Below are 57,151 nucleotides of genomic sequence, written 5' to 3' on the forward strand. Positions count from 1 at the left end.
GAAAATTCAAACTTTTAAAAAAGTAGAAATAATGAAAAAATTAATTTTAGGATTCTTATTAATCTTTGGAATCTCAAGCACACTCTTTGCTGAAGTAGATTTCATTGCTCTTGCAATTAATGGAGAGTTTAACGAACAAAGTGCAGGTGTAAAGGTCTTAAATGATGAGGAGATGAGCCAAGTTGTAGGCGGGGCGACATTGGATAGAGGAGATGGATATGCAACTGGCTTATATAATTATGGTTCAGTCAATAATGGTGGCACAAGGGTATCTTATACTATTTATTATAAATTGTATGAAGATGTCAGAAATGAACTTTTACCGCTCAATGTAGATAATGGGAGCGGACAATATATTCCTGTCATCTCTGCGACTTTAAACCATTTGTCCAATCAAGTGAGTATTTCTATTATTGGTATGAATCAATATAATCCTGTCTATACAAGACCGGCGGATAGATATTATACAAATAAAATATTAGAAAAAGATGGTCAAAAGCTATACAATCAAGCAAATAGTATTATTAGAAGTTATAGTGCAAACTTTTGGAATCTAAATAGAGATAAATATAGATATTAATTTTTTAATATAAGGATTAATTATATGAACTCTATCACTCAAAATACCAAAATTTCTTATAATAATCTTTTTGTAAATAGAGGCTCAAAATCCGATTCCATAGAGCAAAGCAATTTTGAATTGCCAAGTGATGAAAAAATTTTGCAAGAAGTGAGAGACTTTATTTATCGCCCAGAAAAAAAATATAGACTATTCATCATTTGATGGGTGTAAAATTATTACTATGTTCCATACCGATTCTACTAGGGATTTTATGCAAGAGTTGGAAATAAGAGAAAAACAAATTGCAATGCCAACTCAAGAGGAATACAAAAAAGCAGAGGAGTTTTTAGATAGACAAATGGATAAGCTAATGGCAGAAGTTGCAAAAGAAAATTATGATTTAATTCCTCTTTTGACGAAGTTTTGTAAAATGGGAGAATCGCTAACGCAAGAGGAGGAGAATTTAATAGGCGAGAGGGATTTAGTAGCATTTCTTTATACTATGAATGCTTATAGCGAGAAAGACACTAGAAAAGGGCTAAGAGAATTGCTTGAGGGAGAATATAGCTTTGATTACGAAAATGCGCAAACTATGGCTGTAAATTATGATTCAGTCAAACAAGATAAAAATGGCGTGGTGTTTTTTAGTTGTATTGTTAATAGGCTCTCGCCCACGCAAAGAGAGGAGATTATAGAAGCCATAGCTAAAGTTAGAGTATATGAGGAGGCAAACGGATTCCAAGTCGCAAATGTGTTTTTCAAACGCAATCCAGAAACAGGAGAGATTGATTTTTCCTTTGTAGATACAAAAACAAATATTCAAACAGAACCCTTAATCCTAAGATATTCTAACCTTGTCTTTGAATCTGTGCTAGAAATGCTAGAAGGCAAAGAGAAAGCAGAAACGCTTTCCACAGATTCCATAATGCAAACCTTACTTAAAGAATCTAAGGAAAATAAGAATAATCAAGGAGAATAAGGATACAATTACAATCTATAAAAATATTTCATCTTAATTCAAGGATTCTCTTGCGCATTCTTATCCTTGTGCTTTGTTGCATTCATTTAGCTTTTGGCTTTTGCGTTCAATCCCTCCAAGAGCTCCACAATCAAAATGTAATCCGACAGCAGTTTGAGGAATCTTGCGGAGCTTCCGCTCTTGCCACACTTTTAAATCTTTTTGGAATCAAACAATATCAAGAACAAGAGATTTTAAATGTATTAAACCAAAAAACAGATATGTTAAGCTTCCAAGAACTGCAAAAAGCAGCCACTATTTTGGGATATGATACAAAGGGATTCCAACTCTCAAGAGAGATTTTACAACGCACCGCTTATCCTCTGCTTGTCCGAATAGAAAATGACCCTAGATTTCCTCATTTTGTAGTGATTGTAAATTTTAAAGGAGATTTTCTTAAAGTCTTTGACCCAAATTTCGGAGAATATATTAGCACTAAGAAAGAATTTTATTCTATTTGGGATAGGAATCACACAGGAGGCTATGCGCTTGTAGTTACAAACAAAGAAAATTCCAAATCTCTCTTGCAAGATTTAAAGTTTCCTAGCGAAGTGTTTTTTGGTAAATGATGAAGTAAAAAGCCTTTATATTTGAATCGTCTTGATTGCGCTTAGATATGTTATAATTTGAGAATTTTTAAGGAGAGTGCAATGGACGAGGATTTTATAAAACCTGAAGAAGAAGATTTTTTAAACAAACCAGACGCCGATGCGGTCTTGCAAAAAGTGTGCTTGAATATTGATTTGAATAACGGCACAATCAAGGAGCAAAAATATGGTAAATCCTCTGTTCTTTTGGAGACAAGCAGCAAAATGGTGGTGGATAAGCAAGGATTAATCCATTCGGGAAATTTGTTTTCTAGTGCTGCTTATTGTGCGTTATTGGCGGTGAATAATCCAAATGGAATCGTGATTGGCGCAGAGGTGAAGTTTCTAGCACCTATTGAATTAGGCAATGAAGTCTTGTTTCGCGGAGAAACCTTGCAAGAGGATACGAAAAAGCGCGAAGTCAAGGTAGAAGGGTTTGTGCTAGATATTAAGATTTTTGACGCGATGTTTTATATTGCAGTGTTTGATAAGCATGTTTTGAGTTTGCATATTACCAAAGAAATGGAAAAGAAAATGGGCTAAACCCAAACAAAGAATCGCAAACTTAAGGAAATGCAATGAGAGTGGATTTACATAATCATACAAGCCTGTGCAATCACGCAGTTGGCACAATGGAAGAATATGTCTTGCAAGCCATTAAAGAAAAAATTGATGTTTTTGGGTTTTCTTGCCACAATCCTATGGCTTTTGATTCGCAATATCGTATGGATTTTGAGGATTTGCCCTTTTATTTTGGTGAAATTGCGCGGCTAAAAGAGAAATATAAAGGACAAATTGAGATTCTAACCGCCCTAGAAATTGATTTTTTGCCCCCTTTTCCCGATGAAAAAATATTTTCTCTGCCGCTAGATTATAGAATCGGAGCAGTGCATTTTCTAGGCGATTGGGGGTTTGACAATCCCGAGTTTATTCGGGAATATTCCAAACGCGATATTAATGATTGTTGGAATGAATATTTTAAAGCCACAGAAATGCTAGCAAAAAGCGGAAAGTTTGATATTTTGGCGCATATGGATTTACTCAAAGTTTTTAATTATCGTCCGACAAAAGACTTGCGCACACAAATAGAATCCGCGCTCAAAGCTGTAAAAAAGGCAAATATGTGCATAGAGCTAAATGCTGCGGGATTCCGCAAGGAAGTCAAGGAACAATATCCGAGTGAGGAAATTTTGCAAATGGCGTATTCTTTGGAGATTCCAATTAGTTTTGGAAGTGATGCCCACGCAGTAGAGCAAATCGGCTTTAAATATTCAGAGTTGGTATTGCTTGCCAAGCAAGTAGGTTATACAAAGTGCGCCCTCTATCGCGACAGAGAGCGGGAGTTGGTAGAATTTTAGTTTGAAAATTTAAGCAAACTCAATAAAAATTAAGTAAAATTGCGCTAAATTCTCATCTCTTTTTACTTTAATAATAGCTTTTAAGTTTGGAGACTTATGGAGGGTATATGTCGCTGGTGGGCATCGTGGGCTTCAAACCCATTTGAGTGGATAGGTGTCTATTTGCTGGGGAGTTCGATTCTCTCACCCTCTCGCCACTTTTTAAGATATTTTAAGGAATTACTATCAAGACGAATTTTTTTAAAACCCCATTGGCACAATTTTTAAAGAACAAAACTTCCTATCAAATACGTATTGCTTCTCTCTTGCTAATATTTGGAATCTTGACAATTTTAGGTATTTTAGAGCCTTTTAGATTTTTAAAGCCGCTTGCTCAAATTCAATTTTGGCTCTTTGGGTATTTGGGCTATATTTGGCTTTTTGTTGCGGCATTTTTTGTTTATCAAGCAAAAGATTCTTTTGACTTTAAAAACAACCGATTTTTAGAAAAAACGCTTGGTGTTATCATCGGAGTTTTTGCACTCCTTGTATTGCAAGGCTTGTTTTTTGCGCACGCTGGGATTTTGGGCGTTGCGTTTAATAGTGTGCTTTCGCCGCTTATTACACATTTGGGCGTTTTTGTATTGGTTTTACTTTGCTTTGCCTTTAGCATTGTTTTGTATAGCGGCAAGTCCCCTAAAGAATTGGGAAAAATATTTGTGCAAGACTTGAAAGAGGATTTAAAGCAGAGTCAAGTGCCAACAGAAAAAATTATCAAAAACAAAAAGAATCTTAAAAATCTCGCTTCAAAAATCAAAGCATTTTTTACGCCACCAAGTCAAATAGACAAAAAGGATTCTAAACATTCCATTTTTTCTGTTTCTCCACAAGAGCAGGACACTCAAAATACGCAAAATAATCCAACACAAGAAACCTCCAAGCATTCTTCTTTGTTTTTTACAAAAGCCCCTTCCACTCCTCGCGCATTAACCTTAGAGGAATTGATTGAACAGAGCAAAAACAATCCACCTCCTCCTAAAAATACAGCTTTTAACTTTCAAGACGATACTGAAGAAGAATCTCAAGAAATGCAAGAGACATCAGAAAGCGAATTGCACGAGAATTTTAGTAAAGAGCAATCTTTTGAGACTGAAATTGATGAGTTAAGGCAGAATGTAGAGTTGCCAACAAGAGAAGACAATCCTTTAGAAAATTATTCTAAAGAACAAAATGAGATTCCACAAATTCGCATTGTGAGTTCAAAAGAAGCCGAACAGCAAGGTTTTAACGCAATGCAGTTTCAGTTGGAATCTATGGCGAGTTTAGAAAACTTCAAACGTTTTGAAAAAAGCCATTTCTATCCAGAGGAAGAACCTAAAGAAGAAGTGATAAGGCTTATTAAAAAAGAGGAATGCGCAAATACGCAAAATCAGGTTTTACAAACACTCACACCGACTTTCGCCCAAAGAGAAACAACGCTAGATGTTATGGAAGAATCGCAAGATTTTTCTGCACCGCAAGGCAATCTTGTTGCACAAGATTCTACACCTACGGAAGCAACCAAACCAAAGCCCATTAAGGTGTATCCTAAAAATCTTTATGCTGCAACACCTTTTAGCGCGTATTATGATAAAGAGCCAGTTGGCACACAGGATTATCTCGTGCAAAAGAGTCTCCACAATGGAGATTCTTTTCAAGATTTGCCGCATAGTAAAGAATCGCAATCCGATACTACGCCTAGCACGATTTTTTATTATGACAAAATCAAAAGCACACACCCTATCAAGCCCGAAGAAATCCAACAGATTTCTCAAGAGTTGCAAGCAAGTGAAAATCCACAAAACGTGAATGAAAATGCAATGCCTCCACAAACAGAACCCGCCGCGCTCAATCATATCATTAAACAAGTGATTCAGGAATTTATGGAATCTCAAAGTCCCTCCAATGCACCTGTTTCTAATCAAAGTTCGGAGTCTGCGCAAGAAACAGCAAAAGAAAATGCAGAATCCCTCAAGCCGCAGCTTCAAGAAAACCAAGAAAATAATGTTGTTTTGGATTCCGCAAGACAAGATTTTCAGCCAACAGAATCTCTAGAGGATTTGGAGAAATCTCAAGGAATCTATGAGGTAATTGAGAAAATGCAAGACGCTAAGGAAGTGTTGAATTATACGCCAACCTTTACAGCAAATCCTCTCCCAACTTATGGCTATCGTTTTGATAAGGAAGCAGAGAAAACCTTAGAGGTAGAATCGCAAGCGCAAATCATTCCTCCTTTGCAGGCAGTGCCTTCTCCCAAAGTGGAATCCACTTCCGAAGTGATTAGCTTGTTTAATGCCCCTAAAACCAACAAAGAAGCGCAAAATAATAAAGAGGAGCAAAAGGAATCTTTTGAAGCACAATCCTCTCAAGCAGAATCTTGCACGCCCTTTGTGCAGGCTGCTCCCTTAGAATCTCCACAGCGAACAAAGGATTCTGAATTATCAAGGAAGCTAGTTTCAGAAAACAAGGAGACTTTAAGCACATTAGAAGTCGCCGACACGCCACAGATTACAGAATCGCAAGATTTTGTTTTGCCTAAATTAGAATTTTTGCAAGCCCCAAAAGAGGAGCGCATTGAGATTGATGAGGGAGAGATTGACCGAAAAATCAATGATTTGTTAAGTAAATTGCGAATGTTTAAGATTGAAGGGGATATTGTTAGGACTTATTCTGGACCCATTGTTACGACTTTTGAGTTTCGTCCAAGTCCAAATGTCAAAGTTTCGCGCATTTTGACTTTGCAAGATGATTTGGCAATGGCATTGCGCGCGAAAACGATTCGGATTCAAGCACCCGTGCCAGGAAAAGATGTCGTGGGAATTGAGATTCCAAACAATCAGATTGAAACAATCTATTTGCGAGAGATTTTAGAAAATGATTTGTTTGCAAACTCCACTTCGCCTTTGACGCTTGCTTTGGGCAAAGACATTGTGGGAAATCCCTTTGTAACAGACCTTAAAAAACTTCCCCATTTGCTGATTGCAGGGACGACAGGAAGTGGTAAAAGCGTAGGGATTAATGCGATGATTTTATCCTTGCTTTATAGAAACTCTCCTGCACAACTGAAGCTTATTATGATTGACCCAAAAATGTTAGAGTTTAGTATTTATAATGATATTCCACACTTGCTAACTCCTGTTATCACGCAACCCAAAAAGGCAATTATTGCTTTGGATAACACCGTAAAAGAAATGGAACGAAGATATACGCTAATGAGTGAAGCAAGGATTAAGAACATTGAGGGTTACAATCAAAAAGCTGAAATTGAAGGTTTTGAGCCTTTTCCTTACATCGTAGTGATTATTGATGAATTAGCGGATTTGATGATGAGCGGAGGTAAGGAGGCAGAGGTTTCTATTTCGCGTCTGGCTCAAATGGCAAGAGCAAGCGGAATCCATTTGATTGTCGCGACACAGCGTCCAAGCGTAGATGTGGTAACAGGATTAATTAAAGCCAATTTGCCCTCACGCATTAGTTACAAAGTGGGACAAAAAATTGATTCTAAAGTGATTTTGGATAGTTTTGGTGCAGAATCTTTGCTTGGACGAGGAGATATGCTTTTCACGCCACCGGGCGGTGGAATCGTGCGTTTGCACGCTCCTTGGAGTACAGAAACAGAGATTGAAAAAATCGTAGAATTTATCAAATCCCAATGCCCTCCGCAATACGATGAAAACTTTATGCCTAGCGAAGATGAAATTTTGGGCTTGCGCGTAGAGGGCGAAACAGATGAGCTTTATGAGGAAGCCAAACGCATTATTTTAAGCGATGGCAAAACCTCTATTAGTTATATTCAGCGGAGACTTGGGATTGGATATAATAAGGCAGCAAATATTATTGAACAAATGCAGGCGCGAGGGTTTTTGAGCGAACCTAATTCAAAAGGGGTGCGTGAAATCTTGGGTAATTAATTTCGTGTAGATTTTATAATTTAAAGTTGTAGTTTAAGACAAGTTTTGATAGAATAAAAAACTACACAAATTAAATTCGGAGCATACAAAGAAATGAATTCAACTCTAAAAGTCCAAAGCATTGATAGTGCAAATGCAGTTGCACAAGCCACGATTCCTGTGGATAGATTAAATCAAAAATTAGACAAAATAACAAAAGCTGCTAGTAAAAATCTCAAAATTGATGGATTTCGTAAGGGGCATGTGCCAGCAAGTGCAGTGAAGCAACGTTATGGCAAACAACTAGAAGAAGATGCGCAAAGAGAATGCGTGCAAGACCTTTTGCAGGATATTTTAAAGGAATTAAAAGTAGAGGCAAATGCGCTGATTGGTGACCCGCGTATTACGAAATTTGACAAAAAAGAGGAGGGGATTGAGCTTGAGATAGAAGTGAGCCTAACCCCAAGCATTTCCCTTGATAAAGTGGAGGATTGCATTCCAGAAGTTAAGATTCCAGAAGTTACAGGAGAGGATATTACGAAGAGGCTTGAGGAAATTGCAAGTGCTAGAGCACCTCTTGTGGGAATTGAAGATGGCAGACGCAAGCTAAAAGATGGAGAATATGCAAAAATCAACTTTGAAGGCTTTATAGAGGGTGAGGCTTTTGAAGGTGGCAAAGCAGAGAATTACTTATTGCAAATCGGCAGCAAATCTTTTATTGAGGGCTTTGAGGAGCAATTAATCGGTATGAAAAAAGGCGAAGAAAAAGAAATCAATGTAACTTTTCCAGAAAATTATCAGGCTAAGCACTTAGCAGGGAAACCCGCAGTTTTTAAAGTAAAATTGCTAGAGATTCAAACAAAAGGAAAGATTGAAGTTGATGACAATTTTGCTAAGACGCTTTTGCCAGATGAAAAAGATGCAAATGTTGAGACCTTGAAAGAAAAAATCAAAATTCAACTCCAAAATGAGAAAAAGCAAGAGCTTTATAATAATAAATTAAAAGAAATTCTGATTGAGAATCTAAATAAAAATATTGTATTTGATTTGCCAAAATCTATTGTGCATCAAGAAATGGATTTGCTTTTTAGAAATAGCTTGATGTCTTTATCTCAAGAGGAACAGCAAAAGCTTGCAAAAGAGCCTGAAACACTTAAAGCCAAACGCGAAGAGCAAAGAGAAAATGCAGAAAAAAGTGTGCGCGTAACTTTTATTATTGATGCTATTGCAAAACGAGATAAAATAGAGATTCCAGACAATGAAGTGATTAATACTATTTATTATGAAGCAATGGCAATGCGCCAAGACCCAAAAGCGATTTTTGAATATTACAAAAATAATAATTTAATCCCAGCGGTAAAAATGGCAATGCTAGAGGATAGGGTGCTTACTGCTTTGTTAGACAAGAGGGCATAATGAGTTATTATGTGCCAACGGTCATAGAAAAATCGGGACGCGGGGAACGCGCGTATGATATTTATTCTAGGCTTTTAAAAGATAGAATTATTTTGTTGAGCGGGCAAATTGATGATGGTGTAGCTTCTTCTATTGTTGCGCAACTCTTATTTTTGGAGGCTGAAGATCCAGAAAAAGATATTTATCTGTATATTAATTCGCCCGGTGGAGTGGTAACAAGTGGCTTAAGCATTTATGATACAATGAATTATGTTAAACCCGATATTAGCACGATTTGTATTGGTCAAGCAGCAAGTATGGGAGCGTTTTTGCTAAGTTGCGGAACAAAGGGCAAACGTTATTCTCTCCCTAATTCTCGCATTATGATTCATCAGCCTTTGGGAGGAGCGCAAGGACAAGCCACAGAAATTGAAATTCAAGCGAAAGAGATTTTGCGTTTAAAGGCTAGTTTAAACGAAATCTTGGCAGCTAACACTAATCAACCATTAGAAAAAATTGCCAAAGATACGGATAGGGACTTTTATTTAAGCGCTCGTGAAGCGCAAGAATATGGATTGATTGACAATGTTTTAACTAAAAGCCTAAAGTAAAGGGGGTAAGTCCATGAAAGACGATTTTGATTCGTTTGAAGGTTTGCAAAGTTTTGAAACAGAGGGTATAGAGGAGGCTTCAGCCAATAACGCATCATCTTTTTCATCGTTTGGATTAGATTCTGATTCCACACCCGGAGAATCTGTGAATACGGGTTCAGCGGAATCTAATACATTAGAGGATTATGGGGCGCAGATTATCCGCACATTAAGCGCAAATGGTATTGCCCCAACACCTTATAATTATAGAATCTATTTTGAAAAATTACTTGAAGATAAAACACAACAATTCAAAGATAATGCGACACAATTTATTAGCCTTGATTTGACGCCTACGGAAAGACAAGCTTTGCTAGAAGACAAGGTTTTAAGGGCTAAAAACCATATGGTTAATACCTTGCAACAGGTTGGCACAGCTTATAAGAATCTCCAACTTTTACAAAATATCCTCAAAAAACACGAAAGTGAAGTAAGCGCAACCAATAATGCGATTGCTTTGCAAAATATTATCACCGTTTTTGAAAAAGAATTGAAATCCTTAGGTGAGACAACAAAAGTGCAGCTTCAGAACATCAAAGTCTCTTATGATAGAAGTATGCAAGCAATTGAAAGTATCGCAAACAATATTATTTGTGATGAGAAATATGGGCTTTATAATCGTAATTTCTTGGATATTAGACTGCTTGCCGAATTGGAATCTATCCACGCAGAAAACCATAAATCCTCATTAATTTTGATTCAAATTACCAAAAGTCTTGCACGACGCATTACTTCAGATAAGAGTTCCATACTTATTAATCGTGCGATTTCTAAAATTTTGCAAAAAATCGCAAATAAGAGTGATGTGCTTGCTTATTGTGGTTCAGAAGTTTTTGGAATCTTGCTTAGTCATAGTGATAGAGAAGCGGCGAAGCGATTCGCGAATCGTTTGATTGAAAAAGTCTCCACCACGAATATTTTTTTAGGGGAAGAGGAAATTTCTCTTAGTGTTTGCACGGGAATTGCTGAAATTAATGGAAGTTCTAAGAGTAAAGATGTTTTCAAAAATGCCTTAGAAGCTTTGAAAAAAGCTTCTAGTAGCAATGTTTCCTTTGTCGTAGCGGGAGAAGGGAAGGAGAAAAAGCATTAATGCTTGAGGTTATCACTTATCCTAATTCAATTTTACGACAGATTTCAAAACCTGTAGAATCTTTTGATCCAGAACTCCACACGCTTTTAGATGAGATGTATGAAATTATGCTTGCTAAAAATGGCGTTGGAATCTCCGCAATTCAGGTTGCCAAGCCCATTCGTGCTTTATTGATTTGTATCCCAGATGAAGAAGGAAACCAACATAAAGAGGATTTGCTAGAAGTCATCAACCCCGAAATTATAGAAAAAGATGGAGAAATTGTATTTAGCGAAGGTTGTTTGAGTGTGCCAGAGTTTTATGAGGACATTAAGCGTGCCAATACGATTAAAGTCGTTTATCAAGATAGATTTGGCAAACCGCAAGAAATTGTTGCACAAGATTATCTAGCCGTTGCTTTTCAGCACGAGATTGACCACTTAAATGGTGTTTTGTTTATTGATAAACTCTCTATTGTCAAGCGTAAAAAGTTTGAAAAAGGTTTGAAGCAAAAGCATAAATTTTAGAATCTTATGAGTGCGATTTGGCTTGATAGTTATCCAAAAGCTTGATACAAATTGTCAAAAAGATTCCTTCCAAAAGGGCTGCAAGAATAAAAGCATAATATTCGTGTGTATCAATTGCATTGAATTGCAAACCAAGTTGTGCCGTTGCGACAAGAAAAGTTAAAGGCATAGAATGGCTAAAGGCAAATAAGATAGTTCGTTTCATATCCCCAAAGTATTTTCTATATGCAATAAAAGCTCCCAATAAGCGCAAAATGACCATAATAAGAATAATGCTCAATGTAAGTGAAAAGAGTTGTTGATTTTGCACGATAAGATTCAAATCCAATGTAGAGCCGACAAAAATAAAAAACAAAGGAATAAAGAATCCAAAACCAAAATCATTTAATTTGTCTATCAAGCCCTTATGGTGATGAAAATAAGTTGCCAAAATCATACCTGCCAAAAATGCTCCAAGCACGCGTTCTAATCCTAGAATTTGCGAGATTCCAATCAGAATCAAAAACAACATTGCGCTAAAGCGAATGTCTTGATTTTTGCTTGCATCTTTTGGAATCAGAAAAAATTTCAAAGTAGGAAACCACCAAAACAGAATATCGGCAATCTTAAACATACCCACAATGACGCTTAAAAAAACAAACAAAACAAGCAATGTCCGATACAATTCCCAGTTTAATCCATAAGAATACGCGCCATTGAGCACCACAAGTACCACAATACTAATCAGCTCCCCCAAGATTCCAACATTTAAAGCAAGTTGTAACCAAGGCGTATTTTTAGGATATTCTTTGAGCAATGCCATAATCATACCCAAACTCATTACAGGCAAGGCGGCAATGTAAAACTTAGATAACCCAGTATTAAGCACATACAAGCAAGCTACGCCATAGAGAATTAAGAAATATAAAAAAGCAGATTTTAGGAAGTCTATTCCGAGTTTTGTAAAGGTTTTTAAATCCACTTCTAAACCGCATAGGAACATCAAAAATAAAAAGCCAATGTGTGCAATAAAGCTTAGGGATTCGGAATGTGAAAAAAGCCCAAAATGAAAAGCAAGCGCACCAAGTAGAATCTCTGTAACCACAAGAGGCAAGCGTAAAAGCGAGCTAAGAAAGGGTGCAATAACAATCAAAACAGCAATAATACCAAAAGTAATAATGTTTTCCATAATAGGGCTTAAACTCCAAAATTAAAAGTATAACTTACTTTAGGGTAAATTGCCATAAATCTGTGGTAAAATGCGCCCCAAAACAATTTTATTTAGGAATCTTAAACAATGATTCAAGATTTTTTTGCCCCGCTTTTGGAATCTTTGCCTAGTGATAGAGAGCGTAAATGTGAGATTTTGTCGCAAGAGTGCATTTTGCAAAGTGGATTCCATCATTTTGATTGGACTGCAAGCGGGCTAGCGGCAAAGTGCGTAGAATCGCGAATGAACAAGATTTTGCCTTTTTATGCCAATACGCATTCCGAGAGCAATTCCCACGCAGAGTTAATCAGCTCCTTGTATGAAGAGGCGAGAGAAAAGCTAAAGCAAATCTTCAAACTAGATTCTAGTTTTGCTTTAATCTCTTGTGGCTTTGGCTCAACTGCTGCAATCAAAAAGCTTCAAGAACTCTTAGGGATTTATATTCCGCCCAAAACAAAGCAGATTTTGGGGGTGGATTCCTTGCGTGATAAATCCTCTTTTCCGCTCGTGATTGTCGGACCTTATGAACATCATAGCAATGAGTTAAGTTTCAGAGAGGGATTGTGCGAAGTTGTGCGTATAGGATTGAATGCGCAAGGACTGATGGATTTGGAGGCTTTAAAAGAGGTTTTAAGCGCAAATGCTGGGCGTAAAATCATCGGCTCTTTTGCGCTGGGTTCTAATGTAAGTGGAATCTTGGCACCCTTTGCGGAAATTTCTCATCTGATTCGTTCCTTTGGTGGAATCGTATGTTTTGATTGTGCGACTACCTCGCCTTATTTGGATATTCCACCAAGCTTTTATGATGTGGCTTTTCTTTCTCCTCATAAACTTTTGGGAGGAGTTGGTGGAAGTGGAATCTTAATCATTTCTCGCGCCTTGATTGATAAGACTTTGCCACCAACTTTTTGTGGTGGGGGTATTGTCGGTTATGTTTCTCGCACAAGCGCACAATATTATGCGCAAGAGCAAAGGCGAGAGGAGGCAGGAACGCCCGGTATTTTAGAGTTTTTACGAAGCTATTTTGGCTATGCTTTGCGAGAAGAGATTGGGCAAGAATGGATACAAAGCGCAAAGATTCCCTATATCCGCATATTGCGGGAATTTTTAGAAAATGAACCTAAGATAATAACTTATGGTAATTTAGAACATAATGCTTTGGGTATTTTTTCGTTTAATATTTGTGGAATCTCACCCTTTGAAGTCTCACTTCAATTATCCAAAGAATATGGGATTCTTACCCGCGCAGGTTGTGCTTGTGCTGGACCTTATGGGCACGATTTGTTGGGATTGGAGGATAATGCCTTTTTTGTTCAAAAACCCGGCTGGGTGCGCCTTAATGTGCATTATACCCATACGCAAGAGGAAATCAATCGGCTTTTAGAGGCGTTAAAGCAAATCATTGGTTTGAAAGCAAAATGAAAAGATTTCTTTCGTTTCTTTTGTGGGTTTTTATTGGAGTGCTAGGGCAGTTTTTGGGGTGGTTTTTCCTTGATAATCCTGATTTTGCGCTTCAAATTGTGAATCAATTTCTTGCCTTACTCATTGCGATGAGAGTTTTATCAAAGATTTGCTTAAAGGCTTAGAGTCTCGTAAGGAAACTCCCACATTATCCTTGCTAGAAACGAATATAACAAGAGCCAAAGCAAACCATAGTCTAAAGTCTTGCCTTTAAGATTCTATTGTAGGAGGATTGGATAAAATACAAGCTTAAATTTTTAATCAAAGGACAAAAATGGAAAGACGAACTCTTTTTAAGTTGGCAGGAATAGGTGCTTTGGGCTGCTTACCGCTTCTTGCGGAAAACAAATCCCAAAACACCAAGCAAAGTCAAACACATCAGAAAAAAAGAGAATTTTCTGTAACTTTCAAGCATAATATTTTGGAATCTGGAAAATGTAAGCTTTGGATTCCGCTTCCGCAATCCACGCCTTATCAGTTTTTGACTAGCAATCTTGCGTTGAGCGGGAATTACACCAACGCATATATTAGTAATACACAGATTCCAACACTTTTTGCAGAATTTGACAAAGTCAAAAGTCCAAATTTGGAAATCAAGTTTGATATTACGACTTATGAGCGCACAACAGATTTTAAAGAAGTGCAGGCAAAATTTAACAAAAACGCTAAGATTCCACAAGAGGTTAAGCCTTATTTGGCGGCAACTGAACATATCCAAACCGATGGAATCGTCAAATCAACAGCAAAAGAAATCTTGAAAAATGCCAAAGTGCAAAATGCAAATGATTGCCAAAAAGCAAAAGCCATTTTTGAATGGGTTGCGACAAATATGCAACGCGATGAAAGTATTTTGGGTTGTGGCATAGGCGACGCAAAAGCGATTTTGGAATCTAAAAAGTTGTATGGCAAATGCACAGATATTAGCTCGGTTTTTGTCGCACTTTGTAGAAGCGTTGGGATTCCTGCAAGGGAGATTTTCGGGATTCGGCTTGGGCAATCAAGATTTTCTAATGCAATGGGAAGTGCGAAAGATAAAGTTGCAAATATCACCGGTGGGCAACACTGCCGCGCGGAATTTTATGTGCGAGGTTATGGCTGGATTCCTTGCGACCCGGGTGATGTTGCAAAAGTCAAATTGAGCGAAAAGCTAGAAAACGATAGTCCTAAGATTCAAAATTTGCGCGAATATCTCTTTGGAAGTTGGGAAATGTGCTGGTTGGGCTACAACACCGCAAGAGACTTTATCCTAACGCCTACACCTGCGGAAACACCGCTAAATAACTTTGGTTATCCTTATGGCGAGGTGGAGGAAAATGTGCTAGATTATTATGATGCAAAAGGCTTTTCTTATTCTTATATTTCTGTTGAAAAATAATGAAAGCTAAATTGGGCTTAATTCTTTCACTTTGTGTGGGGGTGGTGGCAAGTATTTGTTGCTTGCCCGCACTCTTTTTTCTACTTTTTGGATTCTCGTTTGGAATTGCGGGCGTGGAGTTTCTCGCTCCTTATCGCTTGATTTTCAGCGTATTGTCTTGCTTGTGTTTTACCTTATATTTGTATTTTGGAATCTTAAAATGCGATTGTGCAAAAACTTGCAAAAGGAAAAAAGGCATAAGTGGCTTTCTTTGGCTATTGGTTTTGCTTTGCATTTTGTTTTATCCAGAGATTTTAGGTTGGGTTTATGAATAAAGCTTTGTTTTTATTGTTATTGTGTGGCGGATTGATGTTTGGAGGAGAATATAAAATTTATGTGGAGGGTATGCACTGCCCTCTTTGCACGGCAATGGTGAGAAAAGCACTCTTAAAAGTGGAAGGAGTTACGAGTGCAAAAGCTTCGCTAAAAGATAAAATTGCAAAAGTAGAATGCAGGGACGATATTCCAAAAGAAAAACTCCTAGAAGCTGTTGCAACGACGGGTTATGGCGGAGTGTTTGTTGATTGAAATCCAGCCATTGCGTTCTTGGAAGCGCAGTGAAGCAATCCAAAGGAAAAAATCTCGTCCTTTAGATTCCATTGTAAAATTTTCGCGCGCCTGCATTTAGGGTTTTATTTACAGCTCTATAAGGCTTATGCATTGTTTAATCTTAGAATCCTTATTTACAAGAAGTTTTACAAGAGCAGCGGCGTAAGTCGCGTAAGAAACCTTGCTTTCACCCTTTGCATTGATTTTAAATTCCTCGCCTATTAACTCATAATTTTGCGCTTCACCCTCATAAAAGACTGCTGCTGGACTGATATAAAGCCATTTGAGATTACTTTTGCGCAAAAACTCTAGCACCGCTGCGGTCGCCTCTGCTACTCCCATATATTCTTTAGGAAAGTCTGGCGTATCCATAAATCTTGTCGTGTGTGCGCTTCCATATACAAGCTTCCCGCGTCGCCTACCACAATGAGCTTTGCTTCATTGCCTTGCAAAATGGAGTTTAAATGCTCAATATGTTTTAAATGTAAAGACAAATCTTGCCACTCCCCAAACGCATCAACAATCACATCAAAGCCCTGCAAATCAGCACTTGTAAGTTTAAAAATATCTTTGATAACGCAATGAACCCTCTCATCAAACTGTGCTTTGCTCCTCACAAACGCACTCACCTCAAACCCTGCATTCACTGCCTCTTGCACGATTGCACTTCCTGCCCTGCCTTTTGCGGCTAAAACTGCTATTTTCATTATGTCTCCTTTAAGTCTTAAATTGTGAAATATAAAATTTCAACTTCGTAATTTTATAAAACCTAGTATTCAAAATTAAGTAAGCACTTTTTTACTATATAGTATTATTTTTTATACTATTATGTAAAATAGGAATATTTATACCTTAATTTTTTGAAAATTTTAGAATCTCATCATTAAAAGACAATAAATCTATGGATAAAAAATCAAACTTACAAGAATAATTGCGACGATAGAATGGAAATTTTGGTATGAAATTTGCTTATTATTAAAAAGTAATGGAGTGGAAAATTTGTAAGGAACAAAGAGTAAGGATAATAATGCTGACTTTTGATTCTTTTACAAGTTGCAATTCTCAAGATTATCGCAATTTCATCTCGAATCCTAAAACACTAAAATCCCCCCATATCCCCGTAAATCAAAATACAATGGATTGGATTTTACAAACTTTGCTTTTTCATTCGCCCTCTATCCACAATGCAAATCTTAAGATTCCAAGTGCTTACTCGCATTCTAAAAATCAAGAATCTAGTTTAAACAAAGAAAGGATTTTGCAAGAAATTTCTAAATTTAGCCAATTTTATCGCCGTATTCAATGTATAAATCATTCAAAATTCCTAATAAAGCAAGGCGAATTTCTAAGACAAATAGAGAAAAAAATCAAGCATTATGCGTATTTGTCTATCGCACAGCAAGAAGCAAAAGAGGCACAAGATTTTGTTTATTTGCAAATGAATAAGCAAATGTTGCAACTCCACAAAGAGAATCCAAAACTCTTAAAAGAGACGATGGACAAAGTTTATCAATTCTACGCAGAAAAAGAAAGTTTCAACAAGCCTTTGTTTTTGGATTCTAAAGAATCAAGAATTGTAGAGATTCTATCAGAATACGGCATTCAAGCAGAATCTAAGGATTTGGAAAATCTCTTTATAAATTATTTATCCACTCTGCCAAAAATTCTCAAGGATTCTACTAAAAATGGTGAAATAGAGACGCAATGCCTAAAAGAAATAGAACAAAACATTAATGCCTTTAGGATTCATCAAGTAGAGCTTATGGGATTTGGTTTTTTTGCTCCTCTTGCGGAAAAACTTTGGCAAAAAGAGCAAGAAATCATAGCGGATTCTATCGCAAAGGCATTGTCGTTTTATTTACAGCCCAATTCTATGGAAAAGGGCGGATATAAAATCTCGTGGCAGCCTCCACAGCCAAAGATTTTGGATTATGATTTGCTTCCCTCACTTCTTAAAAACGCAGAAAATGCGGAAATAAAGATTGAATTTCAAGTGTTAATCGTATTCCCTACGAGATTCCAAAATCAATTTTAAATCTCAAATCTTTTAAGCCCTTTTTTCTATACGACTTGCTTCACCAATGAGCTTGAGATTTTGTCCGTGGAAATCCAATGATTTTTGCATTTGATAGCTACAATGTGCAATTATGTTGCTTTGTATGTCAGAATCTCCATTTGCAGATTTTTCATAAACCTGCAAAACAACTTGTGTCGTGCCATCTTCTAGCACTTCCTCTCTATAAGCATAAACAAAATTTTGTGTTATCAGGGTAAAGCCAAAGATATTAGGCGTCTCCTCATCAAAATATTCTTGATAAACCATTCCATTTTCTAGGGTGATTTTGCCGTCCTCTCCGCCGCTTTGAATATGCCAATAGGTTTGGATAATATTCGCGTGTTCAAAAATCAGATTTTTCTCTCTCGTGCTTAAATCCGCTTCAAATGTAGAGAAAAACGCATTAATCCAAGCCACTCCTTCTTGTACTGCTGCCTTGAAGTTGCTTGCACTTTCCCATACCGCTTGAGCGCGGTCTAAGAACAAATCACTTTTTTCATTGATAGTGTGGGGAAGCAAACTCGCAAGCATTTCTGCTTTGTTTGTAAGCTCATTTTTTAGGGTTTGCATAGTAGAATCCAAGCAAACAAATTGTTCTTGAATGCCTAAGAGCAAATGCAATTTAGGGTTGTTTGGGTCTTTTGTTGTCGCATACGATTCCTCTAACTTCTCGTTCATTAGTTCGCTGATGACAGAGATACTGCGCGGATAGGAAAGGGGATTGAGTTCTTCTGAAGTGAGCTTTGCTTTGTCTAGGGATTTTAAAAACTCGCTAGAGTGTGAGAAGGCAAAAAGCTTTAAATCTTGTGTTGGAGTTTGGGATTCAAAACCCAAAGCCAAAGAGAGATTCAAAGCAATTTTGTTTAGGGATAAAAGATTTTTCTTGAGAGGAGGTTTGCGATTCTGTGGGGCTAGCGAGTGTGAAAAGCGCGTCAAAATTGCTCACAGATTCTACCTTAGAGGTGCTTTGATTAGGGTTTTGGACGACTTTTTGTAAGGTAGCAAAAGGGGAATTTTGAGGAAAATTTTGGCTTAAAAGCATAGGAATCCTTCGCATTGTTTTTTAAAAGTAAGCAAAAAACATTCCATTGCGTCCTTGCGAACGTAGCAAAGCAATCTAAAAGAAAGAATTTTATTTTCTAGGATTCCATTCTCTAAACGAGGCTTTGTAATGATGAAATATGTGTGTTTGATTGTGAATTTGCACTAAAGCGTGCGTTGTGTGAGCTCTCATCTATATTTGCACAACCGCTTCGCGGTGCGCCACGAATCGCAAGTGATTCTCACGAGGACGAAATTATGCTACGATTCTCACAGAATCTCACAATATATAAATCATTCTTCCAATGCGTAGGCTTTGAATTTCTCTCCCCTTTCCTTATAGGAGCTAAATTGGTCTAAACTCGCCGCAGCGGGAGAGAGTAATGCGACATAATTTCGCTCTTTAAGACTTTGTGTCGCAAAAACCTCCTTGATTTGGCGCACAGCAACTTCTAAAGTATGGCAGGCATAGCAGGGAGTATTTACGGATTTTGCGAGCGTGCAAAGCTTGTTCGTATTGCTACCAATCGCAAAAATTTCAATCTGATATTGCGAAATAAGCTCAAAAAGAGGGGTTAAATCCGCTCCTTTGTCATCCCCGCCAAGAATCAATAATATTTTGAACTCCCGATAGCATTTAATGGCTTCCATTGTCGCGTCTAGATTCGTTCCTTTACTATCATCTACCCAAAGATTCCCTGCCTTGTCGTAAAATTCCTCCATTTTGTGCGCACCGATTTTAAAGGAGTTTAAAAGTGTGTAATCTTGAGTAGAAAACAGAATCTCACTCGCACTCATTGCAAGCGTGGCGTCCAACAAAAAAGGCTCTTTAAAAGCAATCGCACTTAAATTGAGGTGAAAAATATTTGCTAAATCCTGCGAATCTTGATAAAAGATAAGATTTGCAAGGGATTGCTTGCAAAATGAATGCGATTCCAAACTTTTGGGTAGAATCGCAACTTCTTTTTCTCTTAAAGATAAAATGGGTTTGAGTTTGTCTGCGATATAGTTTTCATAGCCTCCGTGCCAGCTAATATGGTCTTGCGTAATGGGTAAAAGCAAATATAAAATAGGTTTGGCAATCTGCGTATAATGCAGGGTAAAAGAGCTAGTTTCTAGTATCCAAAAGGGCGCATTCGTGTCAAGCTTTGCCAAAGGCGTGCCAATATTGCCTCCGCTTTGCGCACCAAAAGATTGTAGCAAATGTGTAAGCATTTGCGTGGTAGTGGTTTTGCCATTTGTGCCACTAATCCACACAGAGGGAGGCATTGTGGGAGCAAAAAAGTCATATTCGCTTAAAAGTCGTGCTTTGGGGTGTGTTGCGACAAAATCCAATGCGGTTACAATCATCGCATTGCTAGGTGGAATCCCGGGACTTGTGATAATGGAAGCTTCGGGATTCTGTGCCAAAACTTCGCTTAGGCTTTCGCTTGGGAGCAAGAGATTGCCCCAAGCGTCTTGACTTTTTTGTGTGAAACTATCATCTAGTGCGATACAAGGTGCAAAAGATTCTGCAATCGCGCGATTCGTCCCCCCAAATCCTAAAAGTATCAACATTAATTTACCTTATTTTCAAAGTTAAAAGAGCAATGAGATTGCTCATCAGTGCGACAATCCAGAATCGCACAATGATTTTACTTTCGCTTAAGCCCTTTTCCTCAAAGTGATGGTGTAAGGGTGCCATTAAAAAAATCTTTTTGCCACGCGTTTTGTAGCTTCCAATCTGTAAAATTACCGATAGTGCTTCCACAACGAAAATAAACCCAATAAGGAAAAGCAGAATCTCGTTTTTGGAGACAATCGCCATATAAGCAATAAAACCACCCAAACTTAAAGAGCCACTATCTCCCATAAAGACTTGCGCAGGGTGGCAGTTATACCAAAGAAACCCAATCAATGCGCCAATGAGTGCAGAGGAAAGAATCACGAGCTCACTGCTATCTAAGACTTTGGGATAAAGCAAATAAGCACTCAAACCCGAATGTCCCGCGACATAGACAAACACACTAAGTGAAGTTAGTGCATAAATAGACGGAATCGCGACAAGCCCATCTAGCCCGTCCGTGAGATTGACTGCATTGCTCGTAGCAATAAAAACAAGTGTCCAAAACAGGATTCCAAGAAGATTCCAATCAAACAAAGGATTCTTGAAGAAAGGTAAATAAAATTCCGAATTTAAGCCCACTAGATACAATCCGCACGAGAGGATAAGACTAATGACAATCTGTAACAAAAACTTAGTTTTCGCACTCATTCCGGCGTTTTTGCGTTGCATTATTTTAGAATAATCATCGCTAATGCCGAGCATTGCGAAGCAAAGTAAGGTTGCGATTCCAAGCAAGATGTAGATATGATTGAGTTTGGCACAAAGCAGAGTTGCAAGCAAGGTTGTGCAGACAAATACGATTCCGCCCATTGTGGGAGTATTGATTTTTTGTTGGTGGTTTTTGGGGGCAAATTCTGAAATCGGTTGAAATGCGTGTTTGTTTGCCCATAAAATATAATAAGGCATTGCAAAGATTGTGAGCAAAAGAGCTACAAAAAACGCAATCGCAGAGCGCACGGTAATATATTGAAAAAGATTGATGTCAAACAAAGAATAAAGATAATATAACATAAGCCCAAACTTAACTAGATGAAATTTTAAGAAAAATTAGGTAGGATTCTACCTAAAATAACTTTAAAATTTGGGAAAATCTATAATGAAAGCTGTTTTGGTTATCACAGACGGAATCGGGTATAGTAAAAAGCAAGAATATAACGCATTTTTTGCGGCGAAAAAGCCAACTTATGACAAATTGTTTCAAGAAGTTCCCTTTGGAATGATTCATACTTATGGATTGTCTGTTGGTTTGCCAGAGGGGCAAATGGGAAATTCTGAAGTGGGACATATGAGCTTAGGTAGCGGGAGGATTCTCTATCAAGATTTAGTCAAAATCAACAAGGCAATCCAAGACAATACTTTAATGCAAAATCCCGCTCTAAATTGTCTTAAAAATTGCAAGCGCGTGCATTTGGTCGGATTGTTAAGTGATGGCGGTGTGCATTCGCATATTCAGCATATTTTAGCCCTTGCGTTGGGGTTAGAATCGCAATATGAAGTGTTGTTGCATTTGATTACCGATGGGCGTGATGTGCCACCCAAAAGCGCACCAAAGTTTGTGCGTGAGGTAGAATCGCAAATGGAGGGCAAAAGGATTCGGATTGCAAGTCTTAGCGGACGCTATTATGCAATGGATAGAGACAATCGTTGGGAGCGCGTAGAAAAGGCTTATAATGTTATTGCGCTAGGCGAAAATGCGCAGACGCTTACCCCGCAAGAATATTTACAATCGCAATTTAGAGAGGGCATTTTTGATGAATTTATCTTGCCTGCAAGTTTTTGTGAGGGCTTCACAAAGGAATCTCCTAATAAAATTCAAGCAGGCGATGGTTTGATTTTTATTAATTTCCGAAGTGATAGGGCGCGAGAAATCGTCAATGCGCTAGGAAATGCGGATTTTAACGCATTTATGCGCAAAAGTTTTGTAGAGATTCCGCTTGTTACAATGACGCCCTATGATAAATCTTTCTCCTTTCCGATTCTTTTTCCCAAAGAAAATGTCCAAAATACTCTAGCTGAAGTGATTTCTAATCATCATTTACGACAATTCCATACCGCAGAAACCGAAAAATACGCCCATGTAACTTTCTTTTTTAATGGCGGGATTGAAGAGCCTTATCCCAATGAAACGCGTTTGCTTGTGCCCTCGCCAAAGGTTGCGACTTATGATTTGCAGCCAGAAATGAGTGCTAAGGAAGTAGGTAATGCCGTTTTAATGGCAATGGAAGAGGGATATGATTTTGTTGTAGTGAATTTTGCCAATGGCGATATGGTAGGACATACAGGGAATTATGAAGCGGCGATTGCCGCAGTAGAAGCGGTAGATAAGGAGCTAGGTAGAATCTGTTCAAAAGCAAAGGAAAAGGATTATGGATTAATTATTACGAGCGACCACGGAAATTGTGAAGAAATGAAAGACGAAAAGGGCGAACCTTTGACAAATCACACGATTGGCGATGTGTGGTGCTTTGTAATGGCAGAAGGAGTAGAATCCGTGCAAAATGGTGGATTAAACAATATTGCGCCGAGTATTTTAAAACTTATGGAAATTGCGATTCCAGAGGAAATGGATAAGCCACTTTTTTAAGGAATTGCTTGCGTTTAAACAAAATTATAAAAATTAATCGTATAATTACAAGCAATATTTAACTTACTTCAAGGTTTTAGAATGACACAAGAGGAATTGGATTCACTATTGGGTAGCGATATGGACGATATTGCACAAGGAGGTCAAGAGCAAGAGGAAGAGAATCAAGAGGAATCTTTAGAAAATTCTACTTTGGAAGACCCGACGATTAAAAGCGAAGCAAAAGCAGATGATTTTTCTATTGAGCAAGATGTAAGTTGGCCCCCACCTCCACCAACAGCAGAACATAAGGTAGTGCATCAATTAGATGATGTAACGCGAGATTCGGAAATCAAAGCCACAGAGATGTTTGATAAGCTAGAAAAAATCAATAACCTAGATGCAGACATTGAGGACGCGTTTGGCGAGATTCAACAATTCATTACTTCTCAAGAGGAGCTTTTACAAAAACTCCACGCCAAATTTCCGGATTTTCATACTTTTAATGAGCAGTTAGAGGCAGCAACCAAAGTCAAAACAAATGTGCAAAAGGTATCCGATTGTTTGCAAGAAATCTCAAATATTTCACTAGAAGCAATGGAAGCTATGCAGTATCAAGACATTCATCGTCAAAAAATTGAACGCGTCATCAACATTATGCGTGCGCTCGCAAGATATATGAGTTCGCTCTTTGAGGGTAAAATTGACGATAGCAAACGTGTAAGCTCCGCAGTGCATATTCAAGGAGATAAGACAGAAAATGTTGTCAATGAAAATGATATTGAAGCTTTGATTGCAAATTTTGGCAAGTAATGAATGCAAGATTCTACTTTTAAACCCCCAAATCAACCTCCAAAGATTCCAGAACTTCTCTCTCCTGCGGGGAATCTTAAAAAACTCAAAATCGCTTTAGAATATGGAGCAGACGCTGTTTATGGCGGCGTGAGCCATTTTTCCTTGCGGAATCGTTCGGGAAAGGAGTTTGACTTTGAATCTTTCCGCGAGGGAGTAGAATACACGCACGCACGAGGTAAAAAGATTTATGTAACAATTAATGGATTTCCCTTTAATTCGCAATTAAAGTTATTGGAATCGCATATTCAAAAAATGGCTTCTTTAAAGCCCGATGGCTTCATCGTTGCAACTCCCGGAGTAGTGAAATTATCTCATCAAATTGCGCCAGAGATTCCGATTCATCTTTCTACACAAGCGAATGTTTTAAATGTGTTAGATGCGGAAGTGTTTTATGAATTGGGAGTGAAGCGCATTGTCGCCGCAAGGGAATTAAGCCTAAAAGACGCAATAGAGATTAAAAAAGCCCTGCCTGATTTGGAGTTAGAAATTTTCATACACGGCTCTATGTGCTTCGCATTTTCAGGACGCTGTTTGATTTCGGCTTTGCAAAATGGTCGTGTGCCAAATCGTGGGAGTTGTGCGAATGATTGTCGGTTTGATTATGAATATTATGTGCGCAATGAAAAAACTGATGAGTTGGTGCGATTTAGCGGCAAGGAGATTTATGCGCGGAATCCTGACAATGGAATTACTTTGCGGTTAGAGGAAGAAGAGGGCGTAGGGACGCATATTTTTAATGCAAAAGATTTGAATTTAGTTGCCCATATTCCGATGATTTTAGAAAGCGGTGTGATAGATTCGCTTAAAATTGAAGGACGCACGAAGTCAAGTTATTATGCGGGCATTACAACACTAGCTTATCGGCGCGCTTTGGAGGATTACGCGCAGGGTGATTTTGTGGAATCACGCTATAAAGAGGAGCTAGAAACATTAAAGAATCGCGGCTTTAGCGAGGGTTATTTGATTCATCGTCCTTTTGAGCGACTCAATACACAAAATCATTGGAGTGCAATCAGCGAGGGAAGCTATCAAGTCAATGCGGAGGTGAGCGAAGAGGGCAAGAGTGCGCTTTGTCGGCATACGATTCGCCCCAACGAACCTAAGGAAATCGTAAGTGCGCATTGGGATTCCATTCAGAATGGCAAAAATGAGATAGGAGAGATTTTTGAAGAGAATGGCAAAAAATACTTGCGTCTTTTTAAGATTCTGCTAGTTAATGGCAAGGAATTAGAATCTATCCATAGCGGCAATGAAAATGCCTTTATTCTACCCTTTACGCTTCCACCTTTTAGCTTTTTGCGTCAAAGGATTTAGAATCTCGCCTTTGAGATTCTATTAAAAAATTCCTGTATGCTAAATTGTTGCACCGATAATTGGCTTTTAGCAACGAGCCCTAGAGTTTGACGATTTTTGCGCCAAAGCCTCCCGCTTTGGGCGGAGCGTCTGTGAAATCCACCACTTTTGGGTGGGATTTGAGAAAATCCCTCACGACTACCGAGAGTCTGCCTGTGCCAATTCCGTGATAAATCAAAACTTCATCAAAGCCGGCAATGAGACTATTGGAGATAAACTCCTCTAGTTTTTCTATTGCTTCATCGGCTCTTAATCCGTGCAAATCAAGCACAACATTTGTATTTGGGGGGGCTTGAACTTGAATTTTGGTTTGTGGAGGCTTGGGTGCATTGCCATAGGGTTTAATCTCTCTTTTGGAAACTTCCAGCTTGATTCCGTCCTCTAGCTCAATGCGCGCTTTGTCCTTGTGCAAGCTCAAAATAGTTCCGCGATGATGACGATATTTGATGGATTCGCCGACTCTAAAGGTTTGCATTGCTTGTGTGGGTTGCGATTCTTTGGAGTTTGTAGCTTTGGCTGCATTTAAAAGCTTGTTTGCAAAGCTGATTTGGCGGTGGATTGTTTGTGGAGATTGCTCTTTAATTGCCGCTTTGGCAGCGTTGATTGCTTCTGTATAAGAGGATTCTAATTCCTTTTGACGCTTTAAAAAAGCTTGCTCTAAGGCTTCTTCTTTGTCTTTTAGGTGGATAATTTTTTGCTCTAAGGTTGTGGTTTTTTGCTCGGCTTTTGCGATTTCGCTTTGTAGCTTCATCTCCAGCCTAGAGGAATTTTCAATCAGTGCATTGAGTTTTTCTTTGTCCTCACCATAGAGAATCTTTGCTTCATTCACAAGTGATTTTGGGATTCCATAACGCAAGGCAGTTTCAAAGGCATAAGATTTGCCAATCGTTCCGCTTAGGAAGCTAAAGGTGGGCATTTCGCGCTTTTCGTCAAAGAGCGCCGCAAGGAGTTGCACGCGAGAATCCCCAGCCATAAGAGCTGCGAGCCTTTTGTGGTGTGTCGTGATGATGATTTTGTTTCCTTTTTGCATAAGGTTTTCTAGCAGCACTTTAAAGAGGCTTGCTGCCTCATCACTATCCGTGCCGAGTTCTATTTCATCTACACCGATTAATCCCTCTTTTTCTCTAAGGATTTGGCTAAATTGCAGCATTCTGCCACCAAAGGTTGAAATATCGTTTTTGCTATTTTGTGGGTCTTCTAAGATAAGGTTTAAGGTTTTAAAATTGCCAATGCTAGATTTGTGTGCATTGATAGGAAGTGGGATTAAATATTTTGCCAAAAAAGCCGCGCTTAAAATGGATTTTAAAAGCATTGTTTTCCCGCCCGCATTGACGCCTGTTATCATCAAGATTTGTTCTTTAAATTCCAAGCTTACAGATTTGGGATTCTTTAAAGCAGGGTGGCGAAATTCATTCAAAATAATCGTTGAATCCGACTTGGGTGCTAAAAATTCCAAACTCTTAGCGCGCGCAAAATGCAATCTTGCTTGATAGTTATCAAAGCGGTCAAACTCTTTGTTGATGAAGTTTAAAAACAAAAGATGTTTGGTCAGCAGACTAGAGATTTCGCGACAGAGATAGAAAATCTGCTCTTCTTTTTTGTTGTTTAGTTCATTGTGTATGTCTTTGAGGTGAGCGATACTTTGAGGGAGAACATAGAAAAACCCAGAGGAGGAGCGATGGAGAATCTGTCCTTTTAAAATATGGTGGAATCCCGCCTTTAAAAGCAAGCATTCCTCCTCGTTAATCAAATGGATTTGCCTATCTACAAGGTAGGGACTTAGTTTATTTTGATTCAGGATTTGGTTTAGGGTTTGCGAAGTTTCTCTTTTAATGCGTTCAATCGCCGCATTGATAGAATCCAATTCTAAATAAATCCCTTCTTTTAAATTGCCATTTTCCAAAAAGGACTTAGAAACCTCCAAAAGAGAATCAGGAATAAGGATTTGACCGAACCATTCACCCAAGATTCCCTCACATTTGAGACTTTTTAGGTAGTTAAAATAGCGGATAATTTTCACAAATTCAAAAATCTCTTCTAGCTTTAAAAAACCAAATTTCTTTAGAAGTGCAAGTTGCGATTCTAGGTTTTGGACGGGCTTTGGGGGCGCAAAATGCAGTGTTTCTAAGGCTTGAATATAGCGCAAGTGGATTTTGTTATCTCCTTGCAAAAATAATTCTTTTGGGCGCGACAAAAAACCCTCAAAGCTTTTTAGAAAACCCTCCAAGTCTAGTTGTTTAATGAGATTCTGCATTTTTAAGCTTACAAGATTTAAGCGGAATCGTTTTGCGGTGGTAATTGCTATTTTCTTTCCCCATAAGCGTTAAAGTGCCGCTAATGAAGTTAAAAGTTGTGCTATTGGTTTCAATATTTTGCGCACCCACTTGACAAACAAGATTTTTGCCTTGTAAAAAAAGTTGTGCTAACTCATTGATTTTATTTTCTTTTTGGTCTTGAAAAAAGGTAAAGATTCCAATGCCCGCTGCAATTAATAAAAAGAAAACTCCAATGTATATGCGCGTTTTGCGGGTAATAAGATGAAACTTAGAAAGAATCTGTGCTAGAAATGCCAAAAGTGTAAGAAAGATAATAAAAAGAATCCAAAAACGCATTAGATTCCACCTCTAAGTGCGTAAGTAAGATTTCCTGCGTTGAAGCCTACAAGGATTCCATTATCTAGGCATTCTAGGGTTTGATTGTCTTTGAGGAGCAAAAGCGTATCTCCCTTGCGCACAATAGAATCCACAAAGAGGGGTTGATATTTCGCAAAAAGTGTTGAAAAATCAATAGGAATCGCAGGCTCTCCTACCGCATAAACAGGCAAGATGACGAGTTTATCCACCCCTGCAAAACAATCCACAAAGCCTTGTAGATTGTCCGCAATGCGCGAATATTTATGGGGTTGCCAAATCGCAGTGAGAGGCTGAATGTGAGTGAGCTCTTGGTATTTTTGCAAGGCTTTAATGGTGGCGGTAATTTCCGTTGGGTGGTGTGCATAATCATCAATAATTACGCACGGGCTGTGCGTGAGAATATCAAATCGTTTTTTGATTCCACAATAATTTTGAATATTTTTTGAAATTTCTTCAAGTGGCAGAATTTGTGCAGCGGCTAAAACCGCCAAAGACGCGTCAATCGCGATATGTTCTCCCAATCCATACACACTAAACTCACCATAATCTTTGCCTTCGCATACAAGGTGGAATCGTGTTTTTGGGATTCCATTTTCTACAAAGTAAGAAATGGAGCGCAAATCCTTGCTTGGATAAAACCGAATACAAGGATTACCCAAATCCTCCAAAGAGCCCAAAAAGGAATCCTCTGCGTTCAAAATACAGAGTTTGGAAAGCTTTAGAAAATCCTTATAGGCTTTGTGGAATTGTCCTAAGTCGTGCGCGTAAGTTTCCATATGTTCTGGCTCTGCATTGGTAACAATCGCACAAAAAGGGTTGCATTCTAAGAAGCTTTTGTCTGATTCGTCTGCCTCAAAGATGACGCGATGACTTTTTAAAGCGCGCGTATTGGAGTGAAACTCCTTGCTCTCTGCACCAATGAGTGCGCTCGCGTCTTTTAAAATCGCGCTTAAAATCGCTGTTGTTGTGCTTTTGCCGTGTGCTCCCGCGACAGCAAAAACTTCTTTGTCGCCCAAAATCATTTTTAACGATTCCTTGCGAGAAAGCACCGGGATTCCTTGTTTGTGTGCTTCTTGCACCTCTATGTTTTCAGACTTGATGATTGCCGAGTGAATCACTAAATCTTGCCCGCAAATTGCGTCTTTTGTATGAGGAATGCTGACTTTAATTCCGATTTGCTTTAGCTCTTTGGTTACGCAACCCTCTGTGATGTCTGAACCGCTGACTTCTGCGCCTTGCGCACGCAAAAACTTTGCAAGTGCAGAGATTCCAATCCCACCAATTCCAATAAAATGGATTTTTTTACCATTTAGAGCCACTTTTGCAACCTTAAAAGCGCATCTTTGAGGATAGATTCTTCATAAACTAACGCAAGACGCACGAAATTCTCCCCAGGATTGTGTCCCTTATTGTCTTTCCTCGAGAGGAAGCTACCCGGCAAAACTAAGATATTTTCTTTTGTTAGGAGATTTTTTGTCCATTCTAAATCATCTTGCACAGGCAGCCATACATAAAATGTCTCGCTTGGAACGCGAAGATTTGGGATTTTAGCCCCTAAAATTTCTTTGGCTAGTTGTAGGTTTTTGACGTATTGCGCACGCGAAGACTCTGTGTGAGAATCCTCGCTCCAAGCAAACGCAGCAGCGTATTGCAAAGGGAGCGGCGAAGCGCAACCTACATAAGTGCGGTATTGTAAATAGGGTTTTAAAATATTAGAATCTCCCGCAATAAATCCGCTTCTTAAGCCCGGAGCGGAGGAGCGTTTGGAGATAGAATTGAGTGCAAGGACATTTTTAAATCTTTTGTTGCCGACTTCTAGGCAGGCTTGCAAAATAGAAGCGGGCTTGGAAATGCTATAAATCTCACTATAACATTCGTCATTTAAAAGCAAAAAATCATATTCTAACGCATATTCTACCCATTGTTTTAGTTCCTCAAGGCTTAAGGTCGCTCCTGTGGGGTTGTTGGGAGAATTTAAAATCACTAAATCGCAATCTTGCATTTGTTCTTTTGTAAGGCTAGGTTTGAAGCTATTTTGTGGAGTGAGATTCATATAAATGCTTTTTGCTTTTGAGGCAATCGCTGCGCCCTCATAAATCTGATAAAAAGGATTGGGGTGTGCTAGGATAGGATTCTTTTTGTCAAAGAGATAAAATTGTGGGAAGTTGAAAAGCACCTCGCGTGTGCCAAAAGTCGGGATTAGTTCCTCGGGGTTTAAGGTTACATTGAAGCGACGCGCAAGAAAGTTTAGCATAGAATCCTTAAGAAATCCCTCGCCTGCAGTTTTTGGGTATTTGTTGAGAAATTCTACCTTTTGGCACAAGGTTTCACAAATGTTTTTGGGTGTGTCAAATTGTGGCTCACCAATCGTTAAAGAAATGCGTTCGCCACTTGTTTGGATTCCGCAAATGAGCGAATTTAACTTTTCAAAAGGATAAGGCTGAAACTCCATTGTCATTTCCTGCTTTGACTTTTGGCATTTTTGGATTTGAAGTTTGGATTTGAAGTTTTGCGCGTATTGCGGTGATTTTTACTTTGGGATTTTTTTGGGCTTTCTTTATGAAATTCTTGAAAGTTCCAATCGTCTTCTTTGGAGGATTTTTGGAATCTTGGACGCTCTTTAGAGCCGTTTTTGTTTCTATTCTTTCTGTCGCTTTTCTCATTGTTTCTGCTATTTGTAGGCTTTTTGCGTCCTCCATTTTCAAGTTGCATTTGCAGATTCTTTAAGTCTTTTTTATCTAAACCAATTTTGTTTGGTCCTAGCACTTTAGAATCTTGCAAAACCATAGAAAGAAGCTTACAGACGAGTTGCGTAATATCTGTGTGGGAGCGGATTTGCTCATAAATTCGTAAAGCATCGTCGCTAATTGTGTGTTTTAGGATTTTGTCTAGCAAATTAGAATCTTGTTTGTCCATTGTGTCTTGAATGCTTGGAATCTCATAGAGTTCAATACTTGCTTTGGTGTTTTCTTTGATTCTTCGGATTTCTTTAAACTCTAAAGGCGTGGCAAGCGTGATAGCAATACCTTTTTTGCCTGCTCTGCCTGTGCGTCCAATCCGATGCACATAGGATTCTGGATTTAAGGGAATATGGAAATTAAAAACATGGCTTACCCCGCTAATGTCCAAACCACGAGCGGCAATGTCGGTTGCTACAAGGATATTGATGCTAGAATCTTTAAAGGCATTTATGGATTTTACTCTCTCTCTTTGCTCCATATCTCCGTGCAATGCTCCTGCCTTATAGCCACGAGAGAGCAAGCGTTCGGATAAGATGTCTGCTTCTTTTTTCATTCGTGTAAAAATAATTGCTTTGCTTGGTATTTCGCTATCAATTAAGCGCACAATTGCGTCTTCGCGTTCGCTTTCATTGATGATGTAGTATCTTTGGGAAATATCCTGATTTGTAGCATCTTCTGGTGTAACCTTGATAAGTTTTGGATTGTTGAGAATCTTTTGTGCTAAATGCTTAATTGGCGTAGGCATAGTGGCAGAGAATAGCAGGGTTTGACGCGCATTAGAAAGATAGGTAAAAATTTCCTCTATATCGTCTAAGAATCCCATATCTAACATTTCATCTGATTCGTCTAGCACGACAACACTAGGGAAGAAATTTTTAAGTCGTTCGTTGCGTAAATGGTCTAGCAATCGTCCTGGTGTTGCGATGATGATTTGCGGTCGCTTTTCTAACAACTCAAGTTGTCGGCGAATGGGCTGCCCGCCAAAAAGGGAGACAGTGCGAACTTTACTATATTTACCTAGTTTAAAGATTTCATCTCCTACTTGCATTGCAAGTTCTCGTGTAGGTGTAACGATTAAAACTTCAATTTCACCATTGTGCTTTAGATTATTGATGAGAGGCAACCCAAAAGCTGCCGTTTTGCCTGTGCCTGTTTGTGCTTGCGCAATAACATCTAAGCCGTCCAAAATAATTGGAATCGCCTCTTGTTGAATCGGGCTAGGTTCGCTAAAACCAGCCTCTTGAATGCCTCTTAAAATGTTTTTTTTAAATCCAAAGGATTCAAATCCGCAGGTATTGTCCCAACTATTTTCTAAGCAGGGATTCTGTGTTAGAAGTGCTTTTTTAGCAGGAGATTTTTGTTGTTTTGTTGTTTTGTCCATTGCATTACTTTTGTTAAATTAATTTGTGATTATAGCATAAACCCGCAATTTCACCCTAAAAGCCAAAACGATTGGTTGAAACATTTTTTGAAAAGATTTCAAAAGGCGTTTGGGCATTGGCTTTAAAGGCTTTTGCTTCTTGGATAAGCCCTTCTGGGCTTTCCCAAATATGCGCACTATCAATATAGATTTTTTCAAAAGTAATCTCATTAATCAGCGAAAAATAAAGTGTGCGTTTATAGGCGACTTTGACAGAATATAGTTCATTTTGAAGTAGAATCTTGAGCTTTAAGTTGGTGGATTCTTGTTCATCAGTGGTTACGATGAGAAAATGTTTTCGGTGTTTTTTTCTAATTTTATCTACATAATGATAAAGGAGCGTGTCAAGCTCGTTTAGTCGGTCTTTGTTTAAATGCTCCAAATATTGTTCAATAAAATAAATCATTGTAGGTACGCGGTCATTGTTGGCATTTTTAAAAAAGTTTTTTTGTAACGCCACGGATTTCAAAACTTTGTGGTAAATTTTGTCATTTAAAAGCGTGATACAAATATCTAAGCCACTTTTGATTTTTTTATAAATTCTTTCATAGGTTTTTTCATAAAGGCTTGTAAAGATTTTGAGATAATGTTCCTCAAAATGTTTTTTTATTTGCAAGAGATACTTGCAAAGATTGCTGTTGTAGCTTTCCATTTCTATCATTTTTTTAAGCTCTAGTTGCACTTTTTGCAATTTTTGCTGATTTTTTTCCAAATCCACTTTTGCTTGGATTCTGCGCTCTAGCAAAAGAATATCACTTTTAAAGGCATTGATTCTCTTTTGGCAGAGATTGCTTGTGTCTTTTGCATTGTTGATTGCGACAATGAGGGCTTGGTAATGGCATTGTTGAGACAAAAAATGGTCTTTGAAAACATTTTCAACATTGACTTTTTGATAACGCGTAAAATCAGAATAGGCGGATTCTAAACGCGTCATAATGCCAATTTCTTCAATAAAATCGTCTTTTGGAATCGTTTTGTCGCTATAAAGTAAATTGTCCAATGTTTTGGCGCTAAAACGTTTGAGATGTGTGTAATCGTATAAATACTTGTTTTTTGGCAAATATAAATCATTTAAAAATGCAATAGCAGAAAACTCTTGATAGAAGTATCTTTTGAGCGATTCTATTGGCTTGATGTCAAGAGCAATTTCTTTGATTTTTTGATAATTTGTTTCTTTGTAAATCTTTTGAACGATTGCGTCGCGCTTATTGCTTAAGAGTGTTTCTAGTTGTTCGTCTGTCTCGTGATGCCAAAATTCTGATTCAGAAATCATAGAATTGCCACTGAAATCTTGAAATTTGGAGGCTTTGCAATCCGTAATTTGTCCTGCTTCATTACAACGAAATTCTACAAACATATCTACGGCTGGAATTACCTTTTTATCGTGCCAAGTCTCTTTGGTAAATTCAAAAAGCTTTCTTGATAGATTAATCACCGCCCCTTTGCCATTGCTACTTAAATAACGAACGATTTTTCCGTGCATTACTAGCCTTTGGATTCTGTATTTTGAGATTCTAAATGCATTTGAGTATAGGTCTCTTGCATTTGTGTTTTGAGTGCTTCAAACCATTGCGTATCCTGTGGTGTGAAAGCGGGAAGATATTGGAGGGTAAAAGTTGTATTTGGAAACTTTAATGTCCCAATATCAAGGCATTTGCGTGTGCCACAAACCACGATAGGCTGAACTTTGAGATTGAAATGCTCCACCAAAAGTTTTGCTCCATTCTTAAAGGGTAGGAGCTTTTCCTTGCCCTTGCTTCGTGTGCCTTCTGGAAAAATACACAAAGTGCGCCCTTGCTCTAATCTATCCTTTGCTTCTTTGAGTAAAAATACAATTTCCCTTTTGCTTTCGCGATTGATTAGAATCATTTTGGGAGCTTTTAGTGCGTGTCCATATAAAAAGGGCTTACCGAGCTCCTTTTTGGCAATCCAACAAAGATTATTGGGGTGGATTGCTTCTAGGTAAATCACATCCATAAAGCTTTGATGATTGATAAGAAGAATTTGCGCGCTTGGGTCTAATTCACCTTTAATCTCTGCGCGCACTCCAAAAAGGATAATGAAAGCTTTGGCAGTGATTTGTCGTATTTTGCGTTGAATGTTTTTGAAAAGATACATCAAAAGAATCGCAAAAGGAATCGCAAACAATATGTAAAAGATTGCGCTAAGAGCTCTAATTTTGGATATCATTGCGTTTTACCCACCCAATACTATCGTCTTGTAAGATGACTTTATAATAATGACTTCGTTGCCCTAGAATCTCAACTTCCATAGGCTCTTGTGTCGTAAGAATAATCGTAGAGTTGAAAGTTGGCTGGATTCTAAGAGGAACATTTGCTTTAAGTGTGGCGGAGGTTTTAAGCGTCAAGAGATAAAGCAAGATTCCAAGTGCGATGACACCAAGCAATATAAAAATTCTTTTTCTTTTATAAAGATACAAACCAAAAAATACAATGATGAGGAATACCATTGCGGCGATTTTGAAGAATTGATAGTTATTCTTGGGTCTAATATCGCTTTGTGTGCTAACCCTATCTTCAATGGCAATGTTTTCTACTTGCAATTCTGTGTATTTGGAGGTTGTTGTATTGAAATAATCAAAGCGAATCGTATTTAAGTCTTTTGGCACAATCGCATAATAAAAGGCAACTGCCTGCTTATAATCCCCGCTTTTGCTTTCAATGCCTTGTTGTGTGTAGGCTTCCAAATGGAAGTCAAATAAATTCCCCATTAGGCTTTGAAGCTGAAATACAGCAAGATTGTGGTTTGTATCATAGTTTGTAATTTTTGTGTCTAAAATCTTTAAATCTTGTGCAAGCACTTGAGAAAAACTCCCTTTGCGTTCTAGTTTAATCGCTTTGCCACTAAGGCTTTGTGTGCGCTCGTTTGCTTCCCCCTCGCTAGTATTGACGCTTACTTTAATTTCTGGAATCGTGTAGTTTGGCTGTTTGATTTTGAGATAAAAGGTGTTTCTCAAGCTGGAATCCTCTGTATTAAGACTCCAATTTTCGCTTGGATTGAGAATCTCTACACTTGCTGTTTGGATATTGTTTTCAAACATAAATTCTGTTTTAATTGTGGAATAATCGGATAATACAAGCAGCTTTAATTCCAAAGGAATGATTTGATGGACATATAAAATATCCAAAGGAGGATTGAGCATTTCTAAATAAACATTTTTAGCAACAGGGCTTGTAGGGTAAGAATCCTCTGTTGCTTGTGGATTGAGGGATTCTACATTTTGCGATTCCAAAACTTCTTGTGGCTCTAAGGAATCTTGCGGGATAGAATCTTGTGGAGTAAGGAATGGATTGGTGTTAGAATGCCCATCAAGATTTGGGGTATTTGGGAGTGTTTCGGATTCTATCGGGGCAGGTTGGTCTTGCAGATTTTCCTCTAGGATTGCGTTGGGTAAGGTTTGTCTTGGTGCGTCAGAGGAAGTTTGCGACTTGGAAGTTTCTGCGGAGGTTTCGGGAGTGCTTTGTGGGAACATTCTTGTTTCACCACTTTCATTGAAGTTCTCTATCTCCATATTTTGTGCGATTCCATAGACGCACAAACCCAAAACAAATACTAATTGCGTGAAAATTCTCATAAAGCTTCTAAAAACCCTTCTAGCATTTTTAAGCCGATTTCTTGTCCTAGCAATTTTTCTATTGCGCGTTCAGGGTGAGGCATAAGCCCAAAAACATTTTTTTCTTTGTTGCAGATTCCTGCAATGCTGCACACCGAACCATTAGGATTACAGACATATTCTAACAAAATCTGATGATTGGCTTTAAGTTCTTTTAGTCCCGCTTCGTCAATGTAATAATTGCCATCTGCGTGTGCGATTGGAATCTTAATAGTCTCATTGGGCTGGAATTTGCTCAAAAAAACATTGTCATTGCAAACGACTTTCAAGTCAGAATCTTTAGAGATAAAATGCAAATTTTCATTATGTTTCATTGCTCCTGGTAGCAATCCGCTCTCAAGTAAAATTTGGAATCCATTACAGATTCCAAGCACATAACCGCCCCCTTTTGCAAAATCTATAACGGCTTTCATAATGGGAGAAAAACGTGCGATTGCCCCACTGCGCAAGTAGTCGCCATAGCTGAATCCTCCCGGAATCACGACAAGTTTTGTTCCTTGTGGTAAGGAGGTTTCTTTGTGCCATACGATTTGTGTAGGCGCATTTAAAAGCGAAAAGGCGTATTCCATATCGTATTCGCAGTTTGTTCCTAAGAATTGTAGAATCGCAACCATTGCTATATCTTTATTGTGTAGTTTTCAATCACCGTATTGGCAAGCAAAGTTTCGCACATAGATTCCACTTCTTTTTGGATATTTGTCTTATCTCCTGCAATTTCTAATGTAATCACTTTACCCACTTTGACATTTTCTACGCCTTGATAGCCCAAAGATTCTAATGCGTGATGTATGGCTTTGCCTTGTGGGTCTAATACACCTTCTTTTAGCCCTACGATGACTTCTACTTTCATAAATTCCCCTAACTCAAAATTCTTTTTAAAATCTCTTCATACGCCATTTTGACATTGCCTAAATCTTGTCTAAAGCGGTCTTTGTCTAATTTTTCTTTTGTATTTTTATCCCAAAATCTGCAAGAATCAGGCGTAATTTCATCGGCAAGCAGAATCGCACCCGTGCTATCTACTCCAAATTCTAGTTTAAAATCTACCAAAATAAGATTCTTTTTGTCAAAAAATTCTCTTAACACTTCATTAACTTTTCGCCCAATTTTGCGTAATTCATCTAATGCTTCTATGGATTGCACGCATTTTAAAATTAGCGCGTGTTCATCATTGATAAGAGGGTCGCCTAGTGCATCGTCTTTGTAATAAAACTCTACAAGCGTGAAAGGGAGAGATTCTCCCTCCTTAATCCCTAGACGCTTACTTAAAGAGCCGGTGGCAACATTGCGCACAACCACTTCAATAGGAATAATCTGCACAAGTTTGCAAAGCATCAAATCCTCGCCTATGGTTTCTACATAATGCGTTTTGACGCCGTTTTTTTCTAGTAATTTAAAAATTTCAGTTGAGATTTTGCAATTTAGAATACCTTTGCCTTGCTCACTTCCCTTTTTTTCAGCATTAAAGGCGGTTAAATCGTCTTTGAATTGTGAGATAATCAATCCCGCATCCTCCGTTTTGTAGAGTTTTTTCCCTTTGCCCTCATACATCATTTCTTTTTGCACTACCTGCATTTTGACTCCTTTATAGAACTTTAAAGATTTTCAACACATCAATTGCACTTTTGAGTTGAATATCTTGCAATACTTGTTGGTGTGTAATAGAATTTTTAGCGTCTTTTGCTTTTTTGTCTTTGCTAGATTCTACTTTTGCTAATTCTCCCTCTAAATGCTTCTGCAAATCCGCTTCTTTAATGCTAAAGCCAATATTTTCATCAGGCACGATTCCAGGAGCTACTTCAATATCTGGTGTTACACCTACTGCTTGAATCGTGCGTCCGCTTGGCAAATAATAGCGCGCAATCGTGAGGCGCAAGGCTTCCTTTTTCTCTGTGGGGAGAATCACTTGCACGCTTCCCTTGCCAAATGTTCCCTCTCCTACCAATACCCCGCGTTTATTGTCTTGAATCGCTCCTGCGACAATCTCACTCGCGCTCGCGCTTCCATTATTGACCAATACCACAAGAGGAGTGGTCGCATAAGGCGTGCGATTGCTTGCATTATAGACGATGTTTTCGTCTTTGATTCTACCTTTTTGAGATACGATAATGCCCTTTTTGATAAACAAATCACTTAATTCCACCGCTTGATTGAGCAATCCTCCCGGATTGTTGCGCAAATCTAGCACGATTCCATCAATCGTTTTGAATTTTTTTAATTCTTCTTCTACGCGTTTGCTGACATTTTTGTCAAAGGAAGTTACGCGCAAATAAACATAATTACTTTCCTCAATCCCTTTTGCATAAACAGATTCTACTTTGATATTATCGCGCACAATGTTAAAAATCAAGGGTTTTGGCTCGTTTTTGCGCACAATAGTGAGCTGCACTTTTGTATTTGGTTTGCCGCGCATTCTATTAACTGCGTCATCAATGCTCATATTTAATGTGCTCTCCTCATTGATTTTTAGGATAATATCTCCGCTTTTCAAACCCGCTTTATCTCCCGGTGTGCCTTCAATAGGAGCAATGATAGTTAGCGCATTATCACGCAAGCCAATCGTGATTCCGATTCCACCAAATTGTCCATCAGTTTGGATTTTTAAATCCTCAAATTTCTTTTCGTCCAAATAGGCAGAATGTGCATCAAGGTTTGAAAGAAGCCCATCAATCGCTTTATCTACGATTTCATTAAGGCTTAATTCATCTACATAATATTTTTCTACCGTGCCAATGACTTTACGCAATTTATTATAAGCATCTAGTCGTGATTCGTCTTCTGCAAATGCTACATTTTGAAAACCTATTGCAAGGAACAAACTTACAAGCAGTGCATAAAAAATTCTTTTAAATTCAAATTGTTTCATAAAGCAACCTAAAATAAAGTTTAAATGTGCGATTTTAGCGCATTCTCATTAAAACTAAAATAAAAATGTTAGATTTTGTTCTTGCGAGATACTTGCAAAGATAATGGGAAAAATAGCAAGTCAGCTTGGGATTTGTCCTTGCATTCGTGGAGGTTGTAGCAATCTATAATTTAAAGATTCCACATTATAAATTGTTTTCTAGCTGTGCTTCCTCGCAAAGGCGCAAATTAGCTTTTGTTACGCAGGTGAATATAAAGTTGCAAAACTTCCAAGCTCGCTGGTGTTACGCCGCTGATTTCGCTTGCTTCAAAAAGGCTTTTGGGATTAAATTTTTTCAGTTTTTCAATCACTTCCAAACTCAAGCCCGGAATCCCATCAAAAACGAAACCTTGAGGAATCGTTATACTTAACATTTTATCCATATTGTTGATGAGGTTTTGTTGCTTTTGGATATAACTTGCATATTTTGCCTCTACCAAAATCTCCTCTAGCGCGCGTGGAGAGAATCGCGCAAAGGGTGCTTCTATAATTTCTTGGATTCTAAGTAGCTTGTGTAAATCAAAGCTGCGGCGGCTTACAATCGTGCCAAAGGTTGTCTTATCGCTAATTCTCTCTTCTCCGATAGAATCCAAGAATCGCAACATTTCTAAAGTGGGTGTAATAGGGGTGTTGTTCAGCCATTGTAATCCCTCTTGAATGTCGGCTTTATCTTGCATTAGTTGCGCGAAATCTTGGGATTCCATTAAGCCTAGTGCATAGGCTAGTTCCCCAAGCCTAAATATCGCGTTTCCCTCCCGCAAAAGCAGGCGATATTCCGCGCGGGAACTAAACATACGATAGGGTTCTTTTGTGCCTTTGGTAACCAAATCATCTATCATAACGCCAATATAAGCCTCATTGCGTTTTAGGGTAATCTCCTCTTTGCCTTGCGCACTTAAAGCCGCATTGATTCCAGCAAAAATACCTTGTGCGCCCGCTTCCTCGTATCCTGTTGTTCCGTTGATTTGTCCTGCACAATAGAGATTCTTAAGTTTTTTTGTCTCCAATGTGTGCCTTAATTCTGTTGGATTGACATAGTCGTATTCAATCGCATAGCCATAGCGCACAATTTCCGCATTTTCTAAGCCCTCAATGCTGTGAATCATTGCCTCTTGAACATCAAAAGGTAGCGAGCTTGTTAAGCCATTGATATAATATTCGTTCGCCTCTAGCGTTTGGGGTTCTAAGAAAAGCTGATGACGTTCTTTGTCGGAGAAACGATGGACTTTATCTTCAATGCTTGGGCAGTAGCGCGGACCTATGCCTTCAATTTGTCCTGTAAATAGGGGTGCACGATGAAAGTTTGCACGAATGATTGCGTGGGTGTTAGCATTTGTATAAGTTACATAGCAAGGAAGTTGCGTAGGATTAAACTCATTTCCTGCAAGCTCTTTTTGCGTTTTGTGGCTAAAGAATGGTGTGGGTGTGTCGCCATAATGTTTTTCTAGGATTTCAAAGCGAATGCTACTTGCCTTGATTCTCGCGCAAGTTCCTGTTTTGAGCCTCCCGACTTCAAGTCCAAGTGAGCGTAAATCCTCTCCTAATGCACTTGCTGGAGGTTCGCCGGCTCTCCCATTACTAGAAGTGCTTTCGCCAATATGAATTTTGCCACGCAGAAAAGTCCCTGTTGTGAGAATGATTTTTTTAGCATAATAGGTTTTGCCAATGGAAGTTTTTAGCCCAATTACCGCATTTTTGTCGTCATTTAGCAAAAGGGATTCCACAATTTGCTGTGTTACTTCTAGGTTTTTGGTGTGGTAGCAGAGATTGCGCGCGATGATTTTATATCTGTCCATATCAATTTGCGCTCGTGTTCCACGAACTGCTGGACCTTTGGAAGCATTGAGTGTGCGGAATTGTATGCCACTTTTATCCGTAATATAACCCATCACGCCGCCAAGTGCGTCAATTTCTTTGACCAAATGTCCTTTGCCAAGTCCGCCAATAGCTGGATTGCAGCTTGCTGCACCAATTTGTTCTACTAACATAGTGATAAGTAAAGTTTTACAGCCCATTTTTGCTGCGACAATGGAAGCCTCAATTCCTGCGTGTCCTCCACCTACCACGATGACATCATAATTCATTTTTTGCCTTACAAAGTAAATTTTGCGCAATTATAGCCTAATAATAGCCTTTTATGATTCTTTAGTGTTGCAATATTGGCGTGGGATTTGTCCTTGCGGGATTTTGGAATCGTGGCAATCTATAATGTTGAATTGCTTTAAAGATTCCATTACAAAGGTTAAGTTTTGCAAGACTATGGATTGCTTCGCTATGCTCGCAAAGACGAGAGGAGAATCCTCGTAAGGACGCAGTGGTGAAGCACAAGCCGTGCAAGATTGTAGGATTGCTAGAGTTTGCAAACTTACAATTTTTCCTCCCAAAGATACGCACTCTTACAAATTGTTTCTAGCTGATTGAATTGGGGTTGCCATTTGGTTTTGGTTAAAATCTTGTGGTTATCACTTACAAGCACGCTAGGGTCTCCCTCGCGTCTCTTTGTGGATTCTACAACAAAATCCTTACCGCTTACTTCTTTGACGCAATCAATCACTTCTTTTACGCTAAAGCCTTTTCCATAGCCTACATTATAGATTTCAGAGGTTTGCGATTCTAGTAAAGATTGCAAGGCAAAGAAATGTGCGCTTGCCAAATCATCAATATGAATATAATCCCGAATGCAAGTGCCGTCCCTCGTCTCATAGTCACTTCCAAAAATCTGCATTTTTGCGCGTTTGTTTGTCGCACATTCGCAAGCTACTTTGATTAAGTGTGTCGCATTCTTTGTTCTCTGCCCCAAAGCACCTTGTTTGTCCATTAATGCGCCTGCAACATTGAAATAGCGCAGAATCACGCTTTTGAAATTCGGATTTGCAACTTCCAAAGCGTGCAAAATTTTCTCAATCATTAGCTTGGATTCTCCATAAGGATTGATAGGGCTTGGAATCGCGCTTTCTTGAATAGAAGAATGTTCCTTTGGCTCGCCATAGACTGCGGCAGTAGAGCTAAAGAGAAATCGGTTGGTAGCAAACTTTTGTGCAATTTGCAAAAGATTCGTTGTATTGGCAACATTGTTTTGAAAATATTTTAGCGGATTTTGCACAGATTCTTGCACAATGAGGCTTGCGGCAAAATGGATAATTGCGTCAAAGCAGTAGGATTTAAAGGCGTGTTCCAAAGCCATAGAATCGCCCAAATCTCCCTCTATAAATTCCACTCTTTGAGGAAAAGTTTGCATTAGAAATTCTACATTTTCTCTAAAACCACTGCTTAGATTATCAAAAATAACAATCCTACAATCACTATTTTTCAAAAAATAATATGCTGTATGTGAGCCAATATAGCCAGCTGCACCGGTAAAAAAATAAATTTGCATTGATGAACCTTAAATAAAAATAACCTTTAGATTCTATCATCAAGTTGCTAAAAATTTGATTCATTTACTATTTCTTTACATATTTTATGCCACAATAAAAAATCATTTTAGGAGCGAACAATGTGTGGAATTATCGGTTATATTGGCAATGATGAAAAAAAATCTATTTTATTAAACGGCTTGAAAGAATTAGAATATCGTGGCTACGATTCCGCTGGAATCTCTGTGTTGAGTGAGGGCGAGTTAAGTACATTTAAGTCGGTAGGCAAGTTGATAAATTTAGAACGCAAATGCGAGGGATTCCATTCTAGCGGATTTGGTTTAGGAATCGGGCATACGCGTTGGGCAACACACGGCAAGCCAACAGAAGTGAATGCGCACCCGCATTTTGGTAAGTTTAGCAATGTTGTGCATAATGGAATCATTGAAAATTATCAGAGCATTAAGGAATCCCTACAACAGCAAGGTAGAAGCTTCATCTCACAGACAGACACCGAAGTGATTGTGCATTTGTTTGAATCGCATTTGGAAAATCTCAAAAATCCATTTGAGGCTTTTAAGCGCACAATTTCCGAGTTAAAAGGTGCTTATGCGATTCTATTAATTACGCAAAAATCGCCTGATACGATTTATTATGCCAAAAATGGTTCGCCTCTCATTATCGGCAGAGGAAGGGATAGCAAGGGCGCAGAGGCAATTTATTTTGCTTCATCAGACGCTCCCTTGATTGGACTTGCAGAGGAGGTTTGCTACCTAGAAGATGGAGCGGTAGGGGCAATAGAATCCGGGACATTTCACACGCTTCCTAATCCCAAAGCTTTGAGCGGAGATAAACTCTCAGCGCAAAAAGACGGCTTTACTTTCTTTATGGAAAAAGAGATTTACGAGCAACACAAGGTTTTATTGGAAACGATGATGGGGCGCGTGAGCGAGGATAATTTTAGCTTGGAGGAATTAAACGCGCTAGATTTAAGCCGTGTGGATTCTATCACGCTTTGTGCTTGTGGCACGAGTTATCACGCGGCGATTGCGGGAAGTTACTTGATTGAACGCATTGCGAGGCTTAAGGTGAAAGTGGAAATTGCGAGTGAGTTTCGCTATCGGAATCCTATTTTGCGAGCGAACGAGTTGTTTGTCGTGATTTCTCAAAGCGGAGAGACTGCGGACACTTTGGAGGCTTTAAAATTGGCAAAAAGCAATGGGCTAAAAACGCTTGGAATCTGCAATGTGGATAATAGCTCTATCGTGCGCGAAAGTGATTTTAGCCTGCTGACGCGTGCGGGGATTGAAAAAGGTGTGGCGAGCACAAAGGCTTTTGCAACGCAGGTAATGGTGCTGTGGATTTTGGCGAATTTTATCGCACAAAAATGCGGAATCCTAAGCAAGAAAGCAATCAAGCAAGAAATCAAGACAATGCTAGAGGCGGTGCGCGCAACAAAGGTGGATAAAAAGGCGCACGAACATATCAAGCGGCTTTCACGCAGATATTTGCACGGACACGGATTCTTTTTTATCGGGCGGGATATTTTCTATCCCCTTGCATTAGAGGGCGCGCTGAAATTAAAAGAGATTAGCTATCTACACGCGGAGGGCTATCCAAGCGGAGAGATGAAGCACGGACCGATTGCCTTAGCGGATTTGGGGCTATTTTGTGTCGCACTAATGCCACAGAATCTTTTGTATGACAAAATCAAAAGCAATGTGGAGGAGCTAAGTGCGCGCGACGCGATGATTTGTGCTCTAAGCGCAGAATATTATGAGGGTTGCGATGATTGGATTGCGATTCCGAAATATTCGCATTATATGGTAGAATTTTTTGCAATGATGGTGGTTTTGCAGATTTTTGCGCTAGAAGTTGCGGTGAGATTGGGCAATGATGTGGATATGCCAAGAAATTTGGCAAAAAGTGTAACGGTGGAGTAAAGAATTTCACAATGACAAGGTAGCAAATTTTCTGTTATTGCGAGGACTGCAACACTGAAGCAATCCATAAACCAAAATCGTGCGTAAGCACCACCTTAATAAAAGCGTTGTCGGGGTGGGGGATTTTAAGCGGGAGGGAGCGACTTTGCAATTTAAGCCCCTCCCTTAAGAGAATGTATCTTTAAATTTTGTATTTCATTTACTATTTCATTAATAGAATCCTCTTTGTGCGGAATTATAGATTTGCGCTAAAGCGGGCAAACTGCTTTGCAGTGTGCGCCACGACTTGATAAATGAAGTCTCGCAATGACGACAAAAATCTTTGTGATTCTACCTTCGTTATTGTGAATTTTATTTGTGGAATCACGACGTAATATTTGCAAATCTATTATTTTGTGTAAAGTTTGGATTCCACAAGGGTAAGATTCTAACGAAGCTCTTGCGATGATAAAGAGGTAAAGTCGCTTAGTGTTATTGTTTTATGATTGCATAGTTTTTACAAGCTGTATCATTGCCCATATCACAAGCAATTCCAAAGTGTTCAAGAGCCTCATCTTTGTCTAATCGGCAACCTTGTCCTTTTAAATACATAATCCCTAACATAAAATACAAATGTGATTCTGCTATCTTGCTCTCTTTTGCTTGTTGGAAATGTTTAAACGCTTGAGAGTAGCTTTGTTCAATACCTTTGCCATAATAGTAGTTAGTGCCTATATTTAAACAACCATAGGCATCTTTCCCATCGCAAGCTAACTGAAAATATTTGTTTGCCTTTTTGATGTCCTTTTTTGTTTCTTTGCCATTGCTATGAGTTTTTTACACGATTCTTTATTGTGCGTTTTCGTGCAAGATAAAGCATTTTGTTTGAATGCTTTATACTCATTAATTGTTTGTCTATTGAGAAAGTCGCTAATTTGTTTAGTTAAATCATCGCTTTTTATCCAAAGCGCAATAGCTAATAAATACAAGAAAGCTAAAAATGTATTTTTTCATTGGTTGTCCTTTTGTGTTATTAAAGTGACATTGCATTAAATTTTAAATGTATTTTATATCAAATTCAATTTTTTGTTCATTTAGTGCGTTTGGGATTTGTGCTAATTCTGCTTTGTCCTTTACTTCAAAATACACTGCGATTCCGCAATCACTTGAAAATTCGCGTGGTGTTGGCACGAGCTTGACATAGATTTGTAAATCCTTTAGAATCGCCTCACTCTCAAACGCACTTGAAGTCGTGAATACAAGAATGTAGCCCTTTATCATCACACGCGCCTTGTGGCAATGTCGCGTAATGCGTCTATCGTGGATTCTATTTCCGTGCTTGTGTTAAAAACGCCCGGACTTAGGCGAATCGTGCCTCCGCGCTCAAAGCTCCCAAGGCTTTTGTGACTTGAGGGCGAGCAGTGCAATCCCACGCGCACGCAGATTCCAAACTCTCTATCTAGGATTTCTCCTACTTTGGAAAGAGTATGGTTTTGCACATCAATGGACAATGTTCCGCTGCTTTGCCCTTGTGTGTAGTAGATTTTAATATTTGGGATTCCACTTAGCCCACTAAGGAGCTGTTCGCGTAAGCACAATTCGTGCTTATGGATATTTTTTACCTCCTTGTTTTTAATCCATTCTAACCCCGCTTGAAGCCCAGCGATTCCGTGCATATTGGGCGTGCCACTCTCAAACCTATCGGGTAAAAAAAGAGGTTGAATCTCTGCCTCACTCAAACTCCCCGTGCCACCAAAAATAAGCGGCTCTATCCTCTCTATTGCGAAGTCATCAGCCACAATAAGTGCGCCCACTCCCATAGGCGAAAGCAAGCCCTTGTGCGCACTTAAAGCAAGAAAATCCACTTGGCTCATTACTTCTTTCATTTCTATGCAGCCAACACTCTGCGCGCCATCAAGCAAAAAGGCGACATTTTGGGCTTTAGCTAACGCGCTTAAATCCTCTAGCGGAATCCTCGCCCCGCTGACATTATTAATATGCGCGCACGCTAGGAGTTTCGCTCCCTTTAGCATTGCTTCTGCACTTTTTAAATCCACCGCGTGCATAGGGCTGCACGGAATCTCACGCACTTCTAGGTTTAAATGCTCTTTTAGTGCATTGAGCGGTCGTTTAATTGCATTGTGCTCCATTTGTGTAACCACCACAATGTCTTTTTCTTTCAAAAAGCCTTGCAAAAGGGTATTAATCGCCATTGTTGCATTGAGAGTAAAAAGGACGCGTTTGCAGTCTTTCAAGCCTACGAGACTTGCTAGAGCCTTGCGCGTTTGGTAAAGGATTCTGCCTGATTCTATGGAGAGAGAATGTCCGCTGCGTCCAGCACTTGCGCCGATATTTTCCAAAAATCCACTCACTGCTTCTTTCACGCCCGGAGCTTTAGGAAAGGTAGTAGCGGCATTGTCTAGGTAGATACATTTTGAAATGTTTTGAGGTTGCATTAAGATTCCTTTCTTTGTTGTTTTAAGATTCTTGTATGCTAACAACGAGATTCTAAATTATAGATTGCTATTGGCTTGCAAGGACGACAAGCTAACTACCGCGTCATTGCGAGCTAAGCGAAGCAATCTATGATGTAGAATCTTGCCTTTAATTTTTTAAAGCTTCTATTGTTAAGATTGCTTTTTGCTAGACTATAAATTGCCACAGCCTCTAACGAGGCTTCGCAATGACGCATAGGTTTTAAGCTTTTTTTAATATAAACTCCAAATCCTCACCATTTTGCGATTCGCTTTCTACATTGTATCCGCTATTTTTAGCAAGACGGCGGATATTATCACTGCTTGCACCACAACTACAAAGCACTTTGATTTCGCTTTCGCCTCTATCCAAAAGAGGTTTGAGGTTTAGCACAGGTTCAGGGCAACTAAGCCCTCGCACATCAAGTTCTACCATTTTAACTCCTTTTTTCTCTTGCAAAAACTGCAACTAATAGACAAAAAATAAATCCCACTAGAACTGCCATAGGTGCATTTGCCCCGATTCCAGCAGGAGAGCTTGCAAGCCCGAAGTTGTGCGCAAATGCTGCACCCACAAGAAGCCCAAGCACAAAAACTGCAGCGTCGCCATCTCCCTCGCCGCTAAGGATAATTTGTCTGCCTGGGCAACCCCCCGCTAGAGTAAATGCGATTCCAGCTAGTGCCATACCAAGAAAATTCCAAAGCGTATCATTGTGCGCAATGGGTTGTCCGCTAAATCCGGGATTAAAGAATCCTAATGCAAGATTGGTAATAAATGCAGCAACGACTAATGCAATGACGCCTTGTAAAATGTGCGTGTCGCGCATTAGAATCGTATCACGTACCGCAGCAATCATACAAAAACGGCTTTTTTGGAAGATAATACCCAAAAACAATCCAGCAACGAGTGAAATAATAAGAGGTGCGTGCATAGAACCAGGACCCTTAGCAGAAAATTTAATCGGAGTATTTTCCCCTGTAAGTCCCCAAAAAAGAAGCCCGAGTAATCCTAAGGCAAAAAGTGGAAATACAAGCCCTACAATCTTGCTTGCAGGACGATTGCGTCCAAGTGAAAAGCCGCGTTTGAGGAAAAAGATTCCAATAAGGATTCCAAAAATTAACCCAAAAACACCCGCAATCGCAGTCCAATCCCCCGCACTAAGCCTTAACCACATTCTCCAAGGGCAACCCAAAAACACGAGTGCGCCAATCATCGCAAAGATTCCAAGTCCAAATCGCACAATCGGTGCGCTCCCGGCGCGTGGGCGAAATTCTCGGAATAAAAAAGAAGCAAGCAATGCACCCAAAATCAACCCAATCACTTCAGGGCGAATATATTGCACAATACCCGCTTGATGTAAGTTCAATGCCCCTGCAATATCGCGCGTAAAGCACGCCGCACACATACCCATATTGCCCGGATTCCCTAAATACACCAAAACAGGCGCGAGAATTCCAAGTGCAATACCCGCTAAAATAGGCCAAATTGCCAATCTCATAAAAACTCCTAAAATATAAATGACAGCTGTTAGAAAGTAGGTAAAGTAGAAGAGCTGTTTGCTTAATCCTTAAGCCAATTTTGAATTATAAAGAAATTTTACTTAAAATACAAATTTTTTAGATTCTAACCTTTTGTGGTTAAATGAGGTTAGCCATTGCCGCAAGGATTCCAAGCGGTGCAATAAAACGAATCACAAAATACCAACCCTTGAAAAAGATTCCGCTTAGTTTTCCTTCAAGCATAGCATAGACTTGTTCTTTTGGTAGAATCCAGCCCATATAAAGACACATAAAAACTCCTGCCAATGGGAGCATAAAAGAGCTAGTGAGATAAACAAACCAATCAAAAAGATTCTTGCCAAAGAAGGTTAAATCCGCCGAAAAGGCAGTAGTGTTGCTAAGTAGGGCAATGATACCCAAAGCATAAGCACTCAAAACGCTAATGAGATTCGCCTTGTGCCGCTTCATAGAAAAACGTTCAATCAAATAGCTATTGAGAGGCTCTAGCATAGAAACAGCAGAGGTAACTCCAGCAAAAATAAGGGAAACAAAGAATAAAAATGCAATGATTTGTCCTACCACACCCATATTGGCAAAAATAAGTGGCAAGGAGATAAAAACCAATCCAACGCCTTCTGTTGGCTCTGCTCCATAACCAAAAATAAAGGTAAAAATAACCAAGCCCGCCACAAGACAAAAGAAAAAGTTGAGCAAGGCAATGATAAGAGCAAAACGAACGAAATTTCCTTGTTTTGGCATAGAGTTAGAATAAACTAGAATCACTCCTACGCCCAACGAAAGAGAGAAAAAAGCTTGTCCAATCGCACGCACAATTACTTCTGCATTGATTTTTTCAAAGTTTGGGTGGAAGAGAAATTTGAAAGATTCTACAAAAGCATCTTGTACCATAGAATAAGCGAGCAATCCCAAAAAGATGAATAAAAGCAAAGGCATAAGAATGAGATTTAATTTTTCAATCCCTGCTTTTACGCCACGATTGAGGACATACGCACAAAGTGCTACTATCGCAAAATGCCACAACATTTGCCAGCCAATTTGATTGCTTATAAACCCCCCCCATAGATTTTGTGTGGTTTCTAAGGTTTTGGGCAATCCTATAACGCTTAAGAACATATAATGCACTAACCAACCCAAAACGACGACATAAAAGGCGAAAATCAAAACACCAGAAATTACCATAAAACCACCATATTTTAAAAATTTCAGATGTTTTGGGGCGAAATTTTCAAAGGTGCTGACACTATTTTGTCCGCTTGCCCTCCCAAAAAGCATTTCTACGATAAAAACACTGACTCCAAAAACTAAAAAAGCTAGCACAAACACAAGAACAAAGGCGAATCCCCCGTTTTGTCCTACCAAATAAGGAAACCCCCAGATTCCACCTAGTCCAATCGCACTACCCGCTGTGGATAATATATAGCCTGTTTTGGAAAATCTCGTCATCAAATCCCCTTTTAATCTTTAGATATATCTTAGCAGAATCAAACGCTAAAATAAAGGCTTTTTGAAAAATTAGTCAAGAGATTTCACTTTGATTTGCTTATTTGAGAGGATTTTATTAATTTTTAATAGCAAGAATTAAGTGTGGAATCCCATTTCGCGTCCTCCATCAAAGTTGGAGTTTAGTTCCCGCTTGATTTCGTCTAAAAAGCTTTGTGTGCTAAATTGCGGTTTAGAAAGGCTCGCGATATTGTAGGCGGTGTTTTTGACAATCAGCGCAATTTGTCCGCCACTTAGATTAAATTCGGCTAGCTTTTTGAGATTAAAATTCTCTTCAAAGGGAGCATTCTTAGGCAGTAGTTTTTCCCAAAGCCTGATACGTTCTTCAAAATTTGGTTTTTTAAATTCAATCTTATAATTAAAACGTCTTGAAAAGGCAGTATCAAGCGTTTCTAGTAGATTGGTTGTTGCAATTAAGATTCCGTCAAATCGTTCAATCTGTTCTAGGAAAATATTTTGCATTTGATTGTGCATTTTGTCTGCCCCGCTTCCATTGGTTGTGCGCGTGCTTAGGAATTGGTCTGCTTCATCTAGTAGCAAAATAGGCGTTTGTTTGCTTTTGGAACAAAGTTCTTTATAGGATTCAAAGATTTTGCGCACATTTTTTTCACTCTCGCCCACATACATAGAAAGAATCTTAGAACAATCAAAGCTCAAAATGGGTTTTTTAAGGGATTTGGCTAGGGCTAAAGCGGTAAGCGTTTTGCCTGTGCCTGCTGCACCGTAAAAGATAATCTTTGCGTCAATTCCACGCTTTTTGTCTTTGATTCCCCAATCTTTGAGATATTGCAAAACTTTAGAATCCATTTGTTTGAGCAGAGTTTCAAGGGTGGATTGCGTGCTTGGGCTTAAGACTACTTCGCTTAATGGAATCTTGGGGTGCAAAAATTCAAAGATTTCTTGCTCTAAGACGAGTGATTTTAGGCTAATGCGCTCCTTTTTGTCGTAATTTTGCGGGTGTGTGATTCTTTTTAGAATCGCATCAGGGATAAAAAAGGTGCGGTTAATCCCTCCAAAAGGGCTTAAGATTTCATCATAATCTACCAATCCTTTTTCTACCAAACGACTTCTATCGTCTAAAAATGCGCGATTCTTCATTCTTTCGTAGTCGTTCATACTAATGAGATTGATAAGGGTATTTAGTTCTCTTCCCTCACTTTCTTTGCCCAAATATTCTTCACGCAAAAGGGCAATGAAAATGATTTTTTCTTGCGCATTGAGACTATATTCTTTAAACAAAACTTCCAAGCTTAATTTTTCTTTTGTTAATTCTAAACGCTCATCAATCCTTTGTTGTAAGAGCTTGAATTTTTGCATACCTTTGTTTAAAAGAGGGGAGGTGTAATGGTCTTTTTTGTGGGGGCTTAAGCTGTGTAATAGTTCAATGGATAGAAATTGGTCTTTAAGATATTCTAAGTGGTTATTATAAGGAGCGACTTTTGGAAGTTTGGGATTAATACCCCCTTCTTCAAGGAGCTTTAGAAAGCTAGAGCTAAGACTAAAAGGAGTGTTGAGTAATTCCAATAGAATAACTTCTTGGCTAAGATTTTTTAGAAAACTTTGCTGATTAATCCAGCCTAATTCTAAGAGATTCTTAAAATAAGGCAAGTGCTTAAGAATCGCAACTTCATCTTGCGGAATAAAAAGAGCATTGATAATATCTAAGCAAATATTTTCATCGTTGCCTTTTAGGATTTCGGTGCATAAATGACGCAAAATAAGTGCTTCCTCATAATTGCATTTCAAAAAAGGATAAATTTTTGTTTTGTTAATGGGGTTGGTTTGCAAAAAATCTAGTAAATATTGCATACAGCTCCTTCATCATCGTAAGGGTCAAGATGGGTGATGATTTCCCATTTTCCCTCTAGGTTTTGGATAGCACATTCAATAGAATCTGCAACTCTGTGCGCGTCTAGCAAAGAAATGTTGGGGTCAAAGACAAGATGAACCTCTACAAGATTTGTTTCACCGCTTTGGCGCGTTTTCAAATCGTGATAACTTTGCACTTGCGGGGCAGAGGCTATGATTTGTTTGACAGATTCAACCTTTTGTTTCTCTAGGGCTTTGTCAAGCAGAATCAGCACGCCCTCTTTTAAGATTCCAAAGGCGGAATAGGCGACATAGATTCCAATCCCTATCCCAAAAATTGCGTCAATGATATGGAGATGTGTCCAATGCACAAGGACAAGAGCAACTAGCACCGCACCATTGCTTAAAATGTCTGTTTTGTAATGCAATGCGTCTGCTTTGATGACAAGATTATTACTCTTTTTTGCGATATAGTTAAGATAAAGGACAAGCATCGTGGTTAGAATCAGAGAAAAAAGCATTACATAGAGTGAATAATCTAAATAGACTAACTCTCCACCAAAGAAAAGTTTTTTAAAGGACTGGTAGAGAATAAAGATTCCAGAGACTAAAATCACGCTTCCTTCAATCACAGCCGCAAGCGATTCTATTTTGCCCATACCATAATTAAACTCAAAATTTGCAGGCTTTTCGGCTTTGGTTAGTGCATAGAGGTTAAAAAGTGAGGCAGACAAATCTAGCAAAGAATCAATCGCACTTGCTAAGATTGCCACCGAGCCGCTAAGGATTCCGATGATAAATTTTACGCTAATGAGAATACAAGCTGTTAAACTTGAAACAATGGTGGCTTGACGTTGGATACTGATTTTTGGCTTTTTTGTAAAATCTACTGCGCAATTATTGGGAATATTATTTTGTGAAACAGACATTAGAATCCTTAAATGGGAGGGAGCAAATAAAGAGGTTTGAGCCGCGTATTAAAAAGGGTTAAGTCCAAAATATCAGGCAAAACAAAGGACTTCCTTTGGGGTGGTGTATGAAAGGATTGCAGGCAAATATTCAGCTCTCTTGCTTCTTTGTCTAGAGTTTGGGATTTATTGCTTGGATTTGTGGAATCTGCTTGGATAAAATAGCAATTTCCATAGGCTTTGATAGGGGAGTTTTCATTAAAGTGAAAGGCGTGTGTAGCGTAGAGTTTCACATTTTGTGTGATTTCTAAAGTCTTTGCAAACAGATAAATGAGTTTCAAAGCCATAAAGCTTCCCGGACCACGCACGAAATACAAACTTTCAAATGCGATTCCTTGTGAGCGCAAATCCATAAACAATGGCACTAACCCTTCGCTTAAAGGTTGAGTGATGAGGTGGGATTGTGTCAATTTCCATATTTTTTGGATACAAGAATAAATACCCACAAGTGTTGGTTCTCCTGCAAGATTGGGCAAAATTAAGATTTTATGCATTTTGTAAAGCGTATTCATAAATCTTTTGAGATTCTTCACTTTCTAAAATCTCAAAAGCATTGCTGTTTTCAAAAAGTTTTTTGGTTAGCAAATGGTTGAGTTTATGGCTGCCCGCATAGGAGACATACGCGCCAAGCAATGGAATCCCAAGCAAAGACATATCTCCAATGGCATCAAGGATTTTGTGTCGGACAAATTCCTCTTTGTAGCGCAAGCCCTCTTTGTTTAGAATCGTAGTATCATCTAGCACAATGGCATTATCCAAAGAACCACCTAATGCAAGCCCGATAGAGCGCAAATATTGCACCTCACTTAAAAACCCAAAAGTCCTAGCACGCGCAATCTCTTCTTTGTAATTTTTGGTAGAAAACTTAAATTTGTAGGATTGTGTGCCAATGGCAGGGTGAGGAAAATGAATAGAAAAGTCAAAAATACACGCGTCATTTGGCTCAAAACGCACAAATTTATCCCCCTCTTTGACTTCAATAGGAGTTTTGATTTTTAAGATTTTTTTAGGTGAGGATTGCTTGAGGATTCCTGCTTCCTCTAAGAGCATACAATACCCAATGCTACTGCCGTCCATAATCGGCACTTCCTCATTGTCCAATGTGATTTTTAGATTATCAATCCCATACGCGTGGATTGCGGAGAGTAAGTGTTCAATCGTGGAGATTTTGTATTGTTCTTTTGCAATCACGGTTGCCATTGTCGTATCTACTACATTTTCTGGATTTAATGGAATGCTTATCCCCACATCACTGCGATAGAAATGAATCCCGCAGTTTTCATCTAGGGGTTCTAAAGTCATTTTGACAGGCACTCCCTTATGTAGCCCGATTCCAACTAATTCTACTTTTTTTGCAATCGTTTGTTGTTTCATCGTAGTTCCTCTATCATAATTTCATCTTGTTTTTTGTAAATTTTATTTTGATTGTATTGTAACAATTCCTTATCTAAAATTTCTCCGTGAAAAAGGACATTTCCCTCTCCTACTTCACCTAATATCATATAATCTCCATTGCAAAATATATTTCCGCTAATTTTTCCAAAAATCTGTACATTTCCTTCGCTTTGGATATGCGCACCACTATTAATGCGCCCAAAAATCGTCAAATCCCCTTGCGTGATGATTTCTTCACCGCTCCGAATAGTGCGATGAAAAACAAGTGTAGGTTTTTGCTTGGATTCTATTTCTTGGGATTTTGCATTGGATTCCGTGTTTGTTGTGGTATTGGGTGGAATCATAGAATGGATTGCATTTTCTAAGCTTAGTTGAATTTGCCCGCAAGTTTCGCCCTTTTTTGTATCCAAAGATTCTATGAAATTGAGGTTTTTAGAGACGAGATAATCATAAAGCGCGGTAGAATCTGTTGTTTTGATAGGATAAGTAAAAATCATCAAAAAATCTTTGAGCAAAATAAAGTTTTTTTCAATATAGGCAATCGTTTCTTGCCCCTCTCCTTGAGTGAAAATAAAAGCACGAAAGTTTTTCTGTCTTGCCTTAACCATAATCTGCCTTTAGAGTTTGTTGATGATGTCTTTAGCCTGTGAAATCACATTTGTAATATTTGTCTTTATCCAAGCGGAATCCATCCATTCTGCATTCCATACTTCATAGCCTTGCACTAGCACGCTAAAGTGCAAATGGTCTCCCAATGCTAGCCCTGTACTGCCTGTATTTGCGATAATTGTGCCTTTTTCTAAAGAATCCCCAACTTGGACATTTGTGCTTGTTAGATGCGCGTATAAAGTAGAAAGTCCAAGTCCGTGATAAATAACAAGTGCATTGCCATCAATCCCTACAAATTCATTGAGTGTAACAATGCCCGCATTATTTAAAATCACAGGCGCTTGTTTGATACTTGCAAGGTCTAATCCCATATGATTGGATTCACTAACATTTTCTCCTTGATATGTAAAGGTGCGGTGGTCGCCAAAACTCGCCATAACCGCACCATTTTTTAGGGGTGCAAAGGCTTGAATGGGGAAATTTTCTACTAGGGATTCTGTATCCGCGAAAGAAGAGGCATTTAAAACCCGTTGGAAAGTATTTTCGCGCACTTCTTCATTGATATAGCGAAAAATTTCAATCTTGTCTGCAAAATCTTCCAAATTTTTTTCTCCAATTTCTTGCACAAGACTAGAGATTTTGCCATCAATAAAGTTTTCTGTTAGTGGAATCGTGGAATCACGATATTGTTTTTTTTGTTTGAAATAATTAATTGGCGCAACGCTGACATTGCCCGCGCTATCTTCGGCGATAATTTTAGCGTTAAAATCCTCGTGGAGTTTAGACCACGCAAGCAGGGAAATATAAAATCCCTCTTTATAGAAAGGTTGTGGCGTAAAGTCTAAATTACCATTGTTAATTTTTATACTTTTTAGATTTTCGTCCTCTGCTTTAAAGATGATTAAAGCACTCCCGCCTTGCGTGATTTTATAAGAATTTGCAATAATGGCAATTTGTGGCTTTTTGGTATCTACTTGAATATGGAATTGTTCGGTGGTTGTATTGCCTCCAAAAAAGTTCCATTTGCTTGTATCTGTTACGCTCACTTCAAGGAGGAAAGATTGGATATTACTCTTGAGATTTTGAGGCTTTTGTATGCCAATACAGAAACTCTTAATCGGGGATTGTGCAGTGATATTTTGTGTCAATGGAGCAATATTTGCGCTCTTGGCTGCACAGATTTCATTTTGTTCAGTGAGTTTTTGCGCATCAAGTGGAATCTTTTGTCCATTTTCTATCAGTGAGACTTGATAGCTTTTGATTCCTGCATTATCACTAACCTCAATAGGAAATGTTCCTTTGAGATTCCAAGAAGTGCTTTTTAGGTGAATTGTAGGAGATTCTTTTTCAAAAGAATCGGAGCTTAACATAAACATTCCCAACAAAATAACAACCACGAGCGCAACAAGTCCGGCAATTTTAATAAAACCGCTTTTGGTATGAGGATTTTGCATAATATTCCTTAAAAATTATTTCTTTTGAGAAAAGAACCTTTTATTTTAGCTAAAAAGTGCTTAATTTGTAAGTAAATAAGAGATTTTAGGATAAGAAATGTTTGTTAGGTTATTATGAGAGTTTGTCTAAAATAATCAAAGAAAGAATCTCATCTTAAATTTTGTGATTTTTTACAAAGTTTAAGATATGCTAGAGGATAGATTGTTATGCAAGTTGAAGTTATTTACAAGAACAAAAGCAAATTAAGCAAATTGCTTATGCTTTTGCACCCTTGCAAAATAGTGTTAAGTTAAGCATTCAATGCAGATTTTATTGCCTCTTCAATCAGTGATTTGGAGTTTGGCTCAACGAGTCTTTCGCCCACTTCTGCACCATTTTTATAAAAAATAAGTGTCGGGATTCTGCGCACATTCAAAGAATCCTTGAGCGCTTCTTCTTCGTCTGCCATAATAGCAAAAAACTTAACCTGTGCGCCATATTCTTGCATAAGCATTCCGATAATCGGCTCAATTTTACGACAATCTGGACACCAAGGAGCTCCAATTGCGACAAGGCAAACTCCCTCTTTAACAGCATTTTCAAAAGTAGCTTTTGTTAATTTTTCCAACATTTAAATTCCTTTTATTTAAAGTTATGAAAAGAATTTTGAATCAATTTTGCTTAAAAAATACAAAATACTAGTTGCGTCCGTGATTTTGTTACATTTCTTTTTAAATGTTTGGTTGAAAAGCATTTTTGGAATCTTTTAGGCAATGTTGGTAAAAACCGCTTGCACATCATCGTCCTCTTCAATCCTGTCTAGCAATTTCTCAATGTCTATTAATTGCTCTTCGTTAAACTCCACAGGATTCGTTGCGATTCGCTCTAATGCCGCTTTTTTAACCTCTAGCTTGAGTTCCTCTAGTGCATTGGCAAGTGTGCCAAAACTCGTATAATCTCCATAAATATGGACAATTTCTTCTTCTATTTCCATAGAATCTAAACCTGCGTCAATTAATGTGAGTTCTAGCTCTTCTAAATCCCTAGCAGTCGCTTTGTTGATTTCAAAATGCGCCTTGCGTGCAAACATAAATTCTAAAGAATTGTTTGTTAGCATTTGTCCACCAAGTTTATTGACATAACTTTTGAGATTCGCCACCGTGCGTGTGGTATTGTCTGTTGCGCATTCTACAAAAAATAATGCGCCGTGTGGAGCTTTGATTTCATAATTGACTTCTGTGATTTGGATTCCGTCTTTTCCTAAAGCTCGCTTAATAGCTGCTTCAATATTGTCTTTTGGCATATTTTGTGCTTTTGCTGCTAGAATCGCGGTGCGGAGCTTGGAATTCATATCGGGATCTCCGCTGCCGCCCTCCTTAACAGCGATACTAATTGCTTTTCCTAATTTGGGAAAAAGTTTGGACATTTTGTCCCATCGTTTTTCTTTGCTTGCCCTGCGATATTCAAATGCTCGTCCCATAAAAACCTCTAATATTTTAGAATATTTTGAAAGTAAATTGTAGTATTTTTAAGTTTAAAGTTGCAAGATATTTGGCAAGAATATTACAAATTTCTTGACATTAAAATAAAATTGCTATATAATTTCACCTCATTTTTTATGAGCTTTTATTCCGGATTAGCTCAGCGGTAGAGTAGGCGGCTGTTAACC

General features: G+C 38.6%; 57 protein-coding genes, 2 tRNA genes and 2 pseudogenes (1 of these 61 cut by a window edge). 23 read left to right on the forward strand and 38 right to left on the reverse strand.

Annotated elements, in window-relative coordinates:
* The 12 genes and pseudogenes from K2N75_RS03435 to def all read left to right on the forward strand — a co-directional run.
* Nucleotides 1-580: pseudogene (locus K2N75_RS03435) on the forward strand (hypothetical protein); the annotation flags it as partial.
* A gap of 24 nt (nt 581-604) precedes the next feature.
* Nucleotides 605-784 (forward strand): hypothetical protein, encoded by a 180-nt coding sequence (locus K2N75_RS03440; protein ID WP_297679599.1) that lies wholly within the window; start codon nt 605-607, stop codon nt 782-784.
* Nucleotides 785-833: 49 nt separating this feature from the next.
* Nucleotides 834-1,541, forward strand: a complete 708-nt coding sequence (locus tag K2N75_RS03445; RefSeq protein WP_297679600.1) for a hypothetical protein — start codon at nt 834-836, stop codon at nt 1,539-1,541.
* Nucleotides 1,542-1,591: 50 nt separating this feature from the next.
* On the forward strand, nt 1,592-2,149 hold the full coding sequence (locus K2N75_RS03450; RefSeq protein ID WP_297679601.1) for a cysteine peptidase family C39 domain-containing protein: 558 nt from the start codon (nt 1,592-1,594) through the stop codon (nt 2,147-2,149).
* Nucleotides 2,150-2,230: 81 nt separating this feature from the next.
* Nucleotides 2,231-2,710: a hypothetical protein gene (locus tag K2N75_RS03455; protein WP_297679602.1), complete on the forward strand. Its 480-nt coding sequence runs from the start codon at nt 2,231-2,233 to the stop codon at nt 2,708-2,710.
* Between the two features lie 35 nt (nt 2,711-2,745).
* Nucleotides 2,746-3,525, forward strand: a complete 780-nt coding sequence (locus K2N75_RS03460; protein ID WP_297679603.1) for a histidinol-phosphatase — start codon at nt 2,746-2,748, stop codon at nt 3,523-3,525.
* 98 nt (nt 3,526-3,623) lie between these two features.
* Nucleotides 3,624-3,722: transfer RNA gene (locus tag K2N75_RS03465), tRNA-Sec, on the forward strand.
* Between the two features lie 1,095 nt (nt 3,723-4,817).
* The gene (locus K2N75_RS03470; RefSeq protein WP_297679653.1) at nt 4,818-7,454 is read left to right on the forward strand and encodes a DNA translocase FtsK; all 2,637 of its coding nucleotides are present in this window, start codon (nt 4,818-4,820) and stop codon (nt 7,452-7,454) included.
* Between the two features lie 93 nt (nt 7,455-7,547).
* A complete protein-coding gene (gene tig, locus K2N75_RS03475) occupies nt 7,548-8,849 on the forward strand; it encodes a trigger factor (RefSeq protein ID WP_297679604.1) in 1,302 nt (433 codons plus the stop codon).
* Nucleotides 8,849-9,439, forward strand: a complete 591-nt coding sequence (gene clpP / locus K2N75_RS03480; protein ID WP_297679605.1) for an ATP-dependent Clp endopeptidase proteolytic subunit ClpP — start codon at nt 8,849-8,851, stop codon at nt 9,437-9,439. Before tig ends, clpP begins: the two co-directional genes overlap by 1 nt.
* Before the next feature lie 13 nt (nt 9,440-9,452).
* Nucleotides 9,453-10,568 carry a diguanylate cyclase gene (locus K2N75_RS03485; RefSeq protein WP_297679606.1) on the forward strand — a complete coding sequence of 372 codons (1,116 nt, stop codon included), beginning with the start codon at nt 9,453-9,455 and terminating at the stop codon, nt 10,566-10,568.
* Nucleotides 10,568-11,074, forward strand: coding sequence for a peptide deformylase (def, locus tag K2N75_RS03490; protein ID WP_297679607.1), 507 nt, complete (start codon nt 10,568-10,570; stop codon nt 11,072-11,074). The genes K2N75_RS03485 and def overlap by 1 nt, the downstream gene beginning before the upstream one ends.
* Nucleotides 11,075-11,078: 4 nt before the next feature.
* Here def and K2N75_RS03495 read toward each other — a convergent pair whose 3' ends face one another.
* Nucleotides 11,079-12,242, reverse strand: coding sequence for a cation:proton antiporter (locus K2N75_RS03495; protein ID WP_297679608.1), 1,164 nt, complete (start codon nt 12,240-12,242; stop codon nt 11,079-11,081).
* Between the two features lie 108 nt (nt 12,243-12,350).
* Here K2N75_RS03495 and K2N75_RS03500 point away from each other — a divergent pair, with 108 nt between their 5' ends.
* The 4 genes from K2N75_RS03500 to K2N75_RS03515 all read left to right on the forward strand — a co-directional run bounded on the left by K2N75_RS03500 (nt 12,351) and on the right by K2N75_RS03515 (nt 15,666).
* A complete protein-coding gene (locus K2N75_RS03500) occupies nt 12,351-13,685 on the forward strand; it encodes an aminotransferase class V-fold PLP-dependent enzyme (protein ID WP_297679609.1) in 1,335 nt (444 codons plus the stop codon).
* A 313-nt stretch (nt 13,686-13,998) separates the two neighbouring features.
* On the forward strand, nt 13,999-15,099 hold the full coding sequence (locus K2N75_RS03505) for a transglutaminase domain-containing protein (RefSeq protein WP_297679610.1): 1,101 nt from the start codon (nt 13,999-14,001) through the stop codon (nt 15,097-15,099).
* Nucleotides 15,099-15,413, forward strand: a complete 315-nt coding sequence (locus K2N75_RS03510; RefSeq protein ID WP_297679611.1) for an aryl sulfotransferase — start codon at nt 15,099-15,101, stop codon at nt 15,411-15,413. The genes K2N75_RS03505 and K2N75_RS03510 overlap by 1 nt, the downstream gene beginning before the upstream one ends.
* Nucleotides 15,406-15,666, forward strand: coding sequence for a cation transporter (locus tag K2N75_RS03515; protein WP_297679612.1), 261 nt, complete (start codon nt 15,406-15,408; stop codon nt 15,664-15,666). Before K2N75_RS03510 ends, K2N75_RS03515 begins: the two co-directional genes overlap by 8 nt.
* 108 nt (nt 15,667-15,774) lie before the next feature.
* Here the strand turns inward: K2N75_RS03515 and K2N75_RS03520 are convergent, their stop codons facing one another.
* Nucleotides 15,775-16,029, reverse strand: coding sequence for a hypothetical protein (locus K2N75_RS03520; protein WP_297679613.1), 255 nt, complete (start codon nt 16,027-16,029; stop codon nt 15,775-15,777).
* The gene (locus tag K2N75_RS03525) at nt 16,020-16,394 is read right to left on the reverse strand and encodes an NAD(P)H-binding protein (RefSeq protein WP_297679614.1); all 375 of its coding nucleotides are present in this window, start codon (nt 16,392-16,394) and stop codon (nt 16,020-16,022) included. The genes K2N75_RS03520 and K2N75_RS03525 overlap by 10 nt, the downstream gene beginning before the upstream one ends.
* 320 nt (nt 16,395-16,714) lie before the next feature.
* Between K2N75_RS03525 and K2N75_RS03530 the strand changes: the two genes are divergently transcribed.
* Nucleotides 16,715-17,722, forward strand: coding sequence for a hypothetical protein (locus K2N75_RS03530; protein WP_297679615.1), 1,008 nt, complete (start codon nt 16,715-16,717; stop codon nt 17,720-17,722).
* Between the two features lie 12 nt (nt 17,723-17,734).
* Here the strand turns inward: K2N75_RS03530 and K2N75_RS03535 are convergent, their stop codons facing one another.
* Both K2N75_RS03535 and K2N75_RS03540 read right to left on the reverse strand, forming a co-directional pair.
* Nucleotides 17,735-18,583, reverse strand: a complete 849-nt coding sequence (locus K2N75_RS03535; protein ID WP_297679616.1) for a hypothetical protein — start codon at nt 18,581-18,583, stop codon at nt 17,735-17,737.
* Complete coding sequence (locus K2N75_RS03540) at nt 18,567-18,785, reverse strand: hypothetical protein (protein ID WP_297679617.1); 219 nt, start codon at nt 18,783-18,785, stop codon at nt 18,567-18,569. The genes K2N75_RS03535 and K2N75_RS03540 overlap by 17 nt, the downstream gene beginning before the upstream one ends.
* 180 nt (nt 18,786-18,965) lie before the next feature.
* Here K2N75_RS03540 and K2N75_RS03545 point away from each other — a divergent pair, with 180 nt between their 5' ends.
* Nucleotides 18,966-19,097: a hypothetical protein gene (locus tag K2N75_RS03545; protein ID WP_297679618.1), complete on the forward strand. Its 132-nt coding sequence runs from the start codon at nt 18,966-18,968 to the stop codon at nt 19,095-19,097.
* On the opposite strand, the gene murD is transcribed toward K2N75_RS03545, so the two are convergent.
* On the reverse strand, nt 19,079-20,341 hold the full coding sequence (gene murD, locus K2N75_RS03550) for a UDP-N-acetylmuramoyl-L-alanine--D-glutamate ligase (protein ID WP_297679619.1): 1,263 nt from the start codon (nt 20,339-20,341) through the stop codon (nt 19,079-19,081). The genes K2N75_RS03545 and murD overlap by 19 nt on opposite strands.
* Before the next feature lie 4 nt (nt 20,342-20,345).
* Nucleotides 20,346-21,401: a phospho-N-acetylmuramoyl-pentapeptide-transferase gene (mraY, locus tag K2N75_RS03555; protein WP_297679620.1), complete on the reverse strand. Its 1,056-nt coding sequence runs from the start codon at nt 21,399-21,401 to the stop codon at nt 20,346-20,348.
* 85 nt (nt 21,402-21,486) lie between these two features.
* On the opposite strand from mraY, the gene gpmI reads away from it, so the two are divergent.
* The 3 genes from gpmI to K2N75_RS03570 all read left to right on the forward strand — a co-directional run bounded on the left by gpmI (nt 21,487) and on the right by K2N75_RS03570 (nt 25,122).
* A complete protein-coding gene (gpmI, locus tag K2N75_RS03560; RefSeq protein WP_297679621.1) occupies nt 21,487-22,974 on the forward strand; it encodes a 2,3-bisphosphoglycerate-independent phosphoglycerate mutase in 1,488 nt (495 codons plus the stop codon).
* Nucleotides 22,975-23,055: 81 nt separating this feature from the next.
* Nucleotides 23,056-23,766 carry a chemotaxis protein gene (locus K2N75_RS03565; protein ID WP_297679622.1) on the forward strand — a complete coding sequence of 237 codons (711 nt, stop codon included), beginning with the start codon at nt 23,056-23,058 and terminating at the stop codon, nt 23,764-23,766.
* 3 nt (nt 23,767-23,769) lie between these two features.
* Nucleotides 23,770-25,122 (forward strand): peptidase U32 family protein, encoded by a 1,353-nt coding sequence (locus tag K2N75_RS03570; protein WP_297679623.1) that lies wholly within the window; start codon nt 23,770-23,772, stop codon nt 25,120-25,122.
* Nucleotides 25,123-25,201: 79 nt separating this feature from the next.
* Here the strand turns inward: K2N75_RS03570 and K2N75_RS03575 are convergent, their stop codons facing one another.
* From K2N75_RS03575 to galE, 15 genes are all read right to left on the reverse strand, one after another.
* Nucleotides 25,202-27,415, reverse strand: coding sequence for an endonuclease MutS2 (locus K2N75_RS03575; protein WP_297679624.1), 2,214 nt, complete (start codon nt 27,413-27,415; stop codon nt 25,202-25,204).
* Complete coding sequence (locus K2N75_RS03580; RefSeq protein WP_297679625.1) at nt 27,399-27,773, reverse strand: hypothetical protein; 375 nt, start codon at nt 27,771-27,773, stop codon at nt 27,399-27,401. Before K2N75_RS03580 ends, K2N75_RS03575 begins: the two co-directional genes overlap by 17 nt.
* Nucleotides 27,773-29,113 (reverse strand): UDP-N-acetylmuramate--L-alanine ligase, encoded by a 1,341-nt coding sequence (gene murC, locus K2N75_RS03585; RefSeq protein WP_297679626.1) that lies wholly within the window; start codon nt 29,111-29,113, stop codon nt 27,773-27,775. Before murC ends, K2N75_RS03580 begins: the two co-directional genes overlap by 1 nt.
* A complete protein-coding gene (locus K2N75_RS03590) occupies nt 29,104-30,246 on the reverse strand; it encodes a succinyldiaminopimelate transaminase (protein ID WP_297679654.1) in 1,143 nt (380 codons plus the stop codon). The genes murC and K2N75_RS03590 overlap by 10 nt, the downstream gene beginning before the upstream one ends.
* Nucleotides 30,247-30,248: 2 nt before the next feature.
* Nucleotides 30,249-31,916 carry a DEAD/DEAH box helicase gene (locus K2N75_RS03595; protein ID WP_297679627.1) on the reverse strand — a complete coding sequence of 556 codons (1,668 nt, stop codon included), beginning with the start codon at nt 31,914-31,916 and terminating at the stop codon, nt 30,249-30,251.
* A gap of 55 nt (nt 31,917-31,971) precedes the next feature.
* Nucleotides 31,972-33,438, reverse strand: a complete 1,467-nt coding sequence (locus K2N75_RS03600; protein WP_297679628.1) for a hypothetical protein — start codon at nt 33,436-33,438, stop codon at nt 31,972-31,974.
* Between the two features lie 2 nt (nt 33,439-33,440).
* Nucleotides 33,441-34,145 (reverse strand): lysophospholipid acyltransferase family protein, encoded by a 705-nt coding sequence (locus K2N75_RS03605; protein WP_297679629.1) that lies wholly within the window; start codon nt 34,143-34,145, stop codon nt 33,441-33,443.
* The gene (locus tag K2N75_RS03610; protein WP_297679630.1) at nt 34,129-35,550 is read right to left on the reverse strand and encodes an SH3 domain-containing protein; all 1,422 of its coding nucleotides are present in this window, start codon (nt 35,548-35,550) and stop codon (nt 34,129-34,131) included. The genes K2N75_RS03605 and K2N75_RS03610 overlap by 17 nt, the downstream gene beginning before the upstream one ends.
* Entirely contained in the window at nt 35,547-36,203 is a 657-nt protein-coding gene (gene purQ / locus K2N75_RS03615) for a phosphoribosylformylglycinamidine synthase subunit PurQ (protein ID WP_297679631.1), read from the reverse strand. Before purQ ends, K2N75_RS03610 begins: the two co-directional genes overlap by 4 nt.
* Nucleotides 36,204-36,205: 2 nt before the next feature.
* Entirely contained in the window at nt 36,206-36,439 is a 234-nt protein-coding gene (gene purS, locus K2N75_RS03620; RefSeq protein WP_297679632.1) for a phosphoribosylformylglycinamidine synthase subunit PurS, read from the reverse strand.
* A gap of 8 nt (nt 36,440-36,447) precedes the next feature.
* Nucleotides 36,448-37,164, reverse strand: coding sequence for a phosphoribosylaminoimidazolesuccinocarboxamide synthase (gene purC / locus K2N75_RS03625; RefSeq protein WP_297679633.1), 717 nt, complete (start codon nt 37,162-37,164; stop codon nt 36,448-36,450).
* Between the two features lie 10 nt (nt 37,165-37,174).
* Nucleotides 37,175-38,455 (reverse strand): S41 family peptidase, encoded by a 1,281-nt coding sequence (locus tag K2N75_RS03630; protein WP_297679634.1) that lies wholly within the window; start codon nt 38,453-38,455, stop codon nt 37,175-37,177.
* Between the two features lie 227 nt (nt 38,456-38,682).
* Nucleotides 38,683-40,578, reverse strand: a complete 1,896-nt coding sequence (gene mnmG, locus K2N75_RS03635; protein WP_297679635.1) for a tRNA uridine-5-carboxymethylaminomethyl(34) synthesis enzyme MnmG — start codon at nt 40,576-40,578, stop codon at nt 38,683-38,685.
* Between the two features lie 51 nt (nt 40,579-40,629).
* Nucleotides 40,630-40,857, reverse strand: coding sequence for a hypothetical protein (locus tag K2N75_RS03640; RefSeq protein WP_297679636.1), 228 nt, complete (start codon nt 40,855-40,857; stop codon nt 40,630-40,632).
* Nucleotides 40,858-40,859: 2 nt separating this feature from the next.
* On the reverse strand, nt 40,860-41,870 hold the full coding sequence (gene galE / locus K2N75_RS03645; RefSeq protein WP_297679637.1) for a UDP-glucose 4-epimerase GalE: 1,011 nt from the start codon (nt 41,868-41,870) through the stop codon (nt 40,860-40,862).
* Nucleotides 41,871-41,990: 120 nt separating this feature from the next.
* Between galE and glmS the strand changes: the two genes are divergently transcribed.
* Entirely contained in the window at nt 41,991-43,793 is a 1,803-nt protein-coding gene (glmS, locus tag K2N75_RS03650; RefSeq protein ID WP_297679638.1) for a glutamine--fructose-6-phosphate transaminase (isomerizing), read from the forward strand.
* A 248-nt stretch (nt 43,794-44,041) separates the two neighbouring features.
* Here the strand turns inward: glmS and K2N75_RS03655 are convergent, their stop codons facing one another.
* The 16 genes and pseudogenes from K2N75_RS03655 to K2N75_RS03725 all read right to left on the reverse strand — a co-directional run bounded on the left by K2N75_RS03655 (nt 44,042) and on the right by K2N75_RS03725 (nt 56,962).
* Entirely contained in the window at nt 44,042-44,176 is a 135-nt protein-coding gene (locus K2N75_RS03655; RefSeq protein ID WP_297679639.1) for a hypothetical protein, read from the reverse strand.
* A gap of 88 nt (nt 44,177-44,264) precedes the next feature.
* Complete coding sequence (locus K2N75_RS03660; RefSeq protein ID WP_297679655.1) at nt 44,265-44,396, reverse strand: hypothetical protein; 132 nt, start codon at nt 44,394-44,396, stop codon at nt 44,265-44,267.
* A 42-nt stretch (nt 44,397-44,438) separates the two neighbouring features.
* Nucleotides 44,439-44,594, reverse strand: a pseudogene (locus tag K2N75_RS09185) (sel1 repeat family protein); the annotation flags it as partial.
* Between the two features lie 234 nt (nt 44,595-44,828).
* A complete protein-coding gene (locus K2N75_RS03665) occupies nt 44,829-45,053 on the reverse strand; it encodes a DUF3343 domain-containing protein (RefSeq protein WP_297679640.1) in 225 nt (74 codons plus the stop codon).
* On the reverse strand, nt 45,053-46,228 hold the full coding sequence (locus K2N75_RS03670; protein WP_297679641.1) for an aminotransferase class V-fold PLP-dependent enzyme: 1,176 nt from the start codon (nt 46,226-46,228) through the stop codon (nt 45,053-45,055). Before K2N75_RS03670 ends, K2N75_RS03665 begins: the two co-directional genes overlap by 1 nt.
* Nucleotides 46,229-46,469: 241 nt before the next feature.
* On the reverse strand, nt 46,470-46,682 hold the full coding sequence (locus tag K2N75_RS03675; protein ID WP_115551970.1) for a sulfurtransferase TusA family protein: 213 nt from the start codon (nt 46,680-46,682) through the stop codon (nt 46,470-46,472).
* Nucleotide 46,683: 1 nt separating this feature from the next.
* The gene (gene yedE, locus K2N75_RS03680; protein WP_297679642.1) at nt 46,684-47,745 is read right to left on the reverse strand and encodes a YedE family putative selenium transporter; all 1,062 of its coding nucleotides are present in this window, start codon (nt 47,743-47,745) and stop codon (nt 46,684-46,686) included.
* 139 nt (nt 47,746-47,884) lie between these two features.
* The gene (locus K2N75_RS03685; RefSeq protein ID WP_297679643.1) at nt 47,885-49,210 is read right to left on the reverse strand and encodes a sodium-dependent transporter; all 1,326 of its coding nucleotides are present in this window, start codon (nt 49,208-49,210) and stop codon (nt 47,885-47,887) included.
* Between the two features lie 135 nt (nt 49,211-49,345).
* Entirely contained in the window at nt 49,346-51,076 is a 1,731-nt protein-coding gene (locus K2N75_RS03690) for an ATP-binding protein (RefSeq protein ID WP_297679644.1), read from the reverse strand.
* On the reverse strand, nt 51,061-51,942 hold the full coding sequence (locus tag K2N75_RS03695) for a cation diffusion facilitator family transporter (RefSeq protein WP_297679656.1): 882 nt from the start codon (nt 51,940-51,942) through the stop codon (nt 51,061-51,063). The genes K2N75_RS03690 and K2N75_RS03695 overlap by 16 nt, the downstream gene beginning before the upstream one ends.
* A gap of 71 nt (nt 51,943-52,013) precedes the next feature.
* Nucleotides 52,014-52,538 carry a hypothetical protein gene (locus K2N75_RS03700; protein ID WP_297679645.1) on the reverse strand — a complete coding sequence of 175 codons (525 nt, stop codon included), beginning with the start codon at nt 52,536-52,538 and terminating at the stop codon, nt 52,014-52,016.
* Nucleotides 52,531-53,418 carry a UDP-3-O-acyl-N-acetylglucosamine deacetylase gene (lpxC, locus tag K2N75_RS03705; RefSeq protein WP_297679646.1) on the reverse strand — a complete coding sequence of 296 codons (888 nt, stop codon included), beginning with the start codon at nt 53,416-53,418 and terminating at the stop codon, nt 52,531-52,533. The genes K2N75_RS03700 and lpxC overlap by 8 nt, the downstream gene beginning before the upstream one ends.
* The gene (locus K2N75_RS03710) at nt 53,415-54,047 is read right to left on the reverse strand and encodes a septum site-determining protein MinC (protein ID WP_297679647.1); all 633 of its coding nucleotides are present in this window, start codon (nt 54,045-54,047) and stop codon (nt 53,415-53,417) included. The genes lpxC and K2N75_RS03710 overlap by 4 nt, the downstream gene beginning before the upstream one ends.
* Before the next feature lie 9 nt (nt 54,048-54,056).
* Nucleotides 54,057-55,502: a M23 family metallopeptidase gene (locus K2N75_RS03715; RefSeq protein ID WP_297679648.1), complete on the reverse strand. Its 1,446-nt coding sequence runs from the start codon at nt 55,500-55,502 to the stop codon at nt 54,057-54,059.
* A gap of 290 nt (nt 55,503-55,792) precedes the next feature.
* Nucleotides 55,793-56,113, reverse strand: coding sequence for a thioredoxin family protein (locus tag K2N75_RS03720; protein WP_297679649.1), 321 nt, complete (start codon nt 56,111-56,113; stop codon nt 55,793-55,795).
* A gap of 135 nt (nt 56,114-56,248) precedes the next feature.
* Nucleotides 56,249-56,962 (reverse strand): YebC/PmpR family DNA-binding transcriptional regulator, encoded by a 714-nt coding sequence (locus K2N75_RS03725; protein ID WP_297679650.1) that lies wholly within the window; start codon nt 56,960-56,962, stop codon nt 56,249-56,251.
* Between the two features lie 150 nt (nt 56,963-57,112).
* Between K2N75_RS03725 and K2N75_RS03730 the strand changes: the two genes are divergently transcribed.
* Nucleotides 57,113-57,151, forward strand: a tRNA-Asn gene (locus tag K2N75_RS03730); it runs 36 nt beyond the window's last position.

Source organism: Helicobacter sp. (assembly GCF_029067145.1).
In the GTDB taxonomy this organism is placed as follows: Bacteria; Campylobacterota; Campylobacteria; order Campylobacterales; family Helicobacteraceae; genus Helicobacter_D.

What these genes read in the sequence shown, in the direction of transcription:
- K2N75_RS03520 (WP_297679613.1), bottom strand. Translation starts at nt 16,029, where the DNA reads ATGGGAGTAGCAGAGGCGACCGCAGCGGTGCTAGAGTTTTTGCGCAAA.
- K2N75_RS03600 (WP_297679628.1), bottom strand. Translation starts at nt 33,438, where the DNA reads ATGCACGGAAAAATCGTTCGTTATTTAAGTAGCAATGGCAAAGGGGCG.
- glmS (WP_297679638.1), top strand. Translation starts at nt 41,991, where the DNA reads ATGTGTGGAATTATCGGTTATATTGGCAATGATGAAAAAAAATCTATT.
- lpxC (WP_297679646.1), bottom strand. Translation starts at nt 53,418, where the DNA reads ATGAAACAACAAACGATTGCAAAAAAAGTAGAATTAGTTGGAATCGGG.
- K2N75_RS03515 (WP_297679612.1), top strand. Translation starts at nt 15,406, where the DNA reads ATGAATAAAGCTTTGTTTTTATTGTTATTGTGTGGCGGATTGATGTTT.
- K2N75_RS03500 (WP_297679609.1), top strand. Translation starts at nt 12,351, where the DNA reads ATGATTCAAGATTTTTTTGCCCCGCTTTTGGAATCTTTGCCTAGTGAT.
- K2N75_RS03485 (WP_297679606.1), top strand. Translation starts at nt 9,453, where the DNA reads ATGAAAGACGATTTTGATTCGTTTGAAGGTTTGCAAAGTTTTGAAACA.
- K2N75_RS03630 (WP_297679634.1), bottom strand. Translation starts at nt 38,455, where the DNA reads ATGAAACAATTTGAATTTAAAAGAATTTTTTATGCACTGCTTGTAAGT.
- purS (WP_297679632.1), bottom strand. Translation starts at nt 36,439, where the DNA reads ATGAAAGTAGAAGTCATCGTAGGGCTAAAAGAAGGTGTATTAGACCCA.
- purC (WP_297679633.1), bottom strand. Translation starts at nt 37,164, where the DNA reads ATGCAGGTAGTGCAAAAAGAAATGATGTATGAGGGCAAAGGGAAAAAA.
- clpP (WP_297679605.1), top strand. Translation starts at nt 8,849, where the DNA reads ATGAGTTATTATGTGCCAACGGTCATAGAAAAATCGGGACGCGGGGAA.
- K2N75_RS03710 (WP_297679647.1), bottom strand. Translation starts at nt 54,047, where the DNA reads ATGGTTAAGGCAAGACAGAAAAACTTTCGTGCTTTTATTTTCACTCAA.
- K2N75_RS03440 (WP_297679599.1), top strand. Translation starts at nt 605, where the DNA reads ATGAACTCTATCACTCAAAATACCAAAATTTCTTATAATAATCTTTTT.
- K2N75_RS03690 (WP_297679644.1), bottom strand. Translation starts at nt 51,076, where the DNA reads ATGCAATATTTACTAGATTTTTTGCAAACCAACCCCATTAACAAAACA.
- mraY (WP_297679620.1), bottom strand. Translation starts at nt 21,401, where the DNA reads ATGTTATATTATCTTTATTCTTTGTTTGACATCAATCTTTTTCAATAT.
- murD (WP_297679619.1), bottom strand. Translation starts at nt 20,341, where the DNA reads ATGTTGATACTTTTAGGATTTGGGGGGACGAATCGCGCGATTGCAGAA.
- K2N75_RS03530 (WP_297679615.1), top strand. Translation starts at nt 16,715, where the DNA reads ATGCTGACTTTTGATTCTTTTACAAGTTGCAATTCTCAAGATTATCGC.
- K2N75_RS03460 (WP_297679603.1), top strand. Translation starts at nt 2,746, where the DNA reads ATGAGAGTGGATTTACATAATCATACAAGCCTGTGCAATCACGCAGTT.
- mnmG (WP_297679635.1), bottom strand. Translation starts at nt 40,578, where the DNA reads ATGAATTATGATGTCATCGTGGTAGGTGGAGGACACGCAGGAATTGAG.
- K2N75_RS03575 (WP_297679624.1), bottom strand. Translation starts at nt 27,415, where the DNA reads ATGCAGAATCTCATTAAACAACTAGACTTGGAGGGTTTTCTAAAAAGC.
- K2N75_RS03505 (WP_297679610.1), top strand. Translation starts at nt 13,999, where the DNA reads ATGGAAAGACGAACTCTTTTTAAGTTGGCAGGAATAGGTGCTTTGGGC.
- def (WP_297679607.1), top strand. Translation starts at nt 10,568, where the DNA reads ATGCTTGAGGTTATCACTTATCCTAATTCAATTTTACGACAGATTTCA.
- K2N75_RS03595 (WP_297679627.1), bottom strand. Translation starts at nt 31,916, where the DNA reads ATGGACAAAACAACAAAACAACAAAAATCTCCTGCTAAAAAAGCACTT.
- K2N75_RS03610 (WP_297679630.1), bottom strand. Translation starts at nt 35,550, where the DNA reads ATGAGAATTTTCACGCAATTAGTATTTGTTTTGGGTTTGTGCGTCTAT.
- purQ (WP_297679631.1), bottom strand. Translation starts at nt 36,203, where the DNA reads ATGGTTGCGATTCTACAATTCTTAGGAACAAACTGCGAATACGATATG.
- K2N75_RS03470 (WP_297679653.1), top strand. Translation starts at nt 4,818, where the DNA reads ATGGCGAGTTTAGAAAACTTCAAACGTTTTGAAAAAAGCCATTTCTAT.
- K2N75_RS03720 (WP_297679649.1), bottom strand. Translation starts at nt 56,113, where the DNA reads ATGTTGGAAAAATTAACAAAAGCTACTTTTGAAAATGCTGTTAAAGAG.
- K2N75_RS03495 (WP_297679608.1), bottom strand. Translation starts at nt 12,242, where the DNA reads ATGGAAAACATTATTACTTTTGGTATTATTGCTGTTTTGATTGTTATT.
- K2N75_RS03685 (WP_297679643.1), bottom strand. Translation starts at nt 49,210, where the DNA reads ATGACGAGATTTTCCAAAACAGGCTATATATTATCCACAGCGGGTAGT.
- K2N75_RS03605 (WP_297679629.1), bottom strand. Translation starts at nt 34,145, where the DNA reads ATGATATCCAAAATTAGAGCTCTTAGCGCAATCTTTTACATATTGTTT.
- K2N75_RS03590 (WP_297679654.1), bottom strand. Translation starts at nt 30,246, where the DNA reads ATGGAGTTTCAGCCTTATCCTTTTGAAAAGTTAAATTCGCTCATTTGC.
- K2N75_RS03670 (WP_297679641.1), bottom strand. Translation starts at nt 46,228, where the DNA reads ATGCAACCTCAAAACATTTCAAAATGTATCTACCTAGACAATGCCGCT.
- K2N75_RS03700 (WP_297679645.1), bottom strand. Translation starts at nt 52,538, where the DNA reads ATGCATAAAATCTTAATTTTGCCCAATCTTGCAGGAGAACCAACACTT.
- K2N75_RS03565 (WP_297679622.1), top strand. Translation starts at nt 23,056, where the DNA reads ATGACACAAGAGGAATTGGATTCACTATTGGGTAGCGATATGGACGAT.
- K2N75_RS03725 (WP_297679650.1), bottom strand. Translation starts at nt 56,962, where the DNA reads ATGGGACGAGCATTTGAATATCGCAGGGCAAGCAAAGAAAAACGATGG.
- K2N75_RS03540 (WP_297679617.1), bottom strand. Translation starts at nt 18,785, where the DNA reads ATGCTTTTAAGCCAAAATTTTCCTCAAAATTCCCCTTTTGCTACCTTA.
- galE (WP_297679637.1), bottom strand. Translation starts at nt 41,870, where the DNA reads ATGCAAATTTATTTTTTTACCGGTGCAGCTGGCTATATTGGCTCACAT.
- yedE (WP_297679642.1), bottom strand. Translation starts at nt 47,745, where the DNA reads ATGAGATTGGCAATTTGGCCTATTTTAGCGGGTATTGCACTTGGAATT.
- K2N75_RS03525 (WP_297679614.1), bottom strand. Translation starts at nt 16,394, where the DNA reads ATGAAAATAGCAGTTTTAGCCGCAAAAGGCAGGGCAGGAAGTGCAATC.
- K2N75_RS03660 (WP_297679655.1), bottom strand. Translation starts at nt 44,396, where the DNA reads ATGTTAGGGATTATGTATTTAAAAGGACAAGGTTGCCGATTAGACAAA.
- K2N75_RS03455 (WP_297679602.1), top strand. Translation starts at nt 2,231, where the DNA reads ATGGACGAGGATTTTATAAAACCTGAAGAAGAAGATTTTTTAAACAAA.
- K2N75_RS03675 (WP_115551970.1), bottom strand. Translation starts at nt 46,682, where the DNA reads ATGGTAGAACTTGATGTGCGAGGGCTTAGTTGCCCTGAACCTGTGCTA.
- K2N75_RS03445 (WP_297679600.1), top strand. Translation starts at nt 834, where the DNA reads ATGCAAGAGTTGGAAATAAGAGAAAAACAAATTGCAATGCCAACTCAA.
- K2N75_RS03510 (WP_297679611.1), top strand. Translation starts at nt 15,099, where the DNA reads ATGAAAGCTAAATTGGGCTTAATTCTTTCACTTTGTGTGGGGGTGGTG.
- K2N75_RS03570 (WP_297679623.1), top strand. Translation starts at nt 23,770, where the DNA reads ATGCAAGATTCTACTTTTAAACCCCCAAATCAACCTCCAAAGATTCCA.
- gpmI (WP_297679621.1), top strand. Translation starts at nt 21,487, where the DNA reads ATGAAAGCTGTTTTGGTTATCACAGACGGAATCGGGTATAGTAAAAAG.
- K2N75_RS03665 (WP_297679640.1), bottom strand. Translation starts at nt 45,053, where the DNA reads ATGATAAAGGGCTACATTCTTGTATTCACGACTTCAAGTGCGTTTGAG.
- K2N75_RS03580 (WP_297679625.1), bottom strand. Translation starts at nt 27,773, where the DNA reads ATGCGTTTTTGGATTCTTTTTATTATCTTTCTTACACTTTTGGCATTT.
- K2N75_RS03715 (WP_297679648.1), bottom strand. Translation starts at nt 55,502, where the DNA reads ATGCAAAATCCTCATACCAAAAGCGGTTTTATTAAAATTGCCGGACTT.
- tig (WP_297679604.1), top strand. Translation starts at nt 7,548, where the DNA reads ATGAATTCAACTCTAAAAGTCCAAAGCATTGATAGTGCAAATGCAGTT.